The sequence below is a fragment of the Ruegeria sp. YKSE079 genome (assembly GCF_059612845.1).
The window spans coordinates 1-57,671 of record NZ_JBXWRJ010000001.1; the positions used below are offsets into that span (position 1 = coordinate 1).

50 protein-coding genes and 1 tRNA gene (1 of these 51 running past the window's edge) are annotated in these 57,671 nt (G+C 55.6%); 14 read left to right on the forward strand and 37 right to left on the reverse strand.

Features of this window, described 5'->3' with window-relative positions; translation table 11 throughout:
* Window positions 1–447: 447 nt before the first annotated feature.
* On the reverse strand, window positions 448–1,311 hold the full coding sequence (locus AC2FMY_RS00005; RefSeq protein ID WP_496806834.1) for an SDR family oxidoreductase: 864 nt from the start codon (window positions 1,309–1,311) through the stop codon (window positions 448–450).
* Between the two features lie 87 nt (window positions 1,312–1,398).
* Between AC2FMY_RS00005 and AC2FMY_RS00010 the strand changes: the two genes are divergently transcribed.
* Window positions 1,399–2,031, forward strand: a complete 633-nt coding sequence (locus AC2FMY_RS00010; RefSeq protein WP_480749038.1) for a class I SAM-dependent DNA methyltransferase — start codon at window positions 1,399–1,401, stop codon at window positions 2,029–2,031.
* A gap of 6 nt (window positions 2,032–2,037) precedes the next feature.
* Here AC2FMY_RS00010 and AC2FMY_RS00015 read toward each other — a convergent pair whose 3' ends face one another.
* From AC2FMY_RS00015 to AC2FMY_RS00025, 3 genes are read right to left on the reverse strand one after another with little or no spacing between them, the layout of a single operon-like run.
* A complete protein-coding gene (locus AC2FMY_RS00015; RefSeq protein WP_480749039.1) occupies window positions 2,038–2,817 on the reverse strand; it encodes a carnitinyl-CoA dehydratase in 780 nt (259 codons plus the stop codon).
* Entirely contained in the window at window positions 2,814–4,874 is a 2,061-nt protein-coding gene (locus AC2FMY_RS00020) for an acetate--CoA ligase family protein (RefSeq protein WP_496745712.1), read from the reverse strand. Before AC2FMY_RS00020 ends, AC2FMY_RS00015 begins: the two co-directional genes overlap by 4 nt.
* Complete coding sequence (locus AC2FMY_RS00025) at window positions 4,871–6,031, reverse strand: acyl-CoA dehydrogenase family protein (protein ID WP_480749041.1); 1,161 nt, start codon at window positions 6,029–6,031, stop codon at window positions 4,871–4,873. The genes AC2FMY_RS00020 and AC2FMY_RS00025 overlap by 4 nt, the downstream gene beginning before the upstream one ends.
* Window positions 6,032–6,106: 75 nt before the next feature.
* Here AC2FMY_RS00025 and AC2FMY_RS00030 point away from each other — a divergent pair, with 75 nt between their 5' ends.
* Window positions 6,107–7,045 carry a GlxA family transcriptional regulator gene (locus AC2FMY_RS00030; RefSeq protein WP_496745714.1) on the forward strand — a complete coding sequence of 313 codons (939 nt, stop codon included), beginning with the start codon at window positions 6,107–6,109 and terminating at the stop codon, window positions 7,043–7,045.
* Here AC2FMY_RS00030 and queF read toward each other — a convergent pair.
* The 6 genes from queF to AC2FMY_RS00060 form a co-directional block, all read right to left on the reverse strand.
* Entirely contained in the window at window positions 7,042–7,509 is a 468-nt protein-coding gene (gene queF / locus AC2FMY_RS00035) for a preQ(1) synthase (protein WP_480749043.1), read from the reverse strand. The genes AC2FMY_RS00030 and queF overlap by 4 nt on opposite strands.
* Before the next feature lie 9 nt (window positions 7,510–7,518).
* Complete coding sequence (gene queE, locus AC2FMY_RS00040) at window positions 7,519–8,232, reverse strand: 7-carboxy-7-deazaguanine synthase QueE (protein ID WP_496745717.1); 714 nt, start codon at window positions 8,230–8,232, stop codon at window positions 7,519–7,521.
* Window positions 8,229–8,585 carry a 6-carboxytetrahydropterin synthase QueD gene (queD, locus tag AC2FMY_RS00045; RefSeq protein WP_496745719.1) on the reverse strand — a complete coding sequence of 119 codons (357 nt, stop codon included), beginning with the start codon at window positions 8,583–8,585 and terminating at the stop codon, window positions 8,229–8,231. The genes queE and queD overlap by 4 nt, the downstream gene beginning before the upstream one ends.
* On the reverse strand, window positions 8,585–9,277 hold the full coding sequence (gene queC / locus AC2FMY_RS00050; protein ID WP_496745721.1) for a 7-cyano-7-deazaguanine synthase QueC: 693 nt from the start codon (window positions 9,275–9,277) through the stop codon (window positions 8,585–8,587). Before queC ends, queD begins: the two co-directional genes overlap by 1 nt.
* A 171-nt stretch (window positions 9,278–9,448) precedes the next feature.
* Complete coding sequence (locus AC2FMY_RS00055; RefSeq protein WP_480749047.1) at window positions 9,449–10,438, reverse strand: sterol desaturase family protein; 990 nt, start codon at window positions 10,436–10,438, stop codon at window positions 9,449–9,451.
* A gap of 26 nt (window positions 10,439–10,464) precedes the next feature.
* Window positions 10,465–11,220 (reverse strand): class II aldolase and adducin N-terminal domain-containing protein, encoded by a 756-nt coding sequence (locus AC2FMY_RS00060; RefSeq protein WP_480749048.1) that lies wholly within the window; start codon window positions 11,218–11,220, stop codon window positions 10,465–10,467.
* A gap of 125 nt (window positions 11,221–11,345) precedes the next feature.
* On the opposite strand from AC2FMY_RS00060, the gene AC2FMY_RS00065 reads away from it, so the two are divergent.
* Complete coding sequence (locus AC2FMY_RS00065; RefSeq protein WP_480749049.1) at window positions 11,346–12,221, forward strand: LysR family transcriptional regulator; 876 nt, start codon at window positions 11,346–11,348, stop codon at window positions 12,219–12,221.
* A gap of 13 nt (window positions 12,222–12,234) precedes the next feature.
* On the opposite strand, the gene AC2FMY_RS00070 is transcribed toward AC2FMY_RS00065, so the two are convergent.
* Complete coding sequence (locus AC2FMY_RS00070; protein ID WP_480749050.1) at window positions 12,235–12,678, reverse strand: VOC family protein; 444 nt, start codon at window positions 12,676–12,678, stop codon at window positions 12,235–12,237.
* A 111-nt stretch (window positions 12,679–12,789) separates the two neighbouring features.
* Here AC2FMY_RS00070 and ade point away from each other — a divergent pair, with 111 nt between their 5' ends.
* From ade to msrA, 6 genes are all read left to right on the forward strand, one after another.
* Complete coding sequence (ade, locus tag AC2FMY_RS00075; RefSeq protein WP_496745724.1) at window positions 12,790–14,592, forward strand: adenine deaminase; 1,803 nt, start codon at window positions 12,790–12,792, stop codon at window positions 14,590–14,592.
* Window positions 14,589–16,052, forward strand: a complete 1,464-nt coding sequence (locus AC2FMY_RS00080; RefSeq protein WP_496745726.1) for an AMP nucleosidase — start codon at window positions 14,589–14,591, stop codon at window positions 16,050–16,052. The genes ade and AC2FMY_RS00080 overlap by 4 nt, the downstream gene beginning before the upstream one ends.
* Before the next feature lie 130 nt (window positions 16,053–16,182).
* A complete protein-coding gene (locus AC2FMY_RS00085; RefSeq protein WP_117871130.1) occupies window positions 16,183–16,470 on the forward strand; it encodes an HU family DNA-binding protein in 288 nt (95 codons plus the stop codon).
* Between the two features lie 158 nt (window positions 16,471–16,628).
* Window positions 16,629–17,507: a DMT family transporter gene (locus AC2FMY_RS00090; protein WP_496806835.1), complete on the forward strand. Its 879-nt coding sequence runs from the start codon at window positions 16,629–16,631 to the stop codon at window positions 17,505–17,507.
* Window positions 17,508–17,645: 138 nt separating this feature from the next.
* On the forward strand, window positions 17,646–18,092 hold the full coding sequence (msrB, locus tag AC2FMY_RS00095; RefSeq protein ID WP_480749054.1) for a peptide-methionine (R)-S-oxide reductase MsrB: 447 nt from the start codon (window positions 17,646–17,648) through the stop codon (window positions 18,090–18,092).
* Complete coding sequence (msrA, locus tag AC2FMY_RS00100; protein WP_480749055.1) at window positions 18,092–18,604, forward strand: peptide-methionine (S)-S-oxide reductase MsrA; 513 nt, start codon at window positions 18,092–18,094, stop codon at window positions 18,602–18,604. Before msrB ends, msrA begins: the two co-directional genes overlap by 1 nt.
* Window positions 18,605–18,645: 41 nt before the next feature.
* On the opposite strand, the gene AC2FMY_RS00105 is transcribed toward msrA, so the two are convergent.
* From AC2FMY_RS00105 to AC2FMY_RS00140, 8 genes are all read right to left on the reverse strand, one after another.
* Window positions 18,646–20,649 (reverse strand): hydantoinase/oxoprolinase N-terminal domain-containing protein, encoded by a 2,004-nt coding sequence (locus AC2FMY_RS00105; RefSeq protein ID WP_496745731.1) that lies wholly within the window; start codon window positions 20,647–20,649, stop codon window positions 18,646–18,648.
* A 72-nt stretch (window positions 20,650–20,721) separates the two neighbouring features.
* Entirely contained in the window at window positions 20,722–21,753 is a 1,032-nt protein-coding gene (gene queG / locus AC2FMY_RS00110; protein WP_480749057.1) for a tRNA epoxyqueuosine(34) reductase QueG, read from the reverse strand.
* A gap of 70 nt (window positions 21,754–21,823) precedes the next feature.
* A complete protein-coding gene (gene fzlA / locus AC2FMY_RS00115; protein WP_480749058.1) occupies window positions 21,824–22,489 on the reverse strand; it encodes an FtsZ-binding protein FzlA in 666 nt (221 codons plus the stop codon).
* 58 nt (window positions 22,490–22,547) lie between these two features.
* Window positions 22,548–23,288, reverse strand: coding sequence for a monofunctional biosynthetic peptidoglycan transglycosylase (gene mtgA, locus AC2FMY_RS00120; RefSeq protein WP_480749060.1), 741 nt, complete (start codon window positions 23,286–23,288; stop codon window positions 22,548–22,550).
* A gap of 39 nt (window positions 23,289–23,327) precedes the next feature.
* Window positions 23,328–24,245, reverse strand: a complete 918-nt coding sequence (locus tag AC2FMY_RS00125) for a Hint domain-containing protein (protein WP_496745734.1) — start codon at window positions 24,243–24,245, stop codon at window positions 23,328–23,330.
* A 183-nt stretch (window positions 24,246–24,428) separates the two neighbouring features.
* Window positions 24,429–28,961 carry a glutamate synthase large subunit gene (gene gltB, locus AC2FMY_RS00130; protein ID WP_496745736.1) on the reverse strand — a complete coding sequence of 1,511 codons (4,533 nt, stop codon included), beginning with the start codon at window positions 28,959–28,961 and terminating at the stop codon, window positions 24,429–24,431.
* A complete protein-coding gene (locus AC2FMY_RS00135) occupies window positions 28,958–29,395 on the reverse strand; it encodes a GFA family protein (RefSeq protein WP_496745738.1) in 438 nt (145 codons plus the stop codon). Before AC2FMY_RS00135 ends, gltB begins: the two co-directional genes overlap by 4 nt.
* Before the next feature lie 36 nt (window positions 29,396–29,431).
* Window positions 29,432–30,865 (reverse strand): NAD(P)-dependent oxidoreductase, encoded by a 1,434-nt coding sequence (locus tag AC2FMY_RS00140; RefSeq protein ID WP_496745740.1) that lies wholly within the window; start codon window positions 30,863–30,865, stop codon window positions 29,432–29,434.
* Between the two features lie 230 nt (window positions 30,866–31,095).
* Here AC2FMY_RS00140 and AC2FMY_RS00145 point away from each other — a divergent pair, with 230 nt between their 5' ends.
* On the forward strand, window positions 31,096–31,899 hold the full coding sequence (locus AC2FMY_RS00145; RefSeq protein ID WP_480749065.1) for an undecaprenyl-diphosphate phosphatase: 804 nt from the start codon (window positions 31,096–31,098) through the stop codon (window positions 31,897–31,899).
* Here AC2FMY_RS00145 and AC2FMY_RS00150 read toward each other — a convergent pair whose 3' ends face one another.
* Window positions 31,900–32,883 carry a complex I NDUFA9 subunit family protein gene (locus AC2FMY_RS00150; protein ID WP_496745742.1) on the reverse strand — a complete coding sequence of 328 codons (984 nt, stop codon included), beginning with the start codon at window positions 32,881–32,883 and terminating at the stop codon, window positions 31,900–31,902. It abuts the gene before it with no gap.
* A gap of 212 nt (window positions 32,884–33,095) precedes the next feature.
* Here AC2FMY_RS00150 and AC2FMY_RS00155 point away from each other — a divergent pair.
* A tRNA-Leu gene (locus AC2FMY_RS00155) sits at window positions 33,096–33,182 on the forward strand.
* 468 nt (window positions 33,183–33,650) lie between these two features.
* Here the strand turns inward: AC2FMY_RS00155 and AC2FMY_RS00160 are convergent.
* Genes AC2FMY_RS00160 through AC2FMY_RS00180 form a run of 5 tightly spaced genes read right to left on the reverse strand, consistent with a single transcriptional unit; the run spans window position 33,651 to window position 38,485 of the window.
* Entirely contained in the window at window positions 33,651–34,109 is a 459-nt protein-coding gene (locus AC2FMY_RS00160) for a hypothetical protein (protein WP_496806836.1), read from the reverse strand.
* 46 nt (window positions 34,110–34,155) lie between these two features.
* Window positions 34,156–34,965, reverse strand: a complete 810-nt coding sequence (locus AC2FMY_RS00165; RefSeq protein WP_496745746.1) for a maleate cis-trans isomerase family protein — start codon at window positions 34,963–34,965, stop codon at window positions 34,156–34,158.
* 15 nt (window positions 34,966–34,980) lie between these two features.
* Window positions 34,981–36,147, reverse strand: a complete 1,167-nt coding sequence (locus tag AC2FMY_RS00170; RefSeq protein WP_496745748.1) for a M24 family metallopeptidase — start codon at window positions 36,145–36,147, stop codon at window positions 34,981–34,983.
* Entirely contained in the window at window positions 36,140–37,330 is a 1,191-nt protein-coding gene (locus tag AC2FMY_RS00175) for a diaminopropionate ammonia-lyase (protein ID WP_496806837.1), read from the reverse strand. Before AC2FMY_RS00175 ends, AC2FMY_RS00170 begins: the two co-directional genes overlap by 8 nt.
* A 6-nt stretch (window positions 37,331–37,336) precedes the next feature.
* Window positions 37,337–38,485, reverse strand: coding sequence for an amidohydrolase (locus AC2FMY_RS00180; RefSeq protein ID WP_496745752.1), 1,149 nt, complete (start codon window positions 38,483–38,485; stop codon window positions 37,337–37,339).
* Window positions 38,486–38,602: 117 nt separating this feature from the next.
* On the opposite strand from AC2FMY_RS00180, the gene AC2FMY_RS00185 reads away from it, so the two are divergent.
* Window positions 38,603–39,052: an Lrp/AsnC family transcriptional regulator gene (locus AC2FMY_RS00185; RefSeq protein WP_480751692.1), complete on the forward strand. Its 450-nt coding sequence runs from the start codon at window positions 38,603–38,605 to the stop codon at window positions 39,050–39,052.
* A 241-nt stretch (window positions 39,053–39,293) separates the two neighbouring features.
* Here the strand turns inward: AC2FMY_RS00185 and AC2FMY_RS00190 are convergent, their stop codons facing one another.
* From AC2FMY_RS00190 to AC2FMY_RS00245, 12 genes are all read right to left on the reverse strand, one after another.
* Complete coding sequence (locus AC2FMY_RS00190; RefSeq protein ID WP_480751690.1) at window positions 39,294–40,400, reverse strand: peptidoglycan-binding protein LysM; 1,107 nt, start codon at window positions 40,398–40,400, stop codon at window positions 39,294–39,296.
* A gap of 32 nt (window positions 40,401–40,432) precedes the next feature.
* Entirely contained in the window at window positions 40,433–41,698 is a 1,266-nt protein-coding gene (locus tag AC2FMY_RS00195) for a LysM peptidoglycan-binding domain-containing protein (RefSeq protein WP_480751689.1), read from the reverse strand.
* 33 nt (window positions 41,699–41,731) lie between these two features.
* Window positions 41,732–42,517: a PP2C family protein-serine/threonine phosphatase gene (locus AC2FMY_RS00200; protein ID WP_480751688.1), complete on the reverse strand. Its 786-nt coding sequence runs from the start codon at window positions 42,515–42,517 to the stop codon at window positions 41,732–41,734.
* 3 nt (window positions 42,518–42,520) lie between these two features.
* Window positions 42,521–43,510, reverse strand: coding sequence for an FHA domain-containing protein (locus AC2FMY_RS00205; RefSeq protein WP_496806838.1), 990 nt, complete (start codon window positions 43,508–43,510; stop codon window positions 42,521–42,523).
* A gap of 181 nt (window positions 43,511–43,691) precedes the next feature.
* Window positions 43,692–46,124: a serine/threonine-protein kinase gene (locus AC2FMY_RS00210; protein WP_496806839.1), complete on the reverse strand. Its 2,433-nt coding sequence runs from the start codon at window positions 46,122–46,124 to the stop codon at window positions 43,692–43,694.
* 308 nt (window positions 46,125–46,432) lie between these two features.
* A complete protein-coding gene (locus AC2FMY_RS00215; protein WP_496748366.1) occupies window positions 46,433–47,737 on the reverse strand; it encodes a dynamin family protein in 1,305 nt (434 codons plus the stop codon).
* Complete coding sequence (locus AC2FMY_RS00220) at window positions 47,734–49,776, reverse strand: dynamin family protein (protein ID WP_496748365.1); 2,043 nt, start codon at window positions 49,774–49,776, stop codon at window positions 47,734–47,736. The genes AC2FMY_RS00215 and AC2FMY_RS00220 overlap by 4 nt, the downstream gene beginning before the upstream one ends.
* Before the next feature lie 80 nt (window positions 49,777–49,856).
* Window positions 49,857–50,723: a hypothetical protein gene (locus tag AC2FMY_RS00225; RefSeq protein ID WP_480751679.1), complete on the reverse strand. Its 867-nt coding sequence runs from the start codon at window positions 50,721–50,723 to the stop codon at window positions 49,857–49,859.
* Window positions 50,724–50,746: 23 nt separating this feature from the next.
* On the reverse strand, window positions 50,747–51,148 hold the full coding sequence (locus AC2FMY_RS00230; RefSeq protein WP_496748364.1) for a hypothetical protein: 402 nt from the start codon (window positions 51,146–51,148) through the stop codon (window positions 50,747–50,749).
* 21 nt (window positions 51,149–51,169) lie between these two features.
* Complete coding sequence (locus tag AC2FMY_RS00235; RefSeq protein ID WP_496748363.1) at window positions 51,170–52,945, reverse strand: dynamin family protein; 1,776 nt, start codon at window positions 52,943–52,945, stop codon at window positions 51,170–51,172.
* Between the two features lie 8 nt (window positions 52,946–52,953).
* Complete coding sequence (locus AC2FMY_RS00240) at window positions 52,954–54,969, reverse strand: dynamin family protein (RefSeq protein WP_496748362.1); 2,016 nt, start codon at window positions 54,967–54,969, stop codon at window positions 52,954–52,956.
* A 2-nt stretch (window positions 54,970–54,971) separates the two neighbouring features.
* Window positions 54,972–55,400: a hypothetical protein gene (locus AC2FMY_RS00245; protein WP_480751674.1), complete on the reverse strand. Its 429-nt coding sequence runs from the start codon at window positions 55,398–55,400 to the stop codon at window positions 54,972–54,974.
* A 425-nt stretch (window positions 55,401–55,825) separates the two neighbouring features.
* On the opposite strand from AC2FMY_RS00245, the gene AC2FMY_RS00250 reads away from it, so the two are divergent.
* Both AC2FMY_RS00250 and AC2FMY_RS00255 read left to right on the forward strand, forming a co-directional pair.
* Window positions 55,826–57,565, forward strand: a complete 1,740-nt coding sequence (locus tag AC2FMY_RS00250) for an ABC transporter substrate-binding protein (RefSeq protein ID WP_480751672.1) — start codon at window positions 55,826–55,828, stop codon at window positions 57,563–57,565.
* A 102-nt stretch (window positions 57,566–57,667) separates the two neighbouring features.
* On the forward strand, window positions 57,668–57,671 hold the 5' end (the start) of the coding sequence (locus AC2FMY_RS00255) for an ABC transporter ATP-binding protein (protein WP_496748337.1). Its footprint extends 1,058 nt past the window's final position; 4 of the gene's 1,062 nt are visible here — the first part of the coding sequence; its start codon is at window positions 57,668–57,670; the stop codon falls past the right edge of the window.

The window sequence follows — 57,671 nt, forward strand, 5'->3', positions numbered from 1 at the left end:
AGCTAATTGACTGCAGTGTCTGGTTTGCTTTGCATTGCGGTATTTCGCTTCAAGAGAAATGGCACAAGGAAGGTCCTCTCCTTTGTCGCCGACACACCGTCGCAACGTCCCGCGATCTGTGAATTCGAGGAAGCCCGGATTTCGCACTTGCAGCGAATGACCGCAAAGCGGGCTGCGACCGCAGAATCTTGAAGGTGGATCGAAGGTCGGCTCTGAGCCGGTCACGCTTAACAGAGCCGTTCGCCCGGAGGTTTGCATCGTCCGTGAAGCAGACAAATAACTTCAAGACATGACCAAATTTTCTGGCCGGGTTCGCCCGGCCGGAAAATCCACGCCCATTTGCTGCATTCGGCAGGGCGGGAAGGCGGCGGTGGAGGCGCGATTTGACCGTTCCGGAACTGTACAAAATGGCACCTTGCCCTCTGGGATCGGTACAAATTGGACAATTCATCCGGATTCCGTGCCGTCAGTCTCCTTCATCAGCGCTTCAAGCCCGACCCGGTAGTTCGGATAGATCAGCTCGATTCCCAGCTCATCCTTGATCCGATCATTGTGTACCCTCTTGTTTTCCATATAAAAACTGCGGGCCATCGGGGTCATGTCAGCCTCGTCGAACGGCACGGCGGGCGGCAGCGGCAACCCCTGCAACTCAGCAGCATACCCAATCACATCCTGCGGCGGCACCGGCTCATCATCACACACATTGTAAATCGCACCCGGATTTGGGCGTGCCATCGATGCCGCCAGAACCTGTGCGATATCGTCAACGTGTATACGGCTAAATACTTGTTCAGGCTTGATAATTCGCCGCAACCCACCTTTTCGCAACTTGGAAAATGGTCCCCGCCCCGGCCCATAGATTCCCGCCAGCCGGAAGATGTGCAGAGGCAATCCCGGGATAGCGGACCACTGTTCCTCGGCCATCACCCGCCAGCGCCCGCGCTCGGCGGCCGGTTCCGGTGGCGTGGTTTCATCCACCCATCCACCATCATGATCGCCATAGACCGCCGTTGTCGACAAATAGCCGACCCACTCGAGTTGCCCCGCCCTCGCCACGATCTCATCGCCCAGCGCGGCAAGTACAGGATCACCCGCCGAGGTGGGAGAGGTCGAGATCAGCATGTGAGTCACACCATCAAACGACGGCAAGGAACCCGGCCAAATAGTCGGCTCTGCTCCGGATTTCTTAATTTTATCAACCTGTTCTGTGTTTCGCGTCGTGCCGATAACGCGCCATCCACGGGGGATCAGCAGACGCGACAGCGCCTGAGCAGAATATCCGTGCCCAAAAGAAAGAAGTGTGCCTGTCATGTTACCTTGATGGGCTGCAATGCTGGACGATGCAAGCGCCCGATGGACGCACTTGATTCGAATCTCCCCTTGGGCCTTTCATGGGGCATGAGCAAAAAGACACCCGACCTGCACGCCGCCTATGCGCTGGAAACACCGGAAGACCACAAACGGCTTTATGCCGAATGGGCCGGTGATTATGACGACAGTTTCGCAGCGCTCGAAGATTATCAGCTTCACGTCCAAACCGCCCGCGCCTTTGTTGCGGCCGGGGGGCAAGGTCCGGTACTGGATGTGGGAGCGGGAACCGGACTGTGCGGCGCGGTGCTGGCCGGTTTGGGCGTCGGCCCGATCGATGCCACCGACATAAGCCCCGAGATGCTGGCCGAAGCGATGCGCAAGGACATCTATCGCGATGCCATCGAGGCCGATCTGAACCTGGGTATTCCAGTTCCACGGGAAAGCTATTCCGGCATCGTTTCCTCGGGTACTTTCACGCACGGCCACCTTGGCCCCGAGGCGCTTCCTGCCCTGCTGCGGGTCGCCCGGCGTGGGGCGCAGTTTGCCTTGTCGATCAATGCAAAGCATTATGAAGCAAAAGGTTTTGCTGACATATTACGCGACTTGCAGAACGGACAGATTGAGAACCTGAAACTCAAAGAAGTCCGTATTTACGGAGATCTGGCAGCCGGACCGAACAAGGACGACACCGCCCTTGTCGCCCTGTTCGAAAAGACCTGAGCCGTCTTATTTCCCTTTCCAGACCGGATCGCGCTTTTCGGCGAATGCGCGGGCGCCTTCGAGATTATCCTCGGACGCATAAAGGATATCGACCGTCGCCAGCTGACGTTTGGTGATCCGATTCATGATATCCTGAAACTTGGAATCCTCCGCCTCGCGAACGATCTCTTTTATCGCGGAATAGACCAGCGGCGGGCCGCTTGCGAGAAGGCGCGCCAACTCCCAAGCGCGATCCATCAACTGATCGGGCGGGACAATCTCGTTCACCATCCCCCAACGTTGTGCCTCGGTCGCGTCAAACCAGCGGCCGGTCAAAAGCAACTCCATCGCGATATGATAAGGAATGCGTTTGGGCAATTTCACGCTGGCGGCGTCGGCCACGGTGCCCGACCTGATTTCGGGCAATGCAAAGGTCGCATGATCCGCTGCCACGATCATATCAGCGCTCAACGCCAGTTCCAGACCGCCACCGCAGGCTATTCCGTTCACTGCCGCGATAACGGGCTTGTTCATGTCGCGCAATTCCTGCAAACCGCCAAAGCCGCCGACGCCATAGTCACCATCGACGGCGTCGCCATCGGCTGCGGCCTTCAGATCCCAACCAGGGCAAAAAAACTTCTCGCCACCACCCGTCAGAATGGCCACGCGCAAATCCGGGTCGTCGCGAAAGTCGCGAAATACCTCACCCATAATCCGGCTTGTCTGCAGGTCGATCGCATTCGCCTTGGGGCGGTCCAGGGTGATTTCAAGGATCGCGCCATCACGCTTGGTTTTAACTGGATTCATGAGCTTGCCTTTCGAATGAGGGCATCCACAGCGACCGCGCTGGTCGCCGTACATATCAACGGATTTATTTCAACTTCACCAACGCTGTCCGCATTGGCAATGACATAGGCTTGCACCGCCTCGACCGCATCAAGCACCGCGTCGAGATCGACACCTGGTCTTCCACGATATCCTGCCAACAGCGGGGCGCAGGCCAAGAGATCAAGTGATTCACGAATGGCCGCGCGGGCGGAGGGGATCAGCATTGAGACGGTGTCGCGCAGGATTTCAGCCAGTATGCCACCTGCCCCAATAGTCAGTACATACCCATGCGCCGGGTCGCGGGTGACGCCCACCAACAACTCGGCAACGCCTCCGGTTGCCATTTCTTCGATCAGAACTTCCGGTGTTCCAACTTTGTCGACAGCATCTGCAATGTTTTTGATCTCCACGCCCAGCAAAACCGCCCCATGTTCGGACTTGTGTGCCAGACCAACGCCCTTGACCGCAAATGGCCCCTTCATGGATCGGATTGCGTTGACGGCTTGATCCGGCCGCACCGTCACGCTGCGAGGTATTTTCAGACCGAAGGCCGCCAACTCTGCCTTGGCTTCCGCCTCGGTCAGAACAACGTCAGCCTCGAGGTTTCTTGGCAACAACACGGCGTCCGCCAAGCTCGGCAAGGGCCGAGTCGCCGCCTCTGCTGCTGCCAAGGCTTCATGCAGGCCGGCAAAGGGAACAACCCCGCCAGCCATGAGGGTTTTTGCAACGGTTTCCGGCATAAGTTCTGGCAAGGTCGCGGCGACAGCGAATGGCTTCCCTTCTTGCGCACAGTTCAGCGCGGCTTGTGTCGCGCATTCCCAATCGGTGGCATCTGTGTGCGGATAGTCAACAATGGCTAATGTTAGAGCCACATCCGGACCGGTCATGCTCATCCACGCCCGGGTCATTGCTGGCGTATCGCGCCAGATATAGGTGTGATAGTCCAGAGGGTTCGCCAAGGCGACCATCGGCCCAAGTGCTGCGCGCAAATCAGCCTTTTGACAATCGGTCAGGGGCGGGAAATGCAAGTTACGCCCAACAGCCATGTCAGCGGTCAGACTGGCCTCGCCACCCGAGCAACTGATTGTGCTGATCCCGTTTCCTTCCAGCCGGCCTGAAACATGGAGCAGCTTCAACGTCTCCAGAAAACTTGGCACGTCGTCCAACCGCGCGATCCCAAGCCGGTCCAGAAAGGCTTGCGCACCGGCATCGCTGCCGGCAAGCGAGGCGGTATGCGACACGGTCGCGGTCTGTGCATGCGAAGACTTGCCCATTTTCAGCGCGACGATCGGTACATCCCGTTCACGCGCGCGGGCGGCCAGGGCTTCCCACTTTCTCAGATCACCAAAGCCTTCGATGTGAACGCCGATTGCGGTGATCCGGGGATCATCCAACAGGGCCATTGCGATCTCGGCCTGATGGGTCTGGGCCTGATTCCCACATGTCAGCATGAAAGCCAATGGCAAGGCGCGCCGCTGCATCGTCATGTTGATAGCGATGTTCGAACTTTGCGTCAGGATGGCAACGCCGCGGTCGACATGCCGCATGCCGTGCTGGTCCGGCCAGATCACGACGCGGTCCAGCGCGTTTATGAAACCATAGCAATTCGGCCCAAGGATCGGCATGTCTCCAGCCGCCGCCACCAACCGCGCCTGCAAGTCCGCTGATCCGGCATCCTCGGCCAGGGCCTCTGTAAAGCCGGAAGCAAAGCAGATCGCTCCGCCGGCGCCGCTTCGCGACAGAACTTCCACGGCCTCGATAGTGGCGTGGCGGTTGATGCCGATAAAAACGGCATCCGGCGCTTCGGGCAAGGCCTCGATGGTCGCGAACACGGGCTCACCGGCGATCTCGGTCGCCTTTGGGTGAACCGGCCAAACCGGGCCGGAGAACCCGAACTTTCGAACTTGCCGAATGATTTCGGCGCACCACACTCCGCCACCAATAACCGCAAGAGAACGATAATGCAGAACGCGTTTCAGAGACTCTAACTTGGTGGTTTCTCGCATTTCTGGAGTGAATTCTGACACGGAGGTCATGCCCCAAGCGCCCTCAACAAGTCACGGCTGATGATATGGCGCTGGATTTCCGATGTGCCGTCCCAGATCCGCTCGACCCGCGCGTCACGCCAAAACCGCTCCAGTGGATAATCGTCCATCAGACCCATACCGCCGTGAATCTGGATTGCGGCATCGGTTACCCGCGCCAGCATCTCGGACGCATAGAGCTTGGCCGAGGCAATCTCGCGGTTGGCAGGAAGTCCCTTGTCCAACCGGTCCGCTGCTGAAAGGGTCAGCAGATCGGCTGCGTCGATCTCGGTGATCATGTCCGCGATCTGGAAAGATACGCCCTGAAACTTGCCGATTTTCTGGCCGAATTGCTCGCGTGTTGCGGCGTAGTCCAAGGCATAGTCAAAGCACCTGCGCGCGCGACCGACCGACATGGTCGCCACCGTGATCCGGGTGGCATAAAGCCAGGTGTTCATCACCTCGAACCCGCCGTCGACATTGCCCAGAACCTGTGCGTCCGGCAGGCGGCAGTCGTCGAAATCAAGGATCATGTTCTTGTATCCCCGATGACTGACCGACTTGTACCCATCACGGATCGTGAATCCGGGCGTTCCGCGATCGACGAGAAAGGCCGTAATCCGCTTCTTGGGGCCTTTGGGTGTCTGGTCTTCTCCGGTCGCGATGAACACGATGAGGAAATCCGCGTGATCGGCACCCGAGATGAAATGCTTGGTGCCGTTGACCACCCAGTCGCCTCCGTCGCGGACGGCCGAGCATTTCATGCCCCGCACATCCGACCCCGCGCCCGGTTCGGTCATCGCCAGTGCATCCATTCGCTCACCGCGCACGGCGGGCATCAGGTAACGTTCAATCTGCTCGCCTTCGCAGGCCATCAGGATATTCTGCGGGCGCCCAAAAAAATGGTTCAGCGCCATTGACCCACGCCCCAACTCTCGTTCGACCAACGCGAACTCAAGATGGTTCAGCCCGGCGCAGCCGACGCTTTCGGGGAAGTTGCAGGCGTAAAATCCAAGTTCGAGCGTCTTGCGCTTTATCTCGTCCGCAATCTCCTTGGGCACTTCGCCGGTGCGCTCTACCAGGTCTTCGTGCGGATAAATCTCGTTCTCCACGAAACTGCGAACAGTTGCGGCAATCATTTCCTGTTCTTCGGACAAGCCGTATTGCATTCTGTGTCTCCGGACTGAGTTGGGTTTATCCTGAACAGGGTTGCAGCGATATTCATGCAGAAGTAGACATCAGTCATGCAAGATTGGATAAAATCAACCTCTGCAATGCAGCAATTCGGCGTGCTGCTGTTCGATGGCTTTTCCAATCATTGCCTTGCCAACACGGTTGAACCGCTGCGTGCCGCCAATACACTGTCGGGGAAGGCATTGTACCGTTGGCAATTCCTGTCGCTCGGCTCCGACCCTGTGACCTCATCCTCTGGCTTGCAGGTGTCACCGCATGACACGCTTGGCAATGCATCCGGCGACATGTTGGTCGTGATGCCGTCCTATGGGTATCTTGGGCACAGTGGGTGGCGCACGCAGGCAAGCCTGCGTTCGGCTTCGACCCGTTTTTCCATGATAGCAGGAATGGACACAGGAAGCTGGCTGCTGGCTGAGGCCGGGTTGCTGGATGGTCATCGCGCCACGATCCATTGGGAGGAGATGACCGGCTTTTCCGAACGCTTTCCCGAAGTCGATGTACATCGGGAAAGGTTCATCATCGATCGGCGCAGGATCACCTGTTCGGGTGCGATGGCCGCGTTCGATTTGGTAATGCACCTGATCGGACAAGACCACGGGCAGGCCCTTGCGCTGGAGGTAGCGCAGCTTTTTATGACGCGGGAGTCTGCGCGATCTCACAGTGGCGGCGCAGGGTCGTCCAGCGCTTTTGTAAACAAAGCTCTAGCGCTGATGCAGGAACACCTGGAAACGCCGCTGCCAATCCCGGTAATTGCCCGCCGCGTCGGACGGACACAAAAGGTGCTCGAAGCAAAGATGCGTGCCGATCTTGGTGCCGGCCCAGCGCAGGTTTATCGCCGCCTGCGCCTGAATTTGGCGCGCAAACTGGTGGTGGAAACCCAACTCTCAATTGGCGAAATTGCTCTGCGGGCAGGGTATGACGATCCTAGCGCCATGACGCGGGCATTCAGGACAGAGTTCGGCACCACTCCACGCGCGTTACGCGGCTAACCGCGCCCTCGATAGGTCGGCACGCCCTGATCCGGGATCCAGACACCTGACAGTTCCGGACCAGATTGGTAGAACACGTCGATCGGAATACCACCCCGCGGATACCAATAGGCACCCACGCGCAGCCATTTGGGTTTCAGCACCTCTTCCAGCCGCTTGCCGATGGTCACGCTGCAATCTTCGTGGAAGGCACCGTGATTGCGAAAGGCGCCGAGAAACAGCTTGAGCGACTTGCTCTCGACCAGCCAATCACCCGGAACATAGTCGATCACGATATGGGCAAAATCGGGTTGGGCCGTCAACGGGCAGAGTGAGGTAAACTCCGGCGCCGTGAACCGCACCGCATAGTCCGTTCCGGCCTGCGGGTTGGGTACTTTTTCCAGCACCGCTTCATCGGGAGATTTGGGCAACTCGGTCTTGCCGCCAAGCTGGGTCAGGTTCGCATAGATGTCTTGATTAGCCATGTTAGAGCCTCATACGCCGCGCCTGTTGCCCCAAATCAGGACATGCAGTTGCGGCAGGATGGTGGGGGCATACCAACGATCCCCCAGGGTTTTTTCGATCAGCCATTCATACCGGTTCATGATACCGCCCATGTCAATGACAGCATCATACGAGTCTGGCGGCGGTGGCGTGTGGTTGCCCGGTTGCAGATAAAGCGGCAGTTGCGGGTAGCGCGCGGCAACCTCGCGCGCCCAGTTGTAGTCAGCGTTATCAAAGACCACGATCTTGAGTACCTTATGCGTTTTCATTGCGGCACAAGCACCGAACACGTCCCAATCCATCACTTCACCGGAGGACGGCGGTTTGGGGCTGAGGATCAATGTTTGCAACTCGTCGAACCAATTCCGCGCGACCGAGCCCTGGGTTTCCATCACAAAGGAATAACCTTTGGACTTGCCCAATGAGATCACGGGCGAAAAGTCTTGTATGGCGGGATTTCCGCCGGAAATAGACACTGTTATTGGCATTTCTCCGGATAACTGTTCGACTTTGGCCATGATTTCTGCCGGTGTCATGGGCAACCATTCAAGGCGGAACCGACTGTCAACAGCATGCAGGCTGTCACACCACGAACAGCGATAATCACAGCCGCCGGCACGCACGAAAACGGTCGGCACACCGATCACGGCCCCCTCACCCTGAATGGTCGGACCGAAAATCTCGGCAATGCGCAGGCGCGTCATGGCCGGTATTCCGCCCATGTCTTTGGCGTCTCGCTGACGCGCACCGCACTGGTTTGTGCCCAGCGTGTCTTGCAGAATTCATAAACCTCTTTCGCCAACCGTTCTGAAGTTACCATGTCATGACCAAACACGTCGTTGAGGTGTCGATGATCCAACTCGTCATCGATCCAGGTTTTGAGCGGCTTCAACTCGCGATAGTCCACCACAAACCCGTTCAAATCCAGTTCGCTGGCGCTCAGTTCCACTTCGACCACGTAATTGTGCCCGTGCAATCGGGCACAGGGATGATCGTCGGGCAAGTCGCACAGCTGGTGCGAGGCCGAGAAATGGAACTCCTTGGTGATACGAAACATCAGGCCACCCCCACAGCCGCTTTCCAGAACTCCGGATCGGCATAAATGGTGGGGTCTTCGACACCTGCAATGTGAAACGCTTCTCGTCGTTCCACACAGGTACCGCAGCGCCCACAATGGGTTTCACCGCCCTTGTAACACGACCATGTGTCAGCGAAGGGAGTGCCATGCTTTGCGCCTTCGGTCACAATAGCCGACTTTGGCACCCGGACAAAGGGTGTATAGAGTCTAACACTGGCATATCCGTCCAGCGCCTTTGCCTGCATTGCCTCGAATGCTTCGGTGAACTCCGGCCGACAGTCGGGATAGATGAAATGATCACCGCCATGAACTGCTGTCGCCACAGCATCCGCCTGTTTGGCGGCGGCAACACCAAAGGCGATGGCCAGCATGATCGCGTTGCGGTTGGGAACTACGGTAACTTTCATTGTCTCTTCGGCATAGTGCCCGTCTGGCACATCCACATCGTCGGTCAGGGCCGAACCGCTGAGATGCCTTCCGATATGGCCCATGTCGATCAGGTCGTGCGGTACACCCAACCGGTGGGCACAACGGGCTGCGAATTCGACCTCTTTCCGGTGGCGCTGGCCATAGTCGAACGAGATCAGTCCGACCAAATCATGCTCGGCGGCCACCTTGTGTGCCAACGAAACCGAATCCAGTCCGCCAGAGCAGATGACAATTGTCTTCACTTTTCAGATCCTTGTTTTGTAGGCCGGGTAGGCTGCGACCGGCGTCCGGACCATCCGGACCGGGTGCGTTTAACAGATGGGCAGTGGGCAGGTAAAGTCCCTGACCCCAATTCAAGGACGATGCGGACGAAGACGACCAAGAAGCCTCCCCGCCCGATAGTGATGTGTAATTCAGGTGTACATCTGCTTTTTGAAAGCCCGGGTTCGGTCGGTCGCGGCTGCGGTTCCGTCGTGATAGGTGCCGAACCATTTGTCGAACGGAATTTCCGAAGTGCCATAGTTGCACTCGAAATACCGGTGATGCAGTTGGTGAAAGAAATCCCCGGCACGCGCGGCTTCTGTATCGTTTGCCTTGATTTTTTCAAAGCCGGAGTGTGACAGGATCGGGCTCACCTGCTGGAAATACACATGATACAACAAATGCAGCGGGTGCGAGGCCACGAGCAGATGGATGAAATAGGTCGTGAAGTAGAGCATGTTTTCGTACCAATGGTTCGAGATACCCGACCACGGCCCAACATTGACATTACGATGATGTACCGCATGCACATGCTTGTACAGTTTCGGATGGTGTTCCAACCGGTGGACCCAATAGAAATGAAGCCCTGACCACATCGGGATAAAGAACATCCACACCACGAACCAGACCGGCGCCTGTTCCCAGGTGATAACAGGTGCCCAGCCATTTGCCATCGCCCAATAGATGATCCACTGATAGACGGTTGCCACGGTCATCGCGCTGCCCAATGTCCACCAGATATTGTCCCATACCTGATTACGAAAGGTGAAAATACCGTTGTTGCGGGTCAGATCACGGCGGTCGAATTTCTTGTGCATTCCCTGGCCCTTGCGCATGTAGAGCCACCAGTGCAATCCACCGGCAACCAGCGTCTGAGGCACCATGTTCAACAGCCAGACACGGAACATCCAGCCAGGCGAAAAGCTCTGCATCGACTCAAGCGATGGCAAGAAAAAGACATAGGCAATGAACGCCACCGTCATGCACAAGGTGAGCGACGTGATCTGCAGCCACGCGCCACTGTACCATTTCAGAACCGCCGCGGGGCGTGGTGGCCAATTGAAAAGGGGGTTGAGGGGAACAGCCGTTTCGGGGCGATAATTCCAGCGGTTGGATTCGGGATCTTGTAACACTTCAGCCATGGTGTGAGCACTCTGCAAAGGGTGAGTCAGTTTGCGTAATCGGAGCCTTCAGCATCCAGAACGGCCTTGATTTCGCGCATATGCGCCTCGGCCTGACCGGGATAATCCTCAAGTTCCTGAGCGGTCTTTTCTGCGATTTCATCGGGCAGAACCCGCAGTTTTTGTCCGGTTTGCAACGCGCGGATATATGTTTCAGCCGCGCGTTCAAAATAATAGAGTCGATTGAAGGTATCAGCCGGGTCCTTGCCGATGACCAGTACGCCGTGATTACCCATGATCATCACGTTCTTTTTTGGGTCCGACAGCATCGAGGCACAACGCGCGCCTTCGCTTTCGAAAGCCAAACCGCCAAATTCTTCGTCAATCACATAGCGATTGTAAAACGTCGCGGTGTTCTGATCGATGGGCGGCAAAGTGCTGTCTGCGAGCGAGGCCAGAACCGTTACAAAAGTGGAATGGACATGCATGACACAGCGCGCGTGCGGACAAAGCCGGTGGATCGAGCCATGCAATCCCCACGCGGTAGGGTCCGGGGCGCCGGGTTTCTTCATTGTGTCCGGATCGTTGGCGTCGAGCAGCAGAAGGTTCGACGCCGTGATGCGCTTGAAATGCATCTGGTTCGGATTCATCAGGAATTGCGTGCCATCCTCGTTCACGGCGAGGCTGAAGTGGTTGGCAACTCCTTCGTGCATATTCAGTCGTTCGGTCCAGCGAAAGGCAGCAGCCAAATCCACGCGATCCTGCCAATGGTCGATGTTGGGACGCAGGTTGGTGACACTCATGGCGATTCTCCTGAGGAATAAGGCAGCGACTTCGGTCATCTGAAAACCTGCATGCGCAGTGTGATTTTGACCAACGAAAAAAAAGCGGCTACTTCATTAGCAAAACTTATGCCAAGGTTATGCAAATGCAGACACGCCTTCCTCCGCTCGGTTGGCTTCGCACGTTCGAGGCAGCGGCGCGCCACTTGTCTTTCACCGGCGCGGCGCGGGACCTGAACATGACGCAAAGCGCTGTCAGCCAGCAGATCAAATCTCTGGAGGGCCATCTAGGCCGACCCTTGTTTCATCGCCGCCCGCGTGCACTGGAACTGACCGAAGCGGGAATCACCTATTTGCCGGTCGTGCGCGACGCGTTTCGGACCTTGCTGAGGGGAACGCAGGCCGTGACCGGAGACCGGAAAAACACCGTTCAGGTTCAATGCAACATCACGTTTGCTGTGAACTGGCTTGGCCCGCGCCTGCCGAAGTTCCGAGCAATGCATCCCGAAGTGCACCTGAGCATCTATACCGAGCTGTGGGAGCCCCGGGAAATGGCCGAAGGCGCGGCGGTTGAGATTCGGTATTCGCTGCGCCCAGCGGATACGGTTCGGACGGAATTGCTGACAACCGATTACTATTTTCCTGTCTGCGCCCCGAGTTTCCCGGTCACGCTGGAAAACCTGCACGACCAGCCGCTTTATGACTGTTCAAACTTATTGGCAAATTGGGCCGCCTGGGCCGAAGATATGGGTCTAAATTGGCAGAATCCTCCGATTACCTATTCCACCACATATATGGTCGGTCTTTCTGTAGCCATGGCTGGAGGAGGGCTGTGCATGGGTCACAAAGTGATCGTTTCGCGCCTTTTGGCCGAGGGTCGGCTGGTGGCGCCATTCAAACACAGCGTACTGATGCCCGAGGCCTATTATCTGCTGTTGTCACCTCAAGCCGAAGAGATGCCTGGAGCAATCTCGTTTGCAAACTGGATACGGTCCGAAATCGCGGCCGAAGAATACAAATGAAGTTCACACGATGTCATGCCTCGTTCGTAGGCATCAGATCTTTTGGACGACTAGGCACCCAAGCATATCCATTTTCGCACAGAATGTACGCCTCGCGCAGACCATGCGGTTTGTCCGTCGCTTCTTGCAATACAGTAACACCGTATTTCATTGCCTTTGCGACCGAAACGTCGGGGTTTGTGTCATATAGGCGGATCTCGATACCAACACCCCTAGGCGGATTTTCTGGAAGGAGGCCTTGGAGGGGATTGGAATGATACGTTGCGTCGGAATGCAGCTGAAACACCTGGTTTCCATACGTAACGATTGCGAAGTCTGCCGTAACTTGATGACATTTCGCCGCAAAAACAGTCTCTAAAAAATGGCATTCAGCCTTCACATCCCGAACGAGAAGGTTCAATCCGATGCCCTTCAGGGACCGGCCGAACGTATCGGCCTCTATCGTTTCATAATCCATGGCGAGAGCTTCCTTGTTCCCGATCAGCCGGTCAAGCAGTGTTTCGTGATCCTTTGGTGACAAACGCATCACAGGGGTTGCGCACGTCCTGACATTCGGGAAAGTTGAGCCATGGAACACACACCTTTCCCAACCTGGCCCGACGTTGCACCTCGGCTCATTGCCGTTGCCGCAGGACGCGAGGCAGCGGATACCGTTGTCCGCGGTGGTATCTGGGTCAACGTGCACAGTCGCGAAGTGCTGTCCGACCATTCGATAGCGATTGCCGAAGGTCGGATTGCCTTTGTCGGACCTGATGCGTCACACTGCATTGGTCCCGATACGCATATTATCGAAGCACAAGGCCGCTACATGATCCCCGGACTTTGCGATGCCCATATGCACATCGAGTCGGGTATGCTGACGCCGGCCGAATTTGCCCGCGCCGTGATCCCGCATGGCACCACGTCGATGTTCACCGACCCGCATGAAATCGCCAATGTGCTGGGGTTGGCCGGTGTACGCATGATGCATGACGAAGCGTTGATGCAGCCGGTCAACATCTTCACTCAGATGCCGTCCTGTGCACCCTCCGCTCCGGGGTTGGAAACCACCGGGTATGAAATCTCGCCAGAAGACGTGACCGAAGCTATGGCCTGGCCCGGTATCATCGGGTTGGGCGAGATGATGAATTTTCCTGGCGTATCGAATGCCGATCCCAAGATGCTGGCCGAGATTGCAGCGACGCAACGGGCAGGAAAAACGGTTGGCGGACACTACGCTTCACCTGATTTAGGGCCTGATTTTGCTGCCTATGTCGCCGGAGGCCCTGCTGACGATCACGAAGGAACCTGCGAAGACGATGCCATTGCCCGCGTACGTCAGGGCATGCGGTCGATGATGCGGCTAGGCTCGGCCTGGTACGATGTGGAAAGCCAGATTACCGCCGTTACGGAAAAGGGTCTTGATCCGCGCAACTTCATCCTGTGCACCGACGATTGCCATTCAGGCACGTTGGTCAATGAAGGCCACATGAACCGCGTCGTCCGCCATGCCATTGCGTGCGGATGCGATCCGTTGGTCGCGCTTCAGATGGCGACGATCAACACAGCAACACATTTCGGGTTGGAGCGCGAGATCGGCTCCATCACCCCAGGACGTCGCGCAGACATTATCCTCAGTTCAGATCTGCGGGATTTACCCATCGATGTGGTCATCGCGCGGGGGCAGGTGGTGGCCGATAATGGTGAGATCAAGGTTGATTGCCCACATTTCGACTGGCCGGACACGGCCCGAAATACGGTGCATCTAGGGCATTTGCTGACCTCTGCCGACTTCGAAATCCATGCTCCCGGCGGCGCAAACCAGGTGCGTGCCAATGTGATCGGCGTGGTGGAAAACCAAGCCCCGACCAAAGCATTGAAAGTTGAACTTCCGGTTGTCGACGGTTTGGTAGGAGGTGATGGCGAGACTTGCCAGATCGCATTGGTCGAACGGCACCGAGCAACCGGAGGAGTCACCAACGCTTTTGTGTCCGGGTTTGGGTACAAAGGCAGGATGGCAATGGCCTCGACCGTGGCGCATGACAGCCATCACATGATTGTCGTCGGCACCGATCGGGAACAGATGGCCCTTGCCGCCAATCGCCTGGCCGAAGTTGGCGGCGGCATCACCATTTTTCGCGATGGCGAAGAACTGGCATTGGTGGAGCTTCCAATTGCCGGCCTGATGTCTGACAGCCCAGCCACCTTGGTTGCGGCCAAGGCTCAGGCCATGGTCGATGCAATGCAGGACTGCGGTTGCAAATTGAATAACGCCTATATGCAGCACTCTTTGCTGGCGCTGGTGGTCATTCCCGAACTTCGAATATCCGACCTTGGGCTGGTCGATGTGCGCACATTTGAAAAGATTGACCTGTTGGAACCGCTTGAATGACAAGAATAGGAATACCCGAATCTCCGGCAACGGAATCCTTTTCCGACCCAAACGCCGCTGTAAGAAGGCTGGAAGAGTTGTACCAGCAAGCTACGCAATATCTGTGCGACCGGTTCTCGGAAACTCTTAAAAACGGGCCACCGTCAGGGCGCTTTCGTGCATTTTACCCCGAAATTCGGATCAAGACTTCATCTTATGCACATATCGACAGCCGTCTGAGTTTTGGTCATGTCGCTGAACCTGGACATCATGCCACGACAGTGACGCGGCCCGACCTGTTCCGATCTTACCTGACGCAGCAGATTGCATTGCTGATCAAGAACCATGACCAGCCCGTGTTCATCGGACCGTCCGACACGCCTATCCCGGTCCATTTCGCGGTGGCCAACAATTCCGATCTAGTCGTTCCGCATCAGGGCGCGGCAGGTTTCACGTTGCGCGATGTCTTTGACGTGCCGGACCTGACGACTACGAATGACGATATCGTCAACGGGACCCATGTTCCCGAAAACGGAACCGGTCCACTGGCGCTGTTTACCGCGCAGCGGATTGATTATTCGTTGGCGCGACTGGAACACTATACCGCCACGAAAGCCGAACACTTTCAAAACCACATTTTGTTCACCAACTACCAGTTCTATGTATCCGAGTTCGAGGCTTATGCGCGCGCGCAGCTGGCCAATCCGCAGAGCGGTTACACGAGTTTTGTTTCCACTGGGAACGTCGAGATACTTGAACCCGAAGCACCGATCGACACCCCGCTGAAGCTGCCGCAAATGCCGACCTATCACCTCAAGCGCGCGGATGGATCGGGCATCACGCTGGTCAATATCGGCGTCGGTCCATCAAATGCAAAGACCGCGACGGATCATATCGCGGTTCTGCGTCCGCATGCGTGGTTGATGGTAGGTCACTGCGCGGGGTTGCGGAACACTCAGGCGCTGGGCGACTTCGTTCTTGCGCATGCCTATCTGCGGGAAGACAAGGTGTTGGACGACGACCTGCCGGTATGGGTTCCGATCCCGCCCCTTGCCGAGATTCAGATTGCGCTGGAAAAAGCTGTGGCCGAAGTCACGGAGCTGGAAGGATATGAGCTTAAGCGTATCATGCGCACCGGAACGGTTGCTTCGGTCGACAACCGGAACTGGGAATTGCGCGACCAGTCCGGACCGGTTCAGCGGCTCAGCCAGTCGCGGGCCATCGCACTGGACATGGAAAGCGCCACCATCGCGGCAAACGGATACAGGTTCCGGGTTCCATACGGCACGTTGCTGTGTGTTTCGGACAAGCCGCTGCACGGCGAACTAAAGCTTCCAGGCATGGCCTCATCCTTCTATAACACTCAGGTAAACCGCCATCTGGCGATCGGAATCCGAGCAATGGAGGCCCTCAGAGGGATGCCATTGGAACGATTGCACAGCCGGAAATTGCGTTCTTTCGACGAAACGGCCTTTTTGTGAAGCAAAAAAGCAACGAAATCCTCATATTTTTGGGGATTCCGACGCTACTATTCGTTGTGTTCCCCCACAATATGCCGTTACAGTTGCGCGGTGAGGCCCTATGGATCGGGCACTGTAAGGAGACCAAGAAATGGCAAAGCCTATGACCAAGACTCAGCTGGTTGCTGCTCTCGCTGAGGAAATGGGAACTGACAAGAAATCCGCAAACTCCGCACTGGAGGCCATCACCGGCCTGATCACGCGCGAAGTTTCCGCCGGCGGTGCGGTCACCCTGCCGGGCGTTGGCAAGATCTATTGCCGTGAGCGCCCTGAGCGTCAGGTTCGCAATCCCGCCACCGGAGAGACCTTTACCAAGGAAGCCGACAAGGTTGTGAAAATGACCATCGCCAAAGCGCTGAAAGACAGCGTGAACGGCTAATTCGTAATACACACGAATTTGGAAAAGGGGTCGCTGATGCGGCCCTTTTTCTTTTGTAACGTCGAAACTGGCGACACTTGGCTGCTACTTGGCGACAGATCTCTTGCGACCCACCAAAAAATGCGAAACAGTCCGGCCAGTCACGTTGGGGGGTTTAATTGGATCTTCGTGCAATTGCCATGGGGCTGGCCTTTGCCTTTATGTGGTCATCGGCCTTTACGTCGGCGCGCATTATCGTCGCCGATGCATCGCCGTTGTTTTCGTTGGCTTTGCGCTTTCTGATTTCTGGGATGATCGGTATCCTGATTGCAAGAGCGATGGGACAAAACTGGCGCCTCACCCGCTCACAATGGTACGCGACGATTCTATTTGGAATCTGCCAGAATGCCCTTTATTTGGGTCTGAACTTCTATGCCATGCAGACAGTCGAAGCGTCGTTGGCGGCCATTATTGCTTCAACGATGCCGTTGATCGTCGCTTTGGCCAGTTGGGTCTTGTTCGGTGAAAAACTGCGCCCGCTCGGTGTCTTGGGGCTTTTGGCAGGTTTCGTCGGCGTTGCCCTGATAATGAGCGAAAGGATCAGTGCGGGGATCGACCCGTTTGGTGTAATCCTGTGTGGAATTGGCGCATTGGCATTGGCCTTTGCAACACTGGCGGTGCGAGGGGCCACGTCGGGCGGAAATTTCATGATGGTTGTCGGGTTGCAAATGCTCGTTGGATCGGCAATCCTTTTTGTTGCCGCACCGGTCTTTGAAAGTATTCGGATCAACCCGACTTGGCCTCTGGCGCTGGCCTTTGCCTACACGACGTTCATTCCCGGACTGACAGCCACATATGTCTGGTTTCTATTGCTCAACCGCATTGGCGCGACCCGTGCGGCCACCTTTCATTTTTTGAATCCGGTTTTCGGTGTCGCCATCGCCTATGCCCTGCTGGGAGAGCGCCTTGGAATACTGGATGCCATCGGCGTTGCCATAACCACAGTTGGCATCCTTGCGGTGCAACTCTCACGGCAACCTTCTTCAAAAAACGCATAGATTGCCAAGGCATCACTTGGCCGACTGTTTCCACTGTCGTGCCACTTGCACGTCTGCGCGAGCAGGTTGAAATATGTCTTTGCTTTCCGCAATCGGCACACCATTTACTGCGAAAGTATAGCCAAAACAGGAGAGGCCATGACCCGGTACAAAAAGGACCACGAGGCCATCGCCGCACTTTCCCGTGAGGAGTTTCACGTCACGCAACGCAGTGGAACAGAACGCCCGGGAACAGGCAAACATCTGTACAACAAAGAACCCGGCATCTACGTCGATATCGTTTCGGGCGAACCTTTGTTTGCGTCGACACACAAATACGAATCCGGTTGCGGCTGGCCGAGTTTCACAAAACCCATCGAACACACCCATGTCGAAGAGTTTGAAGACCGCAGCCTGGGCATGATCCGTATCGAGGTACGTTCAAAACACGGCGAAAGTCATCTCGGGCATGTTTTTCCGGATGGCCCGCGCCAACATGGCGGACTAAGATATTGTATCAATTCGGCCGCACTTCGATTTGTGCATCGTGATGACATGGAAGCCGAAGGTTATGGCGAATATCTGGATCAGGTGGAGGATATCTGATGAGCGAACAACGGGCCGTTCTAGCCGGAGGGTGTTTTTGGGGTATGCAGGATTTGGTCCGGAAACTGCCCGGGGTCAATCGAACCCGGGTCGGCTATACCGGTGGCAATGTACCTAACGCGACCTACCGCAACCACGGAACCCATGCGGAAGGGATCGAGATCTGGTTCGATCCGGCAAAAATCTCGTTCCGCCAATTGTTGGAGTTCTTCTTTCAAATTCACGATCCGACAACTGTGAACCGTCAGGGCAACGATATCGGGATGAGCTATCGCTCTGCCATTTATCATGTGGACGAGGATCAAAGGCAAGTCGCGCTGGAAACAATCGCCGATGTGAACGCCAGTGGATTATGGCCAGGCAAGGTCGTGACCGAAGTGGAACCAGTTGGCGATTTTTGGGAAGCCGAACCGGAGCATCAGGACTATCTCGTTCGCCTACCCAACGGTTATACTTGCCACTTTCCGCGACCAGATTGGGTGCTGCCAAAGCGAGCTGATGCAGCTGAATAGGCACTGACAACGGAAAGGCGCGGTTTTTTGCCGTGCCTTTTTCAGCTTGTTGCGACGCGCGGGCGGCCGCTGGCTTCGACCGTCAGCATGCCTTCGACAAAAACCTGTCGCCCTTCGACCTGCACAGATTTGATATCGCGTTCGACAATGACACGGATATCCTCGGCACCGGCAGCCTTGGCCGCACTTTCCGTCTCAGCGCGCAAAACTGCTTCGAGCAACGCCAGAGCTTCGTCCGAGTTTCCGTAATCTTCAGGCCCCTCCTCCAAATGCACCCGGAACCGACCTTCGGACGGGCTGGTCACGGTACCGGCTCGCCGGATCGTTACGCGCCCAACCACAGCACCGATCGCGTTTGCCACGCCCGCATGTTCCGGTAGAATCATATTCGACCGCAGTCTTTTCCCGACCGCAGGATAATAGCTTGGCGCCGATGCACCCAGCCCCACCACATCCACGTTGAGCGCAGCATCCAAAGCCAGCAAACCGCGATGCGCGGAAAGCCCTCGATGCGTCAGAATATGCCTGGCCAGTTGCTCTGGCGGAAGGCCGAAATCCTCTGCTTCTTCGGAGAATGCAGTCTCTAACAGGGTTAAACTTGTCTGCTCGGTCAGTTGATCGATGATTGCCTGTGCAAGTTCCTCGGCGTTCTTTGCCAGCCTTTCACCGGATCCGACTCGCTTTCTGGAATAGAGTTCCAGCGCTTTTTGGGCTGCGTCTGTGTCCCAGGCATCCAGCCGTCCGAGAACGTGACTAGCGTCCGAAGGCGTCACGCCCGAGATCTGAACAATGCCTCGGTCCACCAACCGCGCCAGAGCGCTGTTTTCCATGCGCGTGTGCAGCAACTTTCCCAGCGGCAGAACCTGATCACCCAGCCTTTCCAACAATATCCCTTCTCGCGGGCCAACTCCTTCGGTCGGAACGCCGGGAACAATACGGGCGAAACGGGCATCGTGTTCGCTGACCGATGTTGAACGCAGCTGTTCGTCAAGGATGTCGTGTATGGCGTCGCCTTCTTCTGCAGCAATCAGGGACACAGGCAAAACGCGTCGAGGGCCAAGGAAAACGCCCCCTGCCAACCCGTCGGTAACAACGTGAACCTGACTGTCTCCGCCCAGACCGTGCGTGCGCATAGCGACGGCCTCGACCATTGTCCGAAATCCGCCAACCCGCGCACCTGCCGGATCGATGGCTGGTTTTCCGTCACGGATCAAGGCCACGTCCGTCGTCGTTCCTCCGATATCCGAGACAATCGCGTTTTCTACTCCGGTCAGCCAACGCGCGCCCACGATCGAGGCTGCGGGGCCGCTCAGAATCGTTTCGATTGGTCGCTCACGGGCTTGTTCGGCACTCATCAAAGCACCGTCCCCCCTAACGACCATCATCGGCGCGGTTACCCCCATTTCGCGCAGCGTATCCTGCGCCCGCCCGATCAGTCGATCAATCATACCGATCAGGCGAGCATTCAAAACGGCCGTTATTGCGCGTTTCGGCCCGTTCAACTTGGCCGAAAGCTGATGAGAACAGGTGACAGGCGCGCCGGTCATCTCGGCAATGATCCGCGCCGCTTCCAGCTCATGGGCCGGATTGCGTGTCGCAAATTGTGCCGCAACCGCGAATCCAGAAATCCCCGTGTTGGTCTCGAGAAAGTCCCGCAAGGCCGCGACATCAAGTGGCTGAATCTGATTGCCCGCGTGACTGTGCCCGCCGGAAATCTCCAGTGCGGGATCGCCTTTCAGCGCATCGCGCAAGCCGTGCTTTTCAAGATCACCGTCGCGGAACCCAACATAGATCAACGCCACCCGCCCGCCTTGGCCTTCGACAAGCGCATTTGTGGCGAGAGTCGTAGAAAGAGACGCTAACGATACCTCGCTTGCGGATATGCCAGCCTGTCCCAGGACCGCCGAAATCGCCTTGCCCACACCAATCGCCAGGTCGACCCGCGTAGTCAACGACTTGGCCGAGGCGACGACCTCTTTCTCGTCCTTGACCAACACGGCATCAGTATATGTTCCGCCGGTATCCACACCCAAAGCTAACGCCATCGGGTCTCTCCTTCTATTCGCTGTTGCGGGGTTTAGCGACTTGGCGTGATGCGTCCAGCCTGTTTGCGTCATTTATGACAACTGTTTCACCGCCCAGCGCGCCGCGTCCGCGACTGCATGGTCGGGATCGGCCGTCAGCGCACGCGCGGTTGGCAACAGTACCGCTGAACCGGAGTTTCCGATGGCGTAAAGCACATTTCGCACAAACCGGTCCCGGCCAATTCGTTTGATTGGAGAACCAGAGAACATCTGTCGAAAGGCCGCGTCGTCCAGAACCGCAAGTGCTTTCAGCCTTGGTGCCTTTAGTTCATCGCGCGCAGAATAGCGTATGTCGCTGGCAGCTACGGCGAACTTGTTCCAAGGGCAGGCGGCAAGGCAGTCGTCACAACCATAGATGCGATTCCCCAGCTTTCCGCGCAATTCTTCATCCACCGGGCCCTTGTGCTCGATCGTGAGATAGGAAATGCAGCGGCGAGCATCCAACTGATAAGGGCTTGGAAAAGCGTTCGTGGGGCAACTGTCCAGACAAGCTCGGCACGACCCGCAGCGATCCTTTTCTGCACCATCTGCAGGCAGATCGAGGGTTGTGAAAATCGACCCTAAAAAGGCCCAATTTCCCCAATCCCGGCTTACCAGATTCGTGTGCTTTCCCTGCCAACCAAGGCCAGCCGCCTGCCCCAGCGCCTTTTCAGGAACCGGTGCGGTATCCACAAAAACTTTCACCTCGCCGCCCGCTTCGGCAATCAACCAGCGCGCCAGCCGTTTCAAGCGCTTCTTGACCAGATCGTGGTAGTCCTTGTTCTGAGCATAGACCGAAATTGCTCCGGATTCCCGCTCCGCAAGTATGGCTGTAGGATCATGTTCGGGTGTGTAGCTTTCCGCCAACATGATCACTGACCGAGCTTCCGGCCACAACGCCGCTGGATTGCCGCGCCACGCCATCCGCTCCGCCATCCAACCCATTTGACCGTGAAAACCAGATGCAACAAATGCGGCCAGTCGCTCAGGTGCCTTCGGCACATCCCAAGGCCGGCAGACGCGACAGGACACAAACCCTTCCTGCAGCGCCATCGCGATCAGCTTTTCCTTCAACTCCTGGCTCATGCTTCTTTCTGGTCCCAAATACCCCGGGGGAGACGCCCGCAGGGCGGCGGGGCAGCGCCCCCGAAACTGCTCAGAAATCAAGATCGGCGTAATGCGAAGGTGGCCTGAATCCGGGCACCTGATCCGCCAGTATCGACCGAAAGGCCGGGCGCGACTTGATCTTGGCATACCAGTCTTTGACCACCTGGCTGCGATTCCAGTCTACGTCGGATATATAGTCCAAAGACGACAGATGGGCAGCCGCGGCAAAATCCGCCAGCGTCATCTGATCCCCCGCCAGCCAGCGTCGGTGATCCAGAAGCCAGGCCATATAGTCGAGGTGGTATTTGATGGCGCGGGCACCATCCTTGACGTTCTTGCTGTCCGGATACCCTTGCCCCGTCACTTTCTTGTTGACCCGCTCGTAAAGCAGCTTCGAGGTTACTTCGTGGTGAAACTTGTCATCAAACCAGCCCACCAGTCGTCGCACCTCGAACCGGGCCTCGGGCGGCTTGGGCATCAATGACGGTTCAGGCCGGGTTTCCTCGATATACTCGCAAATCGCAGCGCTTTCAGCCATGACATGACCATCCAACCGAAGAACCGGAACCTTGCCCGCAGGGTTTCGGCGAAGAAAATCGGGATCTCCTTCCCAATAGCGCTCCTCGACAAGTTCGACTTCGATTTTCTTTTCCGCAAGTGACAATCGAACCTTGCGGCAATACGGAGACAGGGGAACGTGAAACAGGCGCGCCATGTAAATCCAATCGAACGAGTGACGGTGTCCCAGCAATAGCCTTGCTGGCCTTCTGGTTTCAATCCTCGAAGCAATCCGAGCGACCATCTGCGCGGATGGTGGCCGCACCGTCACGGATGGCTGCGGCCCGCCGTCGGACGCGCACAGATGGATCAGTCACCGACCTGCGCCGCGGGGACGGCAGGATTGCAGCAATCCGCGCTGCCTGCGTTTCTGACAACTCGGCTGCCGGAATACCAAAGTACTTCCGCGAGGCGGCCTCTACACCAAAAACGCCCTCTCCCATCTCTGCGACGTTCAAATAAACCTCTAATATACGGCGCTTGCTCCATAACAATTCGACGACAGGCGTGATCGAGGTTTCCATCGCCTTTCGAACCCAACTGCGCCCCTGCCAAAGAAACACGTTCTTGACCACCTGTTGTGAGATGGTTGACGCGCCGCGCTCGCTGCCTTGTTCGATCGCAGCCCTGATCGCGGTTACGTCGAACCCCCAATGCAGGCAGAAATTCGCATCCTCTGCCGCGACTGCCGAGCGGGCCATGACCGGCGCTATTTCATCCATCGCCACCCAATCGCGTTCGATTCTCCCTAAGCGCCGCCATTCTGCCCAGATCGTGTGGGTGACCGGTGGATTGACAATGGAGTAAAGTGCGACAAGCGCCACAATCAAACCAGCCACACCAGCAGCGACCAGGGCTGCAATACGCGTGACCCGACGCAACAGCCCCGTGCGCCCTCCCTGTCGTGAACCAACTTTCTTTTTGCCGCCTGTTTTGCGCGCTGCTTTCTTTGCCATGCCCCAGCTATAAAAGGGCTTGGCCGTCAGAAGAAAGCCCTAAATTGCGACCAATGCAGCCTCATACGCCTTCAGAACAGGGCGGGTGGCCAGAAACGCCTGGGAACTGACGTGATCTAGCTTGGGGAACAGAGCCAGAATCTCTGCCTGCGTTTTTCGGTCCGAGGCCGCCAGGGCATTTCCCGGGAAATAGCTCTCACTGGCCGCGCCATTGGCGAAGATCACTTCGTGTTGGGCGAAAAGCAGATGGATATAGTCCACATTCCCGCCTTCGACCCGAGTAACGGTTGTTCCGTTAACCATTGTATGCGCTGGTACAAGCACTTCCTTGTGACCAAAAAAATATGCGCTACGCCAATCTTTGATCACCATACGATGTTGGGGCGAAACCATCAGAGGACGAGTCAGACCAAGAATACCCGCTTCGAACCGGATCGGTGCAAGGGTTCCCTCGGCCATGACTTGCGTGCGTCCTATCCACAGTATTGGCTGATGGCCGTTGTCCGCCGTGACAACCAAATCGCCGGGCTGAAGGGCTTCGATGGCCTGTTCGCCGGTCGGTGTCATGATCATCGTCCCTGGCGTAAAGCACGCAGGCCCGAGGTCATCCGGGACAATGAGAGGACCTTGCGTTGTTACGAATGTCGAACTTACGAATGTCCCTTCTTGCAAAAGCTGCCCATCGGTGGGTGTGAAAACCCTAAGACCACCTGCAAGATAAAAGGTTGTGCCAGTATAGGTCACTTCGCCCACACCAGGGACATCGATTGTAACTGTATCACCCGGCCAGGATTGGATGACGTCAAAGCCATTGACGGAATCTTCGTTAAAGCGATCCACATCACCATCATCGTTTTGGTCGACAAGATCGTAAAATTGAACCTGCAAAGTCGATCCGACGTTCACAGGATTTGCCGGGTCCAGGATAAAAAACTGGTCTGAATATGTTGTGGCCATCCGCCGTTCCTAACTCGTAATTCTAACAATGCTACCTGAATACACGTCAAGCAGCCCAAATTGGGGTAACAACTGGTCGTTTTTTGGGAATTTCGCAAGATTTTGGCCGCTCTGCAACCGGCATCAATAAAATACCCTTACGCGCTTTTCCAACGCGTAAGGGAACATCATTTTAGTCGGCGGCTACTCGGCTGGAACGGCAGTCCGTTCGACACTCAACGGATAGGCCAGTTTGTCGAGCATCTCTTTTGGACAAACCTGTAGGAAGTTCGATTTTTCAACTTCCCAATGCTGCAGGATGTCCAAGGCCTTCCGGCTGCCGGTCTCCTGTGCATGCCGTTCGACTAGGCCCTTCAGTTGATTTTCCCAATGCTCTGCTTCCACCGGACATGTCACCAAAGTTTCTTTGTTCATCAATACTTTGGACTTACCCTCAGGGTCGTAGAGATACGCCATACCTCCGGTCATCCCGGCTCCGAAATTGGCCCCGATATCACCCAGAATGACTGCGACACCGCCCGTCATGTACTCACATCCGTTGGAACCGCAACCCTCAACAACAACGGTTGCGCCCGAGTTGCGAACTGCAAATCGCTCACCAGCGCGCCCGGCGGCGAAAAGGAAACCATCGGTTGCGCCATACAAAACAGTGTTTCCGATAATGGTGTTTTCATCGGCGTGCAGGGAGCTGATTTGTGGCGGGCGTACAACAATTATCCCACCCGACAGACCCTTTCCAACATAATCATTGGCGTCACCAGAGACTTCCAGCTTGAGACCCGGGGCCGCAAACGCGCCGAGCGACTGCCCAGCCGACCCTTGCAACTTGACGTGCAGGTGGTCCGGTTGGAAGGTGTTCCTCATGCCAAAATTCTGCACGATATGGCTGGATACACGTGTGCCTACAGTTCGATGCGTGTTTTGCACGGCGTAGGACAGTTGCATCTTTTCACCGTCCTTCAGGAATCGCGCCGCATCGCGCACAATTTCGGCGTCCAGCGTATCGGGAACCGAATTGCGCTCCTTGTCGCGGTTATAGACAATGTCATGAGCGCCATCGACTGTGATCAACAGTGGATTGAGATCCAGATCGTCGAGGTGCGCGGAACCCCGGCTGACCTGCGCCAACAGGTCGGCTCGCCCGATGATTTCGTCTACCGAGCGCGCACCAATTGAGGCAAGAATCTCCCTCACTTCCTGCGCATAGAAAGTGATAAGGTTTACCACCTTCTCCGCGCTTCCGTTGAACTTTGCCCGCAGGCTTTCGTCTTGCGTACACACACCAACAGGGCAGGTGTTCGACTGGCACTGTCGCACCATGATACAGCCCATCGCAATCAGCGCGGCGGTACCGATGCCGTATTCCTCGGCCCCCATCATCGCCGCCATAACGATGTCACGCCCAGTGCGCAGGCCACCGTCGGTCCGCAGGGTCACGCGGCCCCGCAGGTTGTTCATCGCCAGAACCTGATGCGCCTCGGTCAGGCCCATCTCCCACGGCAGACCAGCGTATTTGATCGAGGTCGCAGGCGATGCGCCCGTACCGCCATTGTGACCTGAAATAAGGATAATATCCGCTTTGGCCTTGGCCACACCAGCAGCAATCGTACCAACGCCCGAGGACGCCACCAGCTTGACCGTCACCTTGCAACGCGGGTTGATCTGTTTCAGGTCGTAGATCAGCTGCGCCAGATCCTCGATCGAATAGATATCGTGGTGCGGCGGCGGTGAGATCAGCGTCACGCCCTTGGTCGAATGGCGCAGGCGCGCAATCAGGTCGGTGACCTTCATACCCGGCAACTGACCACCTTCGCCGGGTTTTGCACCCTGAGCGACCTTGATCTCAAGCTCTTCACACTGGTTGAGGTATTCCGCGGTCACGCCAAACCGGCCCGAAGCCACCTGTTTGATCTTGGCCGAAGGGTTGTCGCCATTGGGTTCAGGCACGAAATGCGCCGGATCTTCGCCACCTTCGCCACTGTCGGATTTCGCACCGATACGGTTCATCGCCACGTTCAGTGTTTTATGCGCTTCTGGCGACAATGCACCCAGCGACATACCTGGCGTAACAAATCGTTTGCGGATCGAAGTGATCGATTCCACCTCTTCGATTGGCACCGGCTTGCCCAGCGGTTTGAAATCCATCAGATCGCGCAGATGAATTGGCGGATTCGACTGCATCTTGGCCGAATACTGCTTCCAAAGCTCATACGAAGCCTTGTTGCAGGCCATCTGCATCATATGCATCGAGGTCGCTTCCCACGCGTGGGTCTCACCCGATTTCCGCGCCTTGTAGAATCCACCGATGGGCAACACGTCCAGACCGCTGTCCCAACCCTTGGCGTTGATTTCTTCGGCCTTGGCCTGAATCCCCTTGATGCCGATACCCGAGATACGGCTGGTCATGCCTGGGAAGTACTCGGCGCACATTGCACGGCTCAGTCCCACTGCCTCAAAATTCAATCCGCCACGATAGGAAGACACAACCGAAATCCCCATCTTGGCCATGATCTTGAGCAGCCCCTGATCAATAGCCTCGCGATAGCGCGCAATGTTCTCGGTCAGGCTGCCTTCAAGCAGGCCACGCTCGATGCGATCGGAAATCGAATCCTCCGCCAGATAAGCGTTAACAACGGTCGCGCCGCAACCGATGAGCACCGCAAAATAGTGAGGATCGATGCATTCCGCCGAACGTACGTTCAGCGAGCAAAATGTACGCAAGCCCTTGCGAGTCAAATGCGAATGCACGGCACTGGTCGCCAGGATCATCGGCATCGCCACCTTGTCAGTGCCCGAGTGTTGGTCGGTCAACGCCAAATGTCCGGCGCCAGATCGCACCGCTTCTTCGGCCTCGGCCCTGATGCGGGTCAGCGCTGAACTTAATGCACCCGCTCCGGGTTCGAAGGTGCAGTCGATTTCGACTAGCGGGGCATTGAAATGGTCCGCCAACTTGTCCCATTGAGCGTTCCCGACAAAGGGGCTTTCCAGAACGATGATCTCGGTCTGGCTGCTGTCTTCGTCCAAAACGTTCTTCAGGTTGCCGAACCGGGTCTTAAGACTCATCACGCGGTATTCGCGCAGCGAGTCAATCGGCGGGTTGGTGACCTGGCTGAAGTTCTGACGGAAGAAGTGACTAAGCGGGCGGTACAATTTGGACAGAACCGCCGACGGGGTGTCGTCACCCATCGAGGCCAACGCCTCCTTGCCGTCTTCGGCCATCGGCGCAAGGATCTGTTCCAGCTCCTCGACGGTGTAGCCAGCCGCGATCTGGCGCTGGCGCAACTCCTGGCCTTTGAACAGCGCTTGTTCCACGACGCCCTTCAGTTCGTCTTCGAGGTTGTTGATCTTTCCGACCCAATCACCAAATGGCCGTGACGCCGCCAGCAGATCTTTCAACGCCTTGTCGTGATACAGCCGACCCTCGGCCATATCGACTGCGATCATCTGGCCTGGACCCAACGCGCCTTTCTGCACCACCGAAGCTTCGTCAATCGGCACCATCCCCGCTTCGGAACCTGCGATCAGCAAGCCATCGCCGGTGACCACATAGCGCATCGGGCGCAGGCCGTTTCGGTCCAGCCCACCGCAAACCCAGCGGCCATCGGTCATTGCCAGCGCGGCGGGGCCATCCCACGGCTCCATGACCGAGTTGCAATATGAATACATGTCGACCCAGGCCTGTGGCAGTTCAACCGCCTGCTTTGACCAGCTTTCCGGAACCAGCATGGTTTTGGCCATCGGCGCATTGCGGCCCGCCCGCACCATCACCTCGAACACGCAATCCAGCGCCGCCGAATCGGATGCCCCACCCGGGACGATCGGTTTGATATCCTCGGCCAGATCACCAAAGAAAGTACTCGCCATGCGGATCTCATGGCTCTTCATCCAGTTCAGGTTGCCCTTGAGTGTGTTGATCTCACCATTATGGGCCAACATGCGGAACGGCTGTGCCAGCCACCATTGGGGAAAAGTGTTGGTGGAATAGCGCTGGTGATAAATCGCAAAAGCGGATTCGAACCGTTCATCCAACAGATCGGGATAGAACACGGCCACTTGTTCGGCCAGCATCATGCCCTTGTAGATGATCGAGCGACAGCTCAACGATGCGATGTACAGACCCGATATTCCGGCGGCATTTGCAGCCTTCTCGATCCGGCGACGGATCACATAGAGCTCGCGCTCAAAGGTCTCTTCGTCCACCCCTTTTGAGTTCGACAGCAAAATCTGCTCGATCTCGGGTCGGGTCGCGTTGGCTTTTTCCCCAAGACACGACACATCGACGGGCACATGCCGCCAGCCATAGATCGAGTAACCCATCCGCAATACTTCGGTTTCCACGATGGTCCGGCAGCGTTCCTGGGCACCAAAGTCGGTGCGCGGCAGAAACACCTGACCTACAGCGACCAACTCATCCATGCGCGGCTTGTGGCCGGTGCGTTCGATCTGATCATAAAAGAACGGAACAGGGATTTGCACATGGATACCTGCGCCATCGCCAGTCTTGCCATCTGCGTCAACCGCACCTCGGTGCCACACGGCCTTGAGCGCTTTGATCCCGGCCTCTACAACTTTCCTGCTTTTCTTGCCGTCGATGGAAACCACAAGGCCCACACCGCAGGAAGAATGCTCTTCTTCCTCGGAATAGAGACCGTTATCGGCCATCCACTTGCGCTTTGCTTCTTCGGCCCGCACCCAATCGGCATCGTATTTGGTCATTGGCTGTCTCCTTGTTCCGACGGGGCGTACATGGCCATGACCTCTGCTTCTGTCATTTGCCGGCGTTCGCCTTCGAACGCATAACCCTCGGGCTTTTTGTCGATGAAAAGTTCGAGTTTCAGTGTATTGCCGCCAGCGTTATCGAAAAGCCCGGCAGCCATCTGTGTTTGTCCGTGCATTTCTCCGGGTGCTGTTAGGCGATACCACAGGGAAGAGCCGCACTCGTCGCAAAAAGCGCGTTCCGCCCAGTCTGACGACTTGTAGGTCTTTACCGGTCCCAGGGCGGCATACCCTGGCTCGGCTGGAAAGCTCATGTAGGCGCCGCTGCTCCACCGGCGGCACATATCGCAGTGGCAAGCGCCCAGTGTCTCTCGCGCGGGGGTCGCTGTAACCGTCACCGCGCCACACATGCATTGGCCTTGTAACTCGCTCATTCGGTTGATCCCGTTCTAGCTGGCCGTAGTTCAGCTCTATTCCGCAGCAACCGCGGCCTTAATGTTAAAACCCTCGATAATCGCGTTGGCACAGTCGCGACCATCTCGAATGGCCCAGACTACAAGCGAAGCGCCGCGAACGATGTCACCGACGGCGTAGACGCCGTCCATCTCGGTTGCGCCGGTCTGGAACGCAGCCTTGATCGTGCCCCAACGGGTCACGGGCAATTCGGGCTGGCCAAACAGCGTGGGCAGGTCTTCGGGCTCAAACCCCAATGCCTTGATCACCAGATCGGCATCTTCAACATAATCGGCGCCTTCGATCACTTCGGGTGCTTGCCGGCCCGAAGCGTCCGGTTGACCCAACCGCATCTTCTGAACCATTACGCCTGAAACCACATCGTCGCCGGTGAATCCCTTGGGCGCGCTCAGCCACTCAAACACCACGCCTTCTTCTTCAGCGTTTTGAACTTCGCGTTGCGACCCGGGCATGTTGGCGCGGTCGCGGCGATACAGGCATTTGACAGAGGTCGCACCCTGACGGATCGACGTGCGCACGCAATCCATTGCGGTATCACCACCCCCGATGACAACCACCCGCTTGCCATCGGCATTCAGGCGGCCGCTGTCGAAATCTTCGACCGAATCGCCAAAGCTTTTCCGGTTCGACGCCATCAGGAAATCAATCGCCTTTTCAATGCCCTGCAATCCGCTGCCCGGCATGGACAGATCGCGTGATTTATAGACGCCGGTCGCAATGATGATCGCGTCATGCGTTTCTTGGATTTCGGCGAACTTGGCTGCATCAACATCACAGTTCAGCACGAACTGTACCCCACTATCCTCAAGTAGTTTGTTGCGGCGCATCACCACGTTTTTTTCCAGCTTGAAGCCCGGAATGCCATAAGTCAGCAATCCGCCCGCGCGGTCATATCGGTCATAAACAGTCACCTGAATACCTGCCTTGCGCAGCATGTCAGCGGCGGCCATTCCGCCGGGACCCGCGCCGATGATACCGACGCTCTCAGTGCGCTCGACGCCCGGTTTTACCGGCTTGACCCAACCTTTTTCCCAGGCTGTGTCCGTGATGTATTTCTCGACCGAACCGATTGTAACCGTGCCGTGCCCGGATTGTTCGATCACGCAGTTGCCCTCGCACAGCCGATCTTGCGGGCAGATCCGGCCGCAGATTTCTGGGAACGTATTGGTGGCCTGACTGGTTTGATAAGCCTCTTCCAGTCTCCCCATTGCGGTCAAACGCAACCAATCGGGGATGTTGTTGTGAAGCGGGCAGTGGCTTTGGCAATACGGTACGCCGCACTGACTGCAGCGACTGGCCTGCTCCGCTGCTTTCTCGGCGGCATATTCCGCATAAATCTCGTTGAAGTCTTCCTTGCGAAGATCTGCAGCACGCTTTTGAGGCATGTCGCGTTCAATCTGCACAAATTTCAGCATCGGTTGCGTGGCCACGGGTAGACTCCATGATTTGGCTTGGTCGCGCCTGCATACGAAACCCCAATTGAAATTAAAAGTCAATTGTGCTGACCTAATATAGAATTTATTTTTATGCCAGTCAGCTTTTCACAATAGCGTACCCCATTATTAGGTCCGTTTCGGATATAATTGAGTTCTTTCCTTTTGATACAAGACACTTATACCAGTTGGGTCAATGCAGACGAAACAACAGCTGAGCAGCACAAATGAGTCTATTTCACTTGGTTCTGGTGGCGGTCATTCAGGGGATCACCGAGTTTCTGCCGGTTTCTTCGTCAGGGCACCTGATTTTGCTACCGAATCTGACCGGGCTTCAGGATCAGGGGCAGACCATAGATGTCGCCGTGCATGTCGGAACGTTGGGCGCAGTGGTCCTTTATTTTTGGTCTGACGTTAAGGTCGGCCTGGCTGGTCTGCCGCGCGCGCTTACTGGCAACACGGACACGGCAGGCTCAAGGCTTGCAATGGGATTAATCGTAGCGACTATTCCGACCGTTGTTGCCGGCGCGGTCCTGCATTTCACGGGTCTCAGCGGTGCGCTCCGGTCGACGGCGGTTATCGGCTGGACAATGTTGCTTTTTGGTCTGTTGCTTTACTTTGTTGACCAGAAAGGCCCGCAGGAAAAGAATGCCGCTGATTGGGGGCTGCGCGACGCTTTGATCATGGGCCTGTGGCAAACGCTGGCTTTGGTCCCAGGCACGTCCCGATCCGGCATCACCATCACCGGTGCCCGGCAATTGGGCTATGTACGCGCGGAAGGTGCCCGCATTGCAATGCTCATGTCCATTCCAACAATCATTGCTTCGGGGGTTTTGCTGGGGGCAGAGGTCGCAGCCGACGCCAATACTCAATTGGCCAGAGACGGCGCAATTGCTGCTGCGTTTGCCTTCCTTTCGGCGCTGTTGGCGTTGTCCCTGATGATGCGGTTTTTGCGCAGCACTACATTTACCCCATATGTGATTTATCGGGTCCTTTTGGGCACGGTGCTGTTGGCGATTGCCTATGTCTGATCAGACTTCCAGGTTCTTGGCCGAGTTCTGAATGTCGTCGTATTGCCCAGATGGGCGGAACTTCCACAGGTACTCCGGCAACACGGATTCCATCGGAGTCGGCTTTATGTCCAATTCCGCAAACCCGCGCGCGCCCTCGGAAACCACATTGTCGCGCCCCAGGTTCTTGAGCTGCTCGCGCGTCAGAATGTTGTTCGGAAACAGCTGAAAACTCACGAACTTGACGACATCCAGCAATCCGGCCATGATCCGTGCTGCCCAGAAAGGCAGTCCGATAACAATACGACGGCGATGAATTATCTCAAGCATTTGCACCATTAATTCGCGGAAACTTGCGGCTTCTGGACCACCCAACTCATAAACACCCGCTCCAGCCTGACCCAGCACGCCTTTAACCGCAGCATGCGCGACATCGTCGACATAGACCGGCTGAAACCGCGTATCCGCGCCGACCAATGGCAAGAACGGTCCCATCCTGGTCATAGCAGCAAACCGATTGAAGAACTGGTCTTCGGTTCCGAAAACAACCGAAGGACGCAAAACAACGGCATTTGGCATGTGGCGCAGAACGGCCTCTTCGCCTCTGGCCTTAGTTCTGGCGTATTCACTGTCCGAGTCCGCGTCCGCTCCGATGGCCGAAATATGAACCATTCGGGCCACACCCTGTTCGGCAGCGATACGGGCTACTCGTTCTGCGCCATCGATTTGAACCGCCTCGAAGCCGTTCTTTCCCATCTCGTTCAGAACACCAACGCAATTGACCACGGCATCCGCTCCGCTCATCGCCAAGGCAACCGACGCATCGTCCCGGATATTGCACAAAACCGGCTCGACCTGACCGACGGCGCCATAGGGTTTCACAAACATCGCCTCATTCGGGCGGCGGACCGCGACACGCACGCGCCACCCTTCGATTGCCATGCGCCGCGTGATGTAGCGGCCAACAAATCCCGATCCGCCGTAAATCGTGACCAGTTTTGACATAGAAGGGCTCCTGTTGTCTGGATCTTGATCCGATCTACCTTTCCTTCCCACATCAAACAAGGCGCAAAAACGCCGCGCGGCCACCATGACCAGGGTGGTTTCCAGTGTCTCGGAACTGCTTCGACCGATGGTGTCGAAAAAACTTTCAAAATTCGTTTCGAATCCCATTGACGCTGTTCGTCAGTCGGCTTAAACGCCCCCTCACGACACCTGCCCAGGTGGCGGAATTGGTAGACGCGCTAGCTTCAGGTGCTAGTGTCCGTATGGACGTGGAGGTTCGAGTCCTCTCCTGGGCACCATTTCTCTCCCCAATATTACTTATTACGATTTGTTTTCCAACGAAAACACTTACGGCAAATGACTTCCACCACCGAGGTTTGGGTTCTGTCGCAATCTTTGGTTCCACCTGTCAGACCGAGTGTCATTTTGGTACGCATGCTCCACATAACAGGAGCAGACCGAGACAATCTCATTCAAGGGTGCACACTTTCGGAAAGAAGTGATCGTGTACGCTGTTTTATTCGATCTCCGATACGGTGTGTCATATCGGGATCTGGAAGAAATCATGGCCGAACGTGGCGTTGAATGATGGCACACAAAGGGAGAGCAAACTCGATCTACGAGTGGCCCTGAAAATTGGGGCAGGTCACATCGACCAAATAGTCCCATAGGAATGCATGGCTGTTCTAGAGCGGCACACGTCGATCAGTTCAGTGTATTTGAGCAGCCTCATCTGACTGGTCGTATCCGTCCGATAAAGTCGCGTATCAATTTGGCGCGCGGTCTTGATGTTCTCTAAGCAGCCTTCTGAGTTGAATGGCGAACGAGCGGGCATTTTCAGCGCTCAGTCTTAGCGACGATTGTCGGGAGCTTGGCACATCGACTGAGCCGTCGAGGCTACGAGTAATGTAGCTCCAGTTGGGCGCGATGTTATCAAAACACAAAGCATCCCATGTTGCGGAGCCCGGTTCTATGATTTCGCCAAGATCGTCGCAAGCCTGTTCAATCAGATTGCTCCATACGGCTAGCTCTTGGAACAAGCAGCGCTCCCGGGCGAGGTTTGGGTTTGCAGCAATGCCAAGTTGTTCGCCCATGCAGGTGTAGTAAGGCACATCAAAACACTGGTGCTCCGCATGTTGATAATCAAACAAACAAGCGCTTAGCGCTTGCGTTTCTCGCTGACCTGCACTGTCAGCCCATGCAGGGTCCGCCAAGGTTACGCCCATGGTGAGCAAGCAAAGCAGTCTTACTATGCGCGCATACGGCATCGCTTCACATGCCTTGCTTGTACGACCAAGGCATCAATGCATCTGCCCCGTAGGAAAAGATCTGCCCAAATCCTTCGATTCTGTCCTCGATTCCCACGCGGCGCAGGCAACTCCAGAAATGAGCCTGATTGCTTGTCAATACAGGTTTTCCGGTTGCTTGTTCAATCTCTTCGATGACCTCCAGAGAGCGAATACCGCTGCATGACAGAAAAATTACGTCGGCGTCGGGTTGGTCAATCTCACAAGCGAACTTTTTCCAATAGGCCGGTGTCACCCTGCCGAAATCCAGTCCTTTCGCCAAGTTCAACCCCTGAATGTCCAACAGATCAAACCCTTTTCGGACAAGAAAGTCGGCCTCAACTGTGTTGATCTCGTCAAGATAGGGGGTGCCGACTACGATCCGTTTTGCCCCCAATGCTCTGAGGGCATCAACCACACCGGTTACCAAACACATGGGTTGCGCCCATGGCGCGCCTTTGCGGATTTCTGCAAACACCCGTTCCTCGCCATTCACGATAGAACCACTGGTGCAACAATAGCTAACAACGCTTGGCCGGACATCGGGTTGTAGCCGCGCCGCCGCTTCGGCCATGTGGTCAATGTGACGTGCAAGTGTTTCGTTGGTCGTATGATCCTCTGTCTTCAGGCGCGTGATATGAACGCCGACACCTGCCGGGGCCATCGCGAACAGATCGGCTTCGCAGGCCAGATCTGTGGACATGAGGATGAAACCCAGACTGGCGCGATGATGCCTGCCCAAATCCATTTCCGGCGTACGGGCCGCAGATTGGAAAAACGTGCCGGGAGTGTACATGGCTTGTTGTCTCGCTCAGATGATCGGCAGTTTCGATGGTGCGCGGGTTGTCAGCAATTCTGCCCCTGATGCACGGATTACGATGTTTTCTTCGTGCACCATGATTTGCCCATTGCCATAACCAAGCGAAGGTTCCAGCGTCAGCACCATGTTCTCTTCCAAAACGGTTTCGTCAAAGGCCGCGTGCGATGGCCACTCGGTCAGTTGCATCCCCAGACCGTGTCCCAAGCGCCCGACGTCCCCGCCCTGATCGTCCATCTCGCGAATGACCGACTGCATTGCATTGAACAAATCCCGGCAGGTCGCCCCGGGACGCGCAGCATCCATGCCGGCCTCGGTTGCGCGCCACAAGACATCATAGGCCTGGCGCGAGAGTTCGTCTGCCCGTCCAATGGCAAAATTCCTGTCGAAATCGCAGAAGTATCCATCCCAGGTTGAGCCGGTATCCAGCATCAGGATATCGCCTGTCTGCAAAGGCCGTGTTGAAGGCGGCGAAATAACGTCAGCGTACCCGTCCTGATCGGCGCCCCCGACAAGATAGGGAACATCATCGACACCCTGCAACAGCGCCTCGCGCCGGAAGGCGCGAAAGACGTCGTCCAGCGGCATATTTTCCTGTACGATCTCGGGCACCCGAGCGAATGTAGCCGAGGCTAGTTCACAAATATAGCTGAGCTTTTCAATCTCGGCCTCGCTTTTGACTATTCTCAGCTTGCGTATGAGGCTTGTTGCATCGCCGATTTTCAGGCCTGGCAGGCCACCCATCAACCGTTCAAAATCACCGAGAGGCATACGAAGATGTGTTTCGTGACCTTTCATGATGCCAATGGCCGCTTCTGACTTGGCCAACGGGGTCAAAAGGTCGGTCAACAAACTTATACCGTCGTCCCCCGGTGCAGGGGCGCTCCATGTACGGATGTCGTCGATCCACGTCGTTCGCATAAGGGCCGCCCCAATCTCGGGGATGACAGCGATTGGCTTGCCAGTGGCAGGAACGAAAAGGAACCACGGGCGGGTTGGGCTTTGCCAGAACAGGGTATGAAAACCACTGAAATACCGGACCTCAGGCTCGGTCGTGAGCAAAAGACCCTCTAGGCCTTGCCGCCCCATCAAGGCCTGCGCCTTGTTTGTCCGGATGGCAAACTCGTCGGAATCAAATCCACGCTTGGGTTGGTCACGCATCTTCGGTTTCCGCCATGATGGCTTGGAAGATCGCTGGGTCCGTTACTCCTTCGGACCCGATCAAAAGGACAGTCGAGCTGGCATCCAGACCAAGTTCACTCGACAGTGCAGAACTTTGGCGCGCGGCGATCAACGCGGCCAGCCCCGCCACGGCGCTTTCCCCCGCTTCGATTGCCGGGTCTTCACAAGGCGGGCGCGCCAAAAGACGAACTGTCGGCGCCACAATGCTGTCCGGGATCGTAATGAAATCCGACGCTTCTTCGGCAAGGATTTCCCATGCCATTTCAGAAGGCTCACCGCAAGACAAACCAGCCATAATGGTTTCTTCCGCGATTTGCACTGCTTTCGGCACCCCCGCGCGTGCACTTTCGAAAAGGCAAGCGGCCAGTTCTGGTTCGACAATGACGACGCGAGGCGAATGCTCGCCCCAGTACTGCCTCAGGCTGGCGGCGACCGAGGCCGCCAGGCCACCAACCCCACCTTGCAGAAATACATGTGTTGGCGGTGCCTCCAGAGCTTCGCAAAGCTCGCGCATCATGACGCCGTACCCAGCCATGACATCACGTGGAGGTTCGGAATATCCAGGCCAGGACGTGTCCGAGACCACGAACCAGCCGTTTTCCTCTGCTTCTTTTCGGGCCAGATCGACCGACGCGTCATAGTCACCGTCGATCCGGATCACCTGAGCACCGAAATCGCGCATCGCCTGCGCTCTGCCCTCGCTTACCTCGGCGTGGATATAGATACGACAAGGTGCGCCGAACCGCTGGCAGCCCCAGGCAAGAGAGCGGCCATGATTGCCGTCGGTAGCCGAAACCAAAGTGATAGCGGCGCAGTCATCTTTGAACTGCCCATTTCTTATGTCACCCAGAGTAACGTTGGTTCCTTTCAGCCGGGCCAGTTCCCGCTGAAGGACACGCATCGCGGCATAAGACCCGCCGAGAGCCTTGAAACTGCCCAATCCAAACCTCGGTCCTTCGTCTTTATAGTGAATGGAACCAACACCAATCTTTGCCGCCAGCCCCTTGAGCGAAATCAATGGTGTTGCCCGATACCCATCCCACTGCGTGATTTCGTCGACCGCGCGCGCAAAATCCTGCTTGGAAATGACACGCAATCCGGCATCACCCTGTCTACGCGCCGTAGAATGGTAGCCCAGTTCAGCTGTCAGAAACTCTCTCATCATCGTTCAGTCTTTCTGTCTTGCAGGCAACCGGTGTCGTACCAATTCCGCCCAAAAGCGCGCTCCGATTGGTAGCAACGCATCGTTGAAGTCATAGTCATCAGAATGAAGCGGTTGACCATTGGGGCCACTCTCACCATTTCCCAACAGCATGAAGCAACCGGGCACAGCAGAGGCGAAGTGCGCAAAGTCCTCGGAAAAGCTCATTGGTGTTCTATCTGGAATCGTTTCCATCCCAAGTTTTTGCGCCACTTGCACCACAGCGTTTGTAGGTTCGGGCGCGTTGAAAGTTTCAACGAAATCGGTGTCAAAGGACATTTCGACGGAAACACTATGCGCTGCTGCGATCCCTTCGACAATTTGGCGCATGAAACCCGCGATTGCTTTGCGATCCTCTGGAGCTCGGGTTCGCACATCGCCCTTCAGAACTGCGTTGCCGGGCAGGACATTGCGCTGACCATCGGTTATGAACTCGGTCACGGAAACGACCGCGCCCGCCCCGGGCGCCATTTTACGTGAGACGATGGTCTGCATCGCCTGCACTATCTCGACGCCGACCACAATTGCATCCACACCCACCTGCGGCATCGACGCGTGGCCGCCCTGACCTCGGATCTTGATTTCAAACAGGCTTTCGCTGCTGCAGATTAAACCGGAACGGGTAGACAATTGGCCAACAGGAGCACCCGGTAGATTGTGGATTGCATAGATCTCTTCGATGGGGAAGCGTTCTAAAACCCCTTCTGCGATCATTTTTTTTGCGCCAAGGCCATGTTCTTCGTTCGGTTGGAACAGAAAGACCACAGTGCCGTCAAATTCGGCGTCGCCTGCCAGTAGCTCGGCCGCCCCAAGAAGCATCGCCATATGACCATCATGACCGCATGCGTGCATCACGCCTTCTGTCAGGGAAGGGTAACTATGGGTCGACCGTTCGGTGATCGGCAGGGCATCCATATCGGCGCGCAAACCTATGGCGCGATTGCCGGTTCCACTTTTTAGAACGCCTACTACGCCGGAGCCGGGATGCACCTCGATCCCCAGTTTCTTCAAATGATCCGCGACAAATGCTTTGGTTTTGGTTTCGTGAAAACCAAGCTCAGGGTGCCGATGCAAATGACGCCGGACTACCTTAGACCGCTGATGAAAATCCGACATATAGCCCTCCTTGCGAGCTACAAATTAGTCGCATTACTAGGGTTTTGGGCGTTGAAAATCCTCAGGACCGTACGAAATTTATTGCCTTTTTATTGTTATTGTACTTTTTTAGTAAGAATGGATGACAAGGACCTCAGCATCTTAAAGTTGGTTCAGGCCGACGCTAGGTTGACCGCCGAAGCAATCAGTCAAGACGTCGGTCTTTCGCCCCCGGCAGTGCAGAAACGCCTGAAACGATTGAGAGATTCCGGCGTTATCGAACGTGATATCGCCGTACTTTCACCTGCAAAGGTCGGCCGCGAATTGACTGTTATCGTCGACGTGATACTGGAGAGAGAAAGTCGCGCGCATCTGGATGCGTTCAAGCGAAAGATGCGGAATACGCCGTTGGTACAACAATGTTATTACACAACTGGGGAAGCCGACTTCATACTCATCCTGGCCGTCAAGGACATCAAGGAATACGAAGTGTTCACTCAGGAGCACTTCTTTGATGAATCTAATATCAGCCGCTTCAAGACGTCTGTCGTCATGGACAGGGTCAAGGTCTCGCTTGACGTTCTTTGAGTTGGGAAAAAGCCAGAAACGAAAGAAGCTGGCATCCCAAAATGCCAGCTTCTTCAGAGTGAGTGGTTCGGCGCTTTGCCGGACCGGGGAAATTCTATTGATAACATTAGGCTAAAGCCCACCTTTCTGATATTAGGGGTTTCCCGTAGGATCGGGATTTTTTGCATTTCCTAAACGCGAAAATGCGTGCAAAAAAGGCCGGTCCAAAGACCGGCCCATGAAATATTCGATTTGAGAGTGGTTAGTTCGATGCTGCGTTCAGCTTTTCGTTTTGCTCACGCAGGCTGTCCGAAATGATCGCGTACCACTCTCCGGACTCGCGCATTTCGTTCAGACCCTTGTTCATCATGGCAATATACTCACGCGCGAACGGGTTAGTGCGATGAGCAAGGAAGCTCATCGACGACAAAGTGGATACATACGGGTTCTCAACGATGTCAGCCGAGGTCAAACCCATGTCGCTCATCGTCGATGCGAACAGATCAACTTCAAAGGCTGCTACATCTGCTGTACCAGTCAATACGGCATCAAGGCAGTCGCGAGCCGAATTGGGCTGAATCACGGTCGTGTTTTCGCGGTTCAGTCCCTGTTCTTCCAACACCACCATACTCCAACCAGCCATACGGCATATGGTTGCTCCTTTTAAGTCTGCAAAGTCTGTTGCACTTGCGTACTGGCTTTCTGGTAAAGTATAGAAGCCGCCGACGATGTCATATACTGGAACAGAAGCGACAAATTGCGTACAACGTGCTTCCGTTTCCGCAGACCACTCATATGAGCGGTTGGTGCAATCCGGTACGGTCCACGCGATTGAAATATCAAATGCACCGAGCGGTAAGAGGGTGTCCAGATGCGCGCTCCAGTCATCCACGAAGCTGACTGAATAGTCGCGGCTATTGCCAGCACGCTGAAGGCTGGTCGTTGCCAGACGGGTCATGATGCCACCTCCGCTCAAGGCTTCAGTCGTGAATGGTTCCCATCCGTTGCCCGCCACCATCTTGATCGGCGGCGCGTAGACATTCGAGCGCTTGACGCTTGCTGCACGCTTTTCTTCTGCCGCGATCAACTCCTGTGCGCTCTGGCCATTGGGCAGACTGCCGTCCTCACAAGGCAAGGCCAGCACCAGACCTGATTTCAGGTCGCCAGGGTTGTCGATCGCGTTCCGGTTAGCGTTAAAGATCGGCTGATAGTTAGAAGTTCCATATGCCGCGATCGAGATCGTAGCCAGAGTGTCGCCATCCGCAACTGTGTAGTTGCTACACGCTTCTTGAGCACTGGCCGCCCCAGCAGCAAGTGTGATTGTGGCAACCGCTGTAAGCGCAACGTGTTTGAGATTTACTGCGAACATTTTCTTCCTCCGAGTTGTTCCAAAATCAGGCCTCAGCCGTTTTCCATTTGATAACGCAGGGCAGTCGACACGATATCGCGCCACTCACCCGATTGCTGCATAATCGCCAACCCTTCATTCAGGGTATCAAGAATTGCCCCGCCGTCAGGATTGTCCACATGTGTCATCACGTTCAACGATTTGATCGCCGCCAAGTTCGGATTTTCGATGACTTGGTGTTCATATCCTAGTCGCGCGATTGCCTCCTCGGCCAAGTGGGCTTCAATTGCGACTAGATCCGCTCGACCACCCATTACGGCATGAAAGCATTCGTCCGGCGAGACCGGCCGATACAACGTGATCACCGGCTCATAGAGACCGACGGCATCCATATGGGACAGTGACCAACCTTCCGGGCGACAAATCGTGGTGCCCGCGAAATCGGCATAGGTTCGCGTGGTTTCGAGCCCAGATCCTTCCTGAGCAAAGAACGTGTCCACAACTTCGTAGAACGGGTTGGAGAAGTTGTAAGTCTCACAACGCACACGGTCTTTTTCAGACAATGCCTCGGCCTCTTCGCAGTTTGGACGGGACCAAGGGAAAGTTGCATCAAATGCCAAAGTCGGCATCAGCAGATCCAGGTGCGAGCTCCAATCATTGACAAACTGAATCTTGTACCCCTGTTCCGGCGCCGCGCGCAAAAATGCGGTTTCCACCAGTTTGGTATACAAGCCACGATTCGGCAGGTTTTCATCGGTAAACGGCGCGTAGTCGCCGCCGGTAATCAACAGCAACTGACGGTCGCGGATCGCAGGGCGCTCATCCGAAGATGCATTTCTAATCAATGCGGCCCCTTCGGAACGAGCAGCTTCAATTTCGCGCTTCGCGGCCGCCTTGGCTTCTTTCACAGCCTTTTCGCTTGCCTTCTTCGCCTCCGCCTTGGCTGCAGTAACACGAGCTTCGGCCTCGGCTATGGCCTTTTCCGCGCGGCTTTCCGCAGCACGAACCAGTTCCGCCGCCATTTCTGCCGCCAACCGTTCTGCTTCCGTTTCTGGTTCTGCGGGCTGTTGCGCTGCCTGGGCGGAAACGCAAGGAATTCTTAAAACGGCGCCAACTTGAATTATGTTCGGATTGTTCCCGATCTCTTCCCGGTTAGCATCATAGATGTCCCGGTAGTCGTAGGTGCCGAAAGCCCGCATGGAGATCTCGCGCAGGCTGTCGCCGCGCTGAACGGAATAGACCGAGCAGGCCTCTTGTGCAGCGGCGGACCCCGCTGCGGCGGATAACGCAAGGCTGGATGCAATCAGATACTTTTTCATGGTCCCTGTATTCATTTCTGTGCTCTGTTGGTTTCAGACGTTTACGGGTTTCACCACTGCAATCGATATATTGTCCTGATCAGGATCACCTAGCGCGCGCAAAGCCTGCAAGAGCGTATCGGCAATCTCCTGAGAAGGAGCGTCACTCTGAGAAATCAAAATGTTGCGGATGGCGTTGTTTTCGAGAAACTGTAATCCGTCACTGGCCGCTATGAGGATATCCCCTTTCATCAGTTCGACGGGCCTTTCAGGGCAATCTACCTTTGGAATCGGGGCCCCCATAATCACGGAAGTCAACTGGTTCCGATCCGGATGAGCACGCGCCTCTTCCTTGGTCATCAAGCCGTCTTCGACCTTGGAATCGATAATTGGCGCTAACGAATGGTCTTCGTTAATTTGCAACAGGCTGCCATCCCGGAAAAGAAACAACGGGCTATCCCCAATCGAGATCCAGAACAAGCGGCTGTCAAGCATGAGCGCGCCCAAGAGGGTTGAACCCATGACAAAGGAGTTGTCATGCTCTTCCACATGCCCCGATACCGCAGCATTGGCTTGCATCGCCGCCATTGGCAATGCGTCCAGCAACATCGATTCAGTTGTTTTATCGTGTTCAAGATGCCCGTCTAGAACATCCCGCCATGCCGAAATCACAAGCTCGGACGCGACATCGCCTGCGTCATGTCCACCCATCCCGTCAGCAACAACGACGTAAGCGGCATTCATTGTATCGAAGAAACGAGCGGCAATCGCGTCTTCTTGCGTTTCGCGCTGCCCTTTGTCCGTCAACAAAGCGATGTCATATACTGGAGACACCAGCATTCGTCAGTTGTCCCGCCAATCGAAATCGCCGCCGCAGAACGCAACGAAACGTATACTGGTTTCGCTGATCCTGATCGTATCACCACTGGACAGTGGTACGGTGCTCAGCACTGGGCCACCATTGAGCCGGACCAGATTCGCCTTGCCGCCATGTCCCAAATAGCATTTGCGGTCTTCCGGATCATAGGCAATCACGGCGTGATTGCTACGCGAAATACCATGATCGCCGAAATCCAGTTGAATCGCTTGATCATCGTTCCGTCCAATCTGCATCAAGCCTTCAGTTAGTGCGATGCTGGTTCCCCGCCCGGGTCCCGTAGTGATCACCAGCCATCCGACCGGGAACTCTGCCTGCTTTGAAGGAGTTACTTCGACAGGTCTGGCCTCCATCAAATCCTGCACATGTGTATCAGGGCGCTCGAAACCCAGGAACGTCGTCTTGACCCGCTCGCGCCGATTCTGAGTGGATTCAGGGGCGGTTTGGGCCGCTTGCAACTCTTCCTCGATCTGTGTCGCAGATACTTCGTTCTCGACGGCTGCTTCTTGCTCAGCTACCGGCGCCCGAGAGGCAGTTTCAGATTGTCCAGATTCTTCAATCGTCGAAGGTGCCTCTTCTGCCGGAGTCAGCCGGAGTGTAACAACCTGCTCTTCGGTCTCATCCTCTTCGGGCTGAAATGTGAATTCATCGGATTCTGGGATCTCATTGGACGATTCAACAAGCTCTTCTGTGTCATGGTTGCCGTGCTCCCCGTCCGCGTCCGCTTCGAATTCCGGCATTTTTTCTTCGGGTATCAGCTCCTCAGTCTCTTCGTAAGGCTCCTCGCGTGTTGTGTTTCCAGCAAGCGCCCGACGCAGCGCGTTTAAGTCTGCTATCGGCTCTGGTGTTTCGGTATCCTCCGTCGCACTTTCAATGCTTTCTTTCGACTTGCCGGCACCTTCGAGAAGCCGACTCAGGGGGCTTTTGTATTTGAACATGGCGACGACCTTCCGCATTTCTGACATCAGAACCGAAGTTCCATTTGGGTTTCACATTCCACCTGAGCCCAAGACCCAAGCAGCCAAGTTTTTCTAACTAATTCAACTTATTACTATCTGCATCAGGGCCAGGTTCGATCGAGAAGCGCACAAACAATCCCACGAAAACGCTCTGGCAGAACAGATTCACACTGACCGATCACTCTCTGGCGAGTTGCATCACAACCTCTTTTTCAGCTCCGTCTCTGAGAACGATCAGACGAGCTTCGAACTGATCATCCGCCACGAGAAGCTCCAGGGCATTATCCAGACTCTCCAAATCGCCGATAACCTCACCGGTGATCGCTTCGCGAACGATCACGTCGCCTACCTTCAAATCTGGCGCCGCTTCGGCGCTATCTGCGGTAACGATTGTCTGCCACCCTTCATTTCCGTCGGCTCGCACCACAAGGCCCAAACCATTGGCCAAGCCGAGCACACGCAGCGCGGGCAGGGCAAGCAGTCCATTGTTGGCCCGCGTCCTGCCCAATTCACGATAGCGGGCGACGACTCGAATATATCCGTCAGAATCCACATTGAGATCGTCGAGAACTTGAGAGGCAAACGAGCGACCATCGGGGATCTGTTCTCCATTGATCGTGAATATGACTGTGCCCTGTGTGACCCAGTCACCAATGACCGTCATGTCGGTGCTTGGATCAAGTCCAGTAACGGCGATGACATTTCCATTCGAAGCCCGGCGAATACTGGTCTCGAACGGGATTTCCACGTCCCAATGTGAGAAGGCGACTTGGTTGTCCAACAAATTGGTCTGCTCCGACACAGACCCAGGCGGTGACGCGGCTGTCTCGGGTTGCGTTGTTTCTTCCGCACGCTCGGGTTCGACGACCGGCGTTCTCGCCGAGATAATCTCGTCAGCATTTGCGGCCTCTGTTGCCGTCGCTTCGGAGGCCAATTGGTCGGCGGTCGCTTCTTCGGAAACTGATGCTTCGGCCAACTCGGCTTCATCAACCGCTGCCGCCGGTGGAGTATTTGGTTCAATAACTTCGTCTTGTACCGGTGCAACAATAGAAGTTTCGGCGTTTTCAGGTTCCGGTGAAGCCTCTGGATCCGACGCGTCCGCAGTGACCGCACTTGATTCATTGCCCTTTCCAACGGAAGTCGCGAAAGCTTGGGAAAACGCTTCATCATGAGCCTCTGACGCTGCATCGGTCTGGGCTATATCCTGTGTACCCACCACTGTCTCATCCTGCGGTTCGGCAACAGCTTCGATTGACGGAGAACCTTCTGAAGTTGCGGGCGAGGCCAATTCTGTTTTACTTCCGGAAAGAGCGAAATACCCCCCCGCAGCCACCGCGACGGTCACCAGAGCAACAAGGCCTAGTACCTTGCCACCACTACCCGAGTCGTTTCGAATTACCTTGTCAACGGCGACTTGTGTCTCTTCCTGCGGCTTAAGCTCGGTTGGTAGTTTAGCGCCATCCGGATTTCCTCCGATCGCAATGTCAGAGTTTCCAGCCAGCAATGCCGTCACGACCGCCTCTGCATTTTCGGTCTCTGCGCGAATGCGTTCCTTCTCGGCTTCGCTCAGAGGTTCTTTTTCGTCTCGATCAACTGCAACGATCATGGACACCGGGCGATAGGTGAAGTTGCCGAATGCAACGTCCGGCCCACGGAACATCCGGAGCCATTCCAAAGCGGTTTGGACTCGATCAGCTGCATGGATTTCCATTGCCTTGTCAATGGCTTCCAAAAAACCATCGGGATAACCCTCGAACCGACTGGCGAGAGGTACATAGGGATCAGGTTGGCTGTTGTTGAATGCATTCAGACGCGTCTGCCCATCAATCGGACGTTCGCCGCTAATCGCGTGATACAACGTGGCCGCAAGCACATAGAGATCGCTGCTTGGGCCTTGCTCGGAGCCGCGAACATAGAATTCGTGCGGCGAGTAACCATCCTTGACGACACGCAGCGCCAGCAGCGCGGCATTCTGGTTTGCCGCCCGTTCCCGAGCCGCGCCAAAGTCGATCAGAACAGGCTGTTCGTTCTGGTCGATCAGAATATTATCTGGAGAGATATCGCGGTGCAGCATACCGCTTTCATGGATGAACGACACAGCCGACAGCATTTTTTCGGTGACCTGCACCACAAAATCTGGGGTAGCATTGTTCTTGTGATCCTGCATGTATTCCAGCAGATCACCACCCTTGATCAAATCCATCGCGATATAGGCGGTCTGGTTATCCTCGAAGACCTGATGCACATTCACGATATTTGGGTGCACCAGTCGCGCGTGATTCCGCGCCTCCTGAATGAATAGGTCGATGATTGCATGAAGATCCTCGCGATAGGACGGATCAGCGGCCTCGACCTTGTCGCCGTTGCGACGGCACAAGGCACCAGGAAAGCACTCTTTGATAACAACATCCCGTTCCAGGCTGTCACGTGCCAGATAGGTGATCCCGAATCCGCCATTGTTGAGAAAGCTGAGAATCTCGTACTGGCCACGAAGAAGGCGGGCCCCCGGTCGTAGCACCTCGATATGTGTGTCATCGTCGTGATCGTGTCCGACTGCCTGATTCTGGCTCATTTCTTCCTGCCCGTGCTTTCCGATTCTGCGGCGCAACATTACTTATTAAACAGGGCTCAAAGGCCGCCAAACTCATCACCAGAAACAGCCACAGGGCCTAAAATGGTTAAACTTTTCAAATACGACTAAAATTGGGCCGCGCGATGACCTACGTATGAAGCGAAACCGCAATACATCAAGCCGTAGTGGATGCTAAACATAATACGGCGAAATACTGAAGCCTGCAGCGCTAAAAAGAGTCGATAATACGGAAAAAATCGTCGGATAAAACAGTAAATCTTCGCACTGAAGGCTCAACGAGCCCAAAGCGAATCAACCACCGTCCGCGCAACCGGTGATTACTCAGATTAGGTACCTGTTTTTTTCGAGGCATCGGAAACTGAACTGCCTGCCCATGCCAAGTTGTCGCCCAGCTGTGCCAGAATGTTCACCGCGTCTCGCAAGGGCGCTTTCCCACTTTCAAATTGTAATAGCAACAGCAGATCCATCGCCCGCTCGAATTCGGCGGGCACCCAATCGGCCGTCGGATCAAGCTCGCCTCCGCCTTCCAGCCGTTCTGCAAAATCCTCTACCAGTTCCTGACAGCTTTGAAGGAATGTCGCCGGATCCATATCAGAGCTTTCCTGCAGATCTTCATAGATCAAGGTAATCGCGGCCAGCCACTCTTCAAGAATGGTGTTCGATAGCGTTGGAAGTGCCGCGGTCAGGTAATCCTGCAACGCCTCTCCGGACGAACCATCGGGTAAAATGTCCGAGATTTTACCTTCGGCTTTGACCACGCTTTTTTCCAGTTCCGGTAAAAACACGTCTTGAAGATCGGCGCTCGCCACATCAATATCTTTCTGACGGCGCACCGACGCGATCCCTAGAATGGCTTCGGCCAAGGCTTGTCCGCCGCACGCTTCCCACAGTGCGAAATCGGGTTCGGGCTCCTTTGACATCGCCTTGACTGCTACGGGAGTACCGATCGGAACGACACTCTGGAATAGTCCAGCGGTTTCCTTCCGCAAGCGCCCGAGGACCCGGTCGAGTGCATCTTGGACAGGTTGCAGATCCGAATGTGTCACCGCCAGCAAACTGTTGTCCCTAAGCTCCTTGGGAACCTGCGACCACAGATGCCGCTCGGTTTCGCGCCATGCATTTGCACCGTTGCTGCACCAGATTGCGCAGTCGACAAATTTCAGCAGATCGAGGGTCTGTTTATAGCTTTCATCCAAGGCGCCTGAACCAGGCAAGTCGAACAAGGATATTTCGCGCATGGCCGGCGAATTCAATCCGACCGAGATGAAGTCGGGCTTGTCGGCTGCCGCTTTTTCAAGAGCAATCCCTGCATAGGTTTTATGCGGCTTGTCCCACCAGCCGACCGTCGTTTCAGGTTCATCGGCGTAAGCCACGATGACCAGAGGTAGTTGCAGGTGGTGCGGCCCGGTTGGCAGAATATCAGCGCCGGCAAGCATGTTCGCAAGGCTGGATTTGCCCGCACCGAATTCTCCGGCGAATCCAATCGCGACCGCGTTTGACAGCCGCTCCACATGAGCCGCTGCGCGCTCGCGCAACTTTTGCAAATGGGGCGTTGGCGGCTCGTTTCTGGTCGCTGACAAGAAACGTTCCAGTTGCCGGACAATTTGTTCGGTTCCGGGAAATTCGATCACTCTGCTGCCTCCGCCTTTCGTCTATCAGCCCGCGTCGGGGCAAACACCGCATCCAGTTCATCCGCAATTCGGCGCGCCTGGTCAAATGCGGTTTGAGCATTCACTTTCGCACTGGCCTCACCGGTGGCATCCCTATTTTCAAGGTGTCCGGCCAGCAACGCAAGATGGTGTGTCAGGACAGTGTCCAGGCGCTCCAACAAGTCGATACGTGCAGTATCAATCAGATCATCACCGATGAGTTCAAATTCCTGCGTAATCATTTTTTCCGCACGAGACACGACACTGTTTTTGGAAATCAAACGCGACAACCAGCTGACACGTAATTCGACAGTAATGCCTCGCGTCAAGGCCGTGGTATTGGGGCGGAACCACCGAACAGCGCTTGTATTCATCCGGCTTTCCGAGCCGTCTTTCCAGCCAGGAAGACCTCTGAGCGCCGCGTTGCTTTGCATGTCGATTGTATAAAGCTCGCTCAACATGCGCTGGCGAACGACTTGAGTTGCGTTCTGCACCAGTTCCCTCATCCGCTCGCGGAGGCCAGAGAAATCCAGTTCCGTCGCACCTCCTTTGGCAAGAAGAGGTGATGAACCGTTCGGGCCACGAACGACCGAGGCCACCATCTCGGCGACCGTGTCATCCATGACACCCCGCAGATTTGAGAACACATCATCCATGTCGCGGGCGATTTCGGCTGTTTTCTGTGCCACCGTCTCGCGAAGGGAACCAAGGATGTCTTTGTTCGCCTCGTGCCAAATTTCGTCTGGCTCAACCTCATTCTGTGACGCCCGAATTCGGGCTGCGCTTCTCTCCAGATCACCTTTCGCGAACCCATTGAGATGTTGCCACGACATCTGAAGCTGCTCGCCGCAAGGCCCATCGGCCAAAGATTTTGTGACATGCTTGCGCAAATCCGGCAGGCCCGATGCAATCATAGCGGCCAAACGCAACACCGCTTCGCGGCTGACAGGGCCAGCGCCTTGTTTCATGTCCCTGACGCCATCAAGGTACTTTTGCATCTGCTTGGGATGCGCCCGCAGCCACGCAAGAACCTTATCGTGGTTGATGCTTGTTTCATCCCCGGTCAAGGCGAAATGCGCCCATTGCGCGCTTCCCATCAAAACGTCGATGTTCGAATTGCCCAGCGCCCTTTCCAGCCCTTCCTCGACATCTAAGCGCACTTTGGCGGCATCGTCAGCACCACCGTTCAACTCGTCCACACGATTAATGAAAACAACGATCTGGCCAAGCTCCAAGGCCTGCATCAGACGAAACAGTTTCAGGTCTGCCCTGGACAACGCTTGATGCGCAGACAGAACCACCACAAAAAAATCAGCTTCCTTAAGGTATTGACGCGAGATTTCCTCGCGGATCAGAAGCGGGTCATTGACTCCTGGCGTGTCGGTCACGGTCAGCGGAAAAGGAAAATGGCCAAGTTCGAAAAAAACTTCTGCCTTACGGGTTATATCGCTATAAAGCCCACGATCCGATCTCGGTTCGCTTCTTTCGGTGTCCGTGGGGTCGTCGCCGGCACAAACATACCGGGCAAGGTCGGTCGAATCTAACGCCTCCAGATCATGGGTCTGACCCATCAGCTTTTCAAAGCTATCGCCAAGCCTGAGCCGTGCGCGATTTTTCATCGCCTCGACCTGCTCTTCGATCATTTCGCGCTTGTAGCTGTCCTCCTCGTCCGGGAACATGTTGCGCAGTTCTTCGCCTTCGGCGATCAAAGCGTTCCATTGATGGTTGTCGAAAAAGTGAAACTCTGCCCCCTTTACGCGACCCGATGGGTGACCAAAATGCATATCGGTTATCACAGTCGTCCATGGATTCACGTCCGACGGTAAAAACTCTGCGTGGCCAGTGAAACCGTTGATAAGACGAGACTTACCGGCCTTTATCTGACCGACAAAGGCAACTCCGGGCTTCAGCTCGGTCAAATCGCGTATGATCCGGGAAATGAACAGACGGGTTTCGTCATTCGCCGTTTCGTTCATTTCTTCAGCGATCCGGATCAACTCCCGGCGACTGGTCTCACTCATTTCAATACCCTACGAACTCATGGGGGTAACTTTCACACCGATAAGCAACAAAAAACAAGAAGTTACGACCGGAACAGAATTTACTCGCGTTCCCGCATTAGAGACTTCCAGAGGTTTACTACAGATCCAAGCTTACGAGCTTCGTGAACCGAAACCACCGTAGACGAACCATCGCGTAAGACAGCAATACCATTCCCCTTGCCGCCTGTCGGGCGCAACACGATGAGCTGTGGGCCTGAATTTGCGAAACCACTATCTGCATCCCACGCCGTCAAATCATCCGAAAGCCTCTTTAGCGTTTTTTCGTCCGGACACATTGATCCGCCCTGCGCGCACTCACCGGCGGCAAAGGACATGGAAAGATCACCATCCCCAATCAACAACTGCCCGAACGAAAACTGCTCTGACTTTTCAAAGAATTTTTCGGCCAGTGCCCCGTCGTATGAGATTTTATCAGAAACGCTTTCACTTTTGGTCGTTTCCACAGGCACCGTTTCCAGCGAGGCTTTATCGATTGATGGACCGAGATTTGCACAGGCTTTCTCAATCTCAGACATCGTGATCCCGACATCGTCAGCGTCTGGAGTCTTGTCGGGGTTCAACGAAATCAGATTTAGTGGGCCAGACGAAGCACTGATCGCCGTGATCAGTCGTGCTACCTTGTCGGTTACACCCCCGCGCGGATCATTATCGAAATCCGGCAAATCACCCACGTTTGCGTCCAGAACGTCCGTGACTCGGGAACTGCTGACTTCGATCACTAGATGACTTCCATCGCCTGCAGTTACTTCCAGGCGACGGGGCAAAACTGTTGCGCGAATCGCCCGCAGAAGTGCTGTTCGGCGATCTTCCGCAGATGCCCCAACTATTTGTGTGACAGGCGACAATCGCGGTTTTGCGTTGCGGCCCAATTTGCCGAGCATATCGATAATTTCCGTGTCGATCACGGTTGTTCCCCCCAAGCCCTGCTCTAAACGGCCTCCGCCACTGCGCCAAGACTCATGTGTGATTTGGTAAGTGCCAACCCAACGTTGGCACTGCCTCCGCAGATGTAACACACAACCTGTTCAGGATACTCCTTAGTGCGCATAAATACATGCAAGCGATCCTCTGAAAAGACGGCAATCTCTCCGAAACCACATCCACCCTCTTCATCAGCTTCCGCCGCCCGAATGATTTCGCCGAATGCTTGTATGCCTTTCCCTTGAAACAGGCTAGCAACTGCAAGTGCAAGTGTTTCCATAATTTCCTCGCCGTCCGCAGCTTCCGCTTTCAGGGCAAGCAACATTCCGGTTGCCATGTCAAAGTACCCGGCTGCAAAACACTCGGGTATCGTTTCCATTGCAGATTGGAGTGCGGCGTCAAGCGACATGCTTTTTCCAATCAATCGGCGTCACAGAACGAGCCATTCCGACCCCTGCTTCTTTCGAACGCCTGGAATGGCGTGTAGTGCGTCCTCAACCTGGCGGGCACTATGCTCGGCGGCAATTTGGTCAAACTCTGCCAGGAACGATTGAAATACACCCAACAGTTCTTCAGCATCCTCCGGCAGTTCTTCAGATTCGACGATTTCGCGCCACATGCTTGCAGCGTTTAGAGGTACGCCCTCCGGGACTTCGAATGCCGTTTCCTGTGGAGATCCTTCGGCTTCATCTTCTTTGAAATCAGGCGCCGAAGAGGCATCCGACAACGCGAATATGTTCGCCTGCTGCTCTTCGCCCAACAGGTCAGTGTCGCCCAAGGGAGCTTCATACTCTTCCTCGCGCTCGCTCGTTGCCATCAATGCGGTAATCGATGAAACGACATCTGACCCGGGTCTATCAATTTCCTTGGCGCTGGCATTGTCCAGTTCGGCACCGCTCGGTCGAGGTTGTTCAGTGGCTTGCGCCTCGAACTCATGTTGTGTTTGATAATCCGATGGCGCCTCATCTGAACCGTCGATCTTGAATACTACAAAAGCGTCATCTTCGACGCCAAGTGTGTCTTCGCGACTTTCATCCGCCAAAGCGAACTCAACCGAGGTTTCCAATTCGATCGCATCGTCGGTATCCGCGATACCGCTTTCGATGTAATCGTTCGACACCGCATTTTCTTTCAGAAGTCTGAACGGATGCCGCTCAGACTCGTCGGGACTCGGCCCATTGCTGGTGTTCAACAACGTACTTGTTTGCAACCGGAATACCGAGCGCAGTTCATCCTCTGGTGGCACGGATTCGGAACCGGCTGTGATTTCGCGGGTCGCAACCTGTTCGCGCATTCTGTCGGCTTCTTCAGCACCGATCCGCGAGCGACTCGTTTCTGGCTGGTCGTCGTCAACGCGTCGCTGTATGCGCGCCGGACGGACAGGCATCACCTGCGCGAATGAGTTGTGCTTAGGCTCTGTCGTGCTTACTAGGCTCCGATTCACCTGATACCTTGTCAATATCTCCGCCCGGGTGTTCATAATGCTCTCGGTGATCTCCAGAAAACTGTCGATCATTTTTCCGCCGCCACTTCGGACCCAAAGATCGGAATCGCCTGTGTGATCGCGAGCAATGATCGCGTCCTTGGCAGAAAACAGAATCGTACGATTGAAAAGGTGTCCGGCTTCGCGATTTACCCGGCGCAAAACCTTTTGACGATCTTTTGCATCCAAAGCATCCGCCCGCGTGACCAGCAAAAGCGAATTGTGATGCAAACGCTCTGGCAAAGAAACCCAGGTAGCACGTTCGGTTTCACGCCAGGCTTGGGTGGAATGAGTGCACCAGATCACACCATTCGCTTGCCCTACGGCACGTTCCCACACGTCTGCCGAGATCTTGGGGTCAGAAATGCCCGGTGTATCGATCAGATCGACGGCCTCGAGAATGTCCGCCTTCAGAAAGATCCGGATAAATTGCGCATCATCCATGCCAACCTGATCCAGTTGATCAAGCTCAATCTCGTATTTGCTGCCGTCGTGACAAACGACATATGCAGGTTTGTTTCCCCAAGAAAACCAAACCGGAGGCAACTGAGTGGCCGTAACTTGCGTCGGCAATGTGTTCTTTCGTACGAGAAAATTTAACAGCGTCGATTTCCCAGCGCTGAATTCGCCCATCAAGGCAAACACCGGCTTGCGGCGGGCCCATCGCTCGATACGTTTCCGCTTTAGGGGCGTGACGAAGCGGATATTGTTTTCTTTAGCCATATTTCTTCTTACGCTGCTTCGTTGCTTAGATCTTTCAGGATATCTCCTAGGATCTCATCCCGGGATCTCTCCGGTTGGAAACCAGCGGCCAATGCGGCTCGCCGATCAGGATTCTGGTCCCCAGACTGCGAGATGTCCAAAAGGGTTTCTTTTTGCTCGCGCATAAACTCGTCCAAGTTCGCGCGGACATTTTCCAACACCGAAGCAATCTGGTTTTCTTCGATATCCTTGGTAATCGATTGGGCTTCGGCAGCGATCAGGCGCGTATAGTCCGCTGCGTACGCTTCGAACCCTTTGCGCCGTTGCCACCAACGGCGCCACCACGTGCTTTGCAGATCAAGCGCAATCGTGCGCCCAATAGCAAGCGGGGGTGGAACGCGAGGAACAATCGGAGCCTCAATGCTGAACTCACCCAAATGGTTTCCCAACAGCTTGTGATAGACCGCCTCGAAATCCTTGGCCGCGTCACCATAAAGCGCACCAACTTCTTTGCGCATGTTGCGGGCAAAGCTGAAATAGGCAGCTTTTTGCAAGGTACGCAAACCTGCTGGGTCATATTGCCATGTACCCTGTTCGCCATTCTCTTCCAGATGAGCAATCAACGAGTCGGTGGCGCGTTTGACAAAATTCTCTTCCGCCGCGGCGAGGCGTTGCATTACCTTCTGGCGCATCCCAGCTGTCAGTACAGAAGCCTTTTCTTCGTATTCGGAAAGAACCTTGGAAACAGCTTCATCCGGCGACAACCCATCCAGATCGCGAACGATGCCCTCTTCGGCGCCCGACATGTTCTTAGCAACGGATGTTGCACGAATCTGACTGGCAATATTGCGAGCACGATGGCGCACCCGATCAATAAGGCGCGCACCCGCTCCTTCGGCGATCCGTTCGTTGATGGCCAGTAGTAAGTCTGGAAGACCCGACAGCGCCCAGATTTTGTCCAGTGATGCACTGGCCGGATCGAATCCGGCGGCCAAATACAGCGTGTTCAGCGATCTGTGGGACTCTTCCGTCAACAGGTCAGCATTTCCGGTCAACGCCGCCTCGGCCCAAATAGCGCTGCCGAACACGACGCTGGTTTCTTCGCTGATATTGTTCTGTTTAAGTGTCTGGTTGATACGCTCGCGGATTTCGGGAACCTGATTAACAGGGTCGGCCAGTTCATCAATCCGGTTGATAAACAGGATGATCTGGCGGTTCTCGAATTGCGAGATGATCCGCATCAATGCCACATCCATCGTTGTCAGCGCCTGGCTGGCAGCCAATACCACAACACACACCTCAGAGCCGCGCAGACTGCGCAGCGTAATCTGTTCGCGTACCATGAACGTATCGTTAACGCCGGGCGTATCGCATAACTTTAGAGATATCGGATATTGTGGCAGATCAAGGTACAACTCTGCTGCTTTGGTTACGTCCGCGAAACGGCCAGTGTTTGGGTTGATATCCGGATCGTCCTCGTCACCAAGGCATACATAGCGCTGAACCAATTCCTCGTCGAAATAGTCATATTGGTGGTGCTGACCCAGAATCAGGTCGAAATGTTTGCCCAACCGTTCTTCGGACTTGGCCTTCATTTCAGCGATCTGGCGGCGGATGTCTTCCATTTCGTCATCTGCACCGGCACGGTTGGCCAACTCACCCAATCGGCCACCGCCAACCATAAGATTGTCCCACTCTTCCTGATCGAAGAAAGTGAATTTCGCCTTGGTGCTGCCCGGGGGCATGGTGTTGATATTCAGCGTCGTGACGACCGATGTCCAGGGGTTCACATCCGAGGGCAGCAAACCGGGCCGTCCCGTCAAGATGTTAACGACAGTCGACTTACCCGCTTTTACCTGACCGACAAATGTGACACTTGCTACAAAGTTTTCCATCCGACCTTTGAGCGTAGCCAACCGGGCCGACGAGCGCGCATCAGCTACCTCGGTCAACTGGTCTATCTGCGTCGTCAGAGCTGTCATTGCCGATTTCATCGGCGTTAACGCCTCATTGCCGACAGATAGCAGATGGTCGTTGCGCGCCATTTTTACCCTCCAATTCCCCTCACTACATTCCCCGAGTCTTTCTGCGCGCCAATACGCCCAGCAAAAAGGTTGGCCGGCGCTTCGATCCGTGCAATCAGGTCTAACACATCACTTAACATATCGGCTTCGGTCTTCGGGTTGAATGTTGCCACTGCTTCAGAATCGGCCAGCACTTCGATCGAGCGGAAGCGTGACCCGTTTTCAAGACTAGCAACACGTTGGCCCGTCGGGAAGCCTTGGGATTTTTTTCCGGGCAACGGCATACTGGAGTTTGCCAGCAAGTATTTTTCACCTGAATGGGTGCAAAGCGATATACCAAATCCCGTTCTTGGATACCGTCTGTTCAATGCCTTCAATTCCGAGATGAAACTTTCACGCGCCAGGAAAACTGCCTCTTCCTCTGCGGCCATACGGTTCAACTGCTCGCTCACGACAGATACCCTTTACTAAGGAGTGGAGTGGATACTGGCACATTTGCCCCGAATGGAAGGACAGACTCGTTTACTCCTAACTACGAGCATCGCGCTCAACACGGTGTTTGTTTGGCGTGATTGAGAATTTTTGACGTCGGAAATGAGGCGGAATTGCGCGAGGAGTGACTATGGCGGAACTCAACGGTCCAATCGACCCCATGGAATCCTCGCATTTCGGCAAGCCATTGGCTGCGTAAACAATACCGAAACCATCATGCCGACGGATCAACGGTCAGGGATGCACCAAACAATAACTTGGCCAGTCAGAGGAGGCTATTCAACATCACTTACTAAAAAATTAGTTTGACAAAATGCAGGGCAATCGCAAATGCTACTAGTCATCCGGCCTCGGCTGGAAAAAACATAACACTGGGAGGAGACAGATGAGGAAACATCTGCTTTCCGCAGTGGCGGTTGCCGCCGTCATTGCGGGACACGGCTATGCTATGGCTGACGAAGCCGCGGCAACACGCTGGATCGACGACGAGTTCCAACCATCGACCTTGTCAAAAGATGAACAAATGGCCGAGATGAAGTGGTTCATCGACGCCTCAGGCCCCTATTCCGGGATGGAAATCAACGTCCTTTCCGAGGGCATTCCAACCCATTCATATGAAGCGGAAGTGCTGACCAAGGCGTTCGAAGAGATTACCGGCATCAAGGTCAATCACCAGATTCTTGGTGAAGGCGAAGTCGTTCAGGCTGTTCAGACCCAAATGCAGACCGGCAGGAACCTTTATGACGGCTATGTCAACGACAGTGACTTGATCGGCACCCACTCGCGCCTGCAACTGGCCTACAATCTTACCGAAATGATGGGCGGCGATTGGGCCGCAACGACATCGCCGACGCTGGATCTGGATGACTTTATGGGAATCCAGTTTACCACCGGCCCGGATGGCAATTTGTATCAGTTGCCTGACCAACAGTTCGCGAACCTGTATTGGTTCCGCAAAGACTGGTTCGACCGCGAAGACCTGAAGGCTGCTTTCAAAGAAAAGTATGGCTATGACTTGGGCGTTCCGGTCAACTGGTCGGCCTACGAGGACATTGCTGAATTCTTCACCAATGACGTGAAGGAGGTTGATGGTGTCACGATCTATGGCCACATGGATTACGGCAAGCGTGCACCTGACCTCGGTTGGCGCATGACCGATGCGTGGCTGTCAATGGCGGGCGCTGGGGACAAAGGCGAGCCCAACGGCATTCCGGTCGACGAATGGGGCATCCGAATGGAAGCGGGTACCTGCAATCCTGTTGGCGCTAGCGTGTCGCGCGGTGGTGCAGCCAACGGCCCGGCCGCAGTCTATGCGATCCGCAAATGGGATGAATGGCTGCGAAATTATGCGCCTCCGGGCGCCGCGTCGTATGACTTTTACCAATCGCTGCCGGCGTTGTCTCAGGGCAATGTCGCTCAGCAGATCTTCTGGTACACCGCATTCACTGCAGACATGGTCAAGCCGAAGTCTGAAGGCAACAACACTGTAGATGATGACGGTACTCCACTGTGGCGGATGGCACCCAGCCCGCATGGTCCATACTGGGAAGAAGGCCAAAAGGTCGGATATCAGGATGTGGGGTCATGGACCTTTCTCAAATCCACACCGCCTGACCGGGCGCAAGCAGCTTGGCTCTATGCACAGTTCGTCACTTCCAAGACTGTTGACGTCAAGAAAAGCCATGTCGGTCTGACTTTCATTCGTGACTCTTCCGTCCGGCATGAAAGCTTTACCGAACGCGCACCGAAGCTGGGTGGTCTCGTAGAGTTTTATCGCTCGCCTGACCGCGTGGCCTGGTCGCCGACTGGCATCAACGTCCCGGACTATCCGAAGCTGGCCCAGATCTGGTGGCAGCAGATCGGTGACGTGAACTCTGGTGCTTTCACCCCGCAAGAGGCGATGGATCGTCTGGCCGAAGAGATGGACATCACAATGGCCCGGATGCAGGCAGCCGACGAAAGCGCTGGTGTCTACGGCGGTTGCGGACCACGTCTGAACGAACCGCAGGACGATGCATTCTGGCTGGAAAAGCCCGGTTCTCCGAAAGCGAAACTGGAAAACGAAAAGCCGCAAGGTCAGACCGTGAACTATGACGATCTGGTGGCGCGCTGGCAGTCCCAATAACGCGAAACAGGGGTCGCCAGTCGTCTGGCGATCCCAACCAAACAAGACAAGCCCAACGACTTGATGCGAAGCGTTGGGGAATCGGGACTGGAAATCACGGAAATGA

Bases quoted from the DNA above. Each gene is read 5' to 3' on its own strand.
- AC2FMY_RS00005 (WP_496806834.1), bottom strand. From the start codon at position 1,311: ATGACAGGCACACTTCTTTCTTTTGGGCACGGATATTCTGCTCAGGCG.
- AC2FMY_RS00010 (WP_480749038.1), top strand. From the start codon at position 1,399: ATGAGCAAAAAGACACCCGACCTGCACGCCGCCTATGCGCTGGAAACA.
- AC2FMY_RS00015 (WP_480749039.1), bottom strand. From the start codon at position 2,817: ATGAATCCAGTTAAAACCAAGCGTGATGGCGCGATCCTTGAAATCACC.
- AC2FMY_RS00020 (WP_496745712.1), bottom strand. From the start codon at position 4,874: ATGACCTCCGTGTCAGAATTCACTCCAGAAATGCGAGAAACCACCAAG.
- AC2FMY_RS00025 (WP_480749041.1), bottom strand. From the start codon at position 6,031: ATGCAATACGGCTTGTCCGAAGAACAGGAAATGATTGCCGCAACTGTT.
- AC2FMY_RS00030 (WP_496745714.1), top strand. From the start codon at position 6,107: ATGCAAGATTGGATAAAATCAACCTCTGCAATGCAGCAATTCGGCGTG.
- queF (WP_480749043.1), bottom strand. From the start codon at position 7,509: ATGGCTAATCAAGACATCTATGCGAACCTGACCCAGCTTGGCGGCAAG.
- queE (WP_496745717.1), bottom strand. From the start codon at position 8,232: ATGACGCGCCTGCGCATTGCCGAGATTTTCGGTCCGACCATTCAGGGT.
- queD (WP_496745719.1), bottom strand. From the start codon at position 8,585: ATGTTTCGTATCACCAAGGAGTTCCATTTCTCGGCCTCGCACCAGCTG.
- AC2FMY_RS00055 (WP_480749047.1), bottom strand. From the start codon at position 10,438: ATGGCTGAAGTGTTACAAGATCCCGAATCCAACCGCTGGAATTATCGC.
- AC2FMY_RS00060 (WP_480749048.1), bottom strand. From the start codon at position 11,220: ATGAGTGTCACCAACCTGCGTCCCAACATCGACCATTGGCAGGATCGC.
- AC2FMY_RS00065 (WP_480749049.1), top strand. From the start codon at position 11,346: ATGCAGACACGCCTTCCTCCGCTCGGTTGGCTTCGCACGTTCGAGGCA.
- AC2FMY_RS00070 (WP_480749050.1), bottom strand. From the start codon at position 12,678: ATGGATTATGAAACGATAGAGGCCGATACGTTCGGCCGGTCCCTGAAG.
- ade (WP_496745724.1), top strand. From the start codon at position 12,790: ATGGAACACACACCTTTCCCAACCTGGCCCGACGTTGCACCTCGGCTC.
- AC2FMY_RS00080 (WP_496745726.1), top strand. From the start codon at position 14,589: ATGACAAGAATAGGAATACCCGAATCTCCGGCAACGGAATCCTTTTCC.
- AC2FMY_RS00085 (WP_117871130.1), top strand. From the start codon at position 16,183: ATGGCAAAGCCTATGACCAAGACTCAGCTGGTTGCTGCTCTCGCTGAG.
- msrB (WP_480749054.1), top strand. From the start codon at position 17,646: ATGACCCGGTACAAAAAGGACCACGAGGCCATCGCCGCACTTTCCCGT.
- msrA (WP_480749055.1), top strand. From the start codon at position 18,092: ATGAGCGAACAACGGGCCGTTCTAGCCGGAGGGTGTTTTTGGGGTATG.
- AC2FMY_RS00105 (WP_496745731.1), bottom strand. From the start codon at position 20,649: ATGGCGTTAGCTTTGGGTGTGGATACCGGCGGAACATATACTGATGCC.
- queG (WP_480749057.1), bottom strand. From the start codon at position 21,753: ATGAGCCAGGAGTTGAAGGAAAAGCTGATCGCGATGGCGCTGCAGGAA.
- fzlA (WP_480749058.1), bottom strand. From the start codon at position 22,489: ATGGCGCGCCTGTTTCACGTTCCCCTGTCTCCGTATTGCCGCAAGGTT.
- mtgA (WP_480749060.1), bottom strand. From the start codon at position 23,288: ATGGCAAAGAAAGCAGCGCGCAAAACAGGCGGCAAAAAGAAAGTTGGT.
- AC2FMY_RS00125 (WP_496745734.1), bottom strand. From the start codon at position 24,245: ATGGCCACAACATATTCAGACCAGTTTTTTATCCTGGACCCGGCAAAT.
- gltB (WP_496745736.1), bottom strand. From the start codon at position 28,961: ATGACCAAATACGATGCCGATTGGGTGCGGGCCGAAGAAGCAAAGCGC.
- AC2FMY_RS00135 (WP_496745738.1), bottom strand. From the start codon at position 29,395: ATGAGCGAGTTACAAGGCCAATGCATGTGTGGCGCGGTGACGGTTACA.
- AC2FMY_RS00145 (WP_480749065.1), top strand. From the start codon at position 31,096: ATGAGTCTATTTCACTTGGTTCTGGTGGCGGTCATTCAGGGGATCACC.
- AC2FMY_RS00150 (WP_496745742.1), bottom strand. From the start codon at position 32,883: ATGTCAAAACTGGTCACGATTTACGGCGGATCGGGATTTGTTGGCCGC.
- AC2FMY_RS00160 (WP_496806836.1), bottom strand. From the start codon at position 34,109: ATGGGCGTAACCTTGGCGGACCCTGCATGGGCTGACAGTGCAGGTCAG.
- AC2FMY_RS00165 (WP_496745746.1), bottom strand. From the start codon at position 34,965: ATGTACACTCCCGGCACGTTTTTCCAATCTGCGGCCCGTACGCCGGAA.
- AC2FMY_RS00170 (WP_496745748.1), bottom strand. From the start codon at position 36,147: ATGCGTGACCAACCCAAGCGTGGATTTGATTCCGACGAGTTTGCCATC.
- AC2FMY_RS00175 (WP_496806837.1), bottom strand. From the start codon at position 37,330: ATGAGAGAGTTTCTGACAGCTGAACTGGGCTACCATTCTACGGCGCGT.
- AC2FMY_RS00180 (WP_496745752.1), bottom strand. From the start codon at position 38,485: ATGTCGGATTTTCATCAGCGGTCTAAGGTAGTCCGGCGTCATTTGCAT.
- AC2FMY_RS00185 (WP_480751692.1), top strand. From the start codon at position 38,603: ATGGATGACAAGGACCTCAGCATCTTAAAGTTGGTTCAGGCCGACGCT.
- AC2FMY_RS00190 (WP_480751690.1), bottom strand. From the start codon at position 40,400: ATGTTCGCAGTAAATCTCAAACACGTTGCGCTTACAGCGGTTGCCACA.
- AC2FMY_RS00195 (WP_480751689.1), bottom strand. From the start codon at position 41,698: ATGAAAAAGTATCTGATTGCATCCAGCCTTGCGTTATCCGCCGCAGCG.
- AC2FMY_RS00200 (WP_480751688.1), bottom strand. From the start codon at position 42,517: ATGCTGGTGTCTCCAGTATATGACATCGCTTTGTTGACGGACAAAGGG.
- AC2FMY_RS00205 (WP_496806838.1), bottom strand. From the start codon at position 43,510: ATGCGGAAGGTCGTCGCCATGTTCAAATACAAAAGCCCCCTGAGTCGG.
- AC2FMY_RS00210 (WP_496806839.1), bottom strand. From the start codon at position 46,124: ATGTTGCGCCGCAGAATCGGAAAGCACGGGCAGGAAGAAATGAGCCAG.
- AC2FMY_RS00220 (WP_496748365.1), bottom strand. From the start codon at position 49,776: ATGAGTGAGACCAGTCGCCGGGAGTTGATCCGGATCGCTGAAGAAATG.
- AC2FMY_RS00230 (WP_496748364.1), bottom strand. From the start codon at position 51,148: ATGTCGCTTGACGCCGCACTCCAATCTGCAATGGAAACGATACCCGAG.
- AC2FMY_RS00235 (WP_496748363.1), bottom strand. From the start codon at position 52,945: ATGGCTAAAGAAAACAATATCCGCTTCGTCACGCCCCTAAAGCGGAAA.
- AC2FMY_RS00240 (WP_496748362.1), bottom strand. From the start codon at position 54,969: ATGGCGCGCAACGACCATCTGCTATCTGTCGGCAATGAGGCGTTAACG.
- AC2FMY_RS00250 (WP_480751672.1), top strand. From the start codon at position 55,826: ATGAGGAAACATCTGCTTTCCGCAGTGGCGGTTGCCGCCGTCATTGCG.